Source organism: Granulicatella sp. HMSC31F03 (assembly GCF_001807725.1).
Lineage (GTDB): Bacteria > Bacillota > Bacilli > Lactobacillales > Aerococcaceae > Granulicatella > Granulicatella adiacens.
Genome location: NZ_KV790847.1, coordinates 1 through 47,141 on the forward strand (window position 1 = coordinate 1; position 47,141 = coordinate 47,141).

General features: G+C 36.6%; 43 protein-coding genes, 3 pseudogenes and 1 riboswitch. Of the genes and pseudogenes, 44 read left to right on the plus strand and 2 right to left on the minus strand.

Annotated elements, in window-relative coordinates:
* From HMPREF3106_RS09515 to HMPREF3106_RS09750, 3 genes and pseudogenes are all read left to right on the plus strand, one after another.
* A partial coding sequence (locus HMPREF3106_RS09515; protein WP_210384820.1) for a glycoside hydrolase family 19 protein occupies positions 1-1,604 on the plus strand: 1,604 nt, incomplete at its 5' end.
* Positions 1,605-2,201: 597 nt separating this feature from the next.
* Positions 2,202-2,273 (plus strand): annotated as a pseudogene (locus tag HMPREF3106_RS09745) (hypothetical protein); the annotation flags it as partial.
* A gap of 83 nt (positions 2,274-2,356) precedes the next feature.
* Positions 2,357-2,434, plus strand: a pseudogene (locus HMPREF3106_RS09750) (hypothetical protein); the annotation flags it as partial.
* Positions 2,435-2,636: 202 nt separating this feature from the next.
* Here HMPREF3106_RS09750 and HMPREF3106_RS09520 read toward each other — a convergent pair.
* Positions 2,637-2,774 carry a hypothetical protein gene (locus tag HMPREF3106_RS09520; protein ID WP_168160685.1) on the minus strand — a complete coding sequence of 46 codons (138 nt, stop codon included), beginning with the start codon at positions 2,772-2,774 and terminating at the stop codon, positions 2,637-2,639.
* Positions 2,775-2,910: 136 nt separating this feature from the next.
* Between HMPREF3106_RS09520 and HMPREF3106_RS02285 the strand changes: the two genes are divergently transcribed.
* The 23 genes from HMPREF3106_RS02285 to HMPREF3106_RS02395 all read left to right on the plus strand — a co-directional run bounded on the left by HMPREF3106_RS02285 (position 2,911) and on the right by HMPREF3106_RS02395 (position 26,436).
* A complete protein-coding gene (locus HMPREF3106_RS02285) occupies positions 2,911-4,509 on the plus strand; it encodes an ATP-binding cassette domain-containing protein (protein ID WP_070444206.1) in 1,599 nt (532 codons plus the stop codon).
* Between the two features lie 121 nt (positions 4,510-4,630).
* Positions 4,631-6,352, plus strand: a complete 1,722-nt coding sequence (locus HMPREF3106_RS02290; RefSeq protein WP_070444208.1) for a septation ring formation regulator EzrA — start codon at positions 4,631-4,633, stop codon at positions 6,350-6,352.
* A 154-nt stretch (positions 6,353-6,506) separates the two neighbouring features.
* Complete coding sequence (locus HMPREF3106_RS02295) at positions 6,507-7,199, plus strand: cytochrome c biogenesis CcdA family protein (protein ID WP_070444210.1); 693 nt, start codon at positions 6,507-6,509, stop codon at positions 7,197-7,199.
* Between the two features lie 18 nt (positions 7,200-7,217).
* The gene (locus HMPREF3106_RS02300; protein WP_083281581.1) at positions 7,218-7,829 is read left to right on the plus strand and encodes a redoxin family protein; all 612 of its coding nucleotides are present in this window, start codon (positions 7,218-7,220) and stop codon (positions 7,827-7,829) included.
* A 16-nt stretch (positions 7,830-7,845) separates the two neighbouring features.
* Positions 7,846-8,961, plus strand: coding sequence for a peptide-methionine (R)-S-oxide reductase MsrB (gene msrB, locus HMPREF3106_RS02305; RefSeq protein ID WP_070444215.1), 1,116 nt, complete (start codon positions 7,846-7,848; stop codon positions 8,959-8,961).
* Between the two features lie 123 nt (positions 8,962-9,084).
* Positions 9,085-9,831, plus strand: coding sequence for a response regulator transcription factor (locus HMPREF3106_RS02310; RefSeq protein ID WP_070444217.1), 747 nt, complete (start codon positions 9,085-9,087; stop codon positions 9,829-9,831).
* On the plus strand, positions 9,828-11,504 hold the full coding sequence (locus HMPREF3106_RS02315) for a cache domain-containing sensor histidine kinase (RefSeq protein ID WP_070444219.1): 1,677 nt from the start codon (positions 9,828-9,830) through the stop codon (positions 11,502-11,504). Before HMPREF3106_RS02310 ends, HMPREF3106_RS02315 begins: the two co-directional genes overlap by 4 nt.
* A gap of 281 nt (positions 11,505-11,785) precedes the next feature.
* Positions 11,786-14,428, plus strand: coding sequence for an alanine--tRNA ligase (alaS, locus tag HMPREF3106_RS02320; RefSeq protein WP_070444221.1), 2,643 nt, complete (start codon positions 11,786-11,788; stop codon positions 14,426-14,428).
* A 168-nt stretch (positions 14,429-14,596) separates the two neighbouring features.
* Positions 14,597-14,863, plus strand: coding sequence for an IreB family regulatory phosphoprotein (locus HMPREF3106_RS02325; RefSeq protein WP_005605102.1), 267 nt, complete (start codon positions 14,597-14,599; stop codon positions 14,861-14,863).
* Position 14,864: 1 nt separating this feature from the next.
* Complete coding sequence (gene ruvX / locus HMPREF3106_RS02330) at positions 14,865-15,290, plus strand: Holliday junction resolvase RuvX (RefSeq protein WP_049554702.1); 426 nt, start codon at positions 14,865-14,867, stop codon at positions 15,288-15,290.
* 17 nt (positions 15,291-15,307) lie between these two features.
* Positions 15,308-15,637 carry a DUF1292 domain-containing protein gene (locus tag HMPREF3106_RS02335; protein ID WP_005605104.1) on the plus strand — a complete coding sequence of 110 codons (330 nt, stop codon included), beginning with the start codon at positions 15,308-15,310 and terminating at the stop codon, positions 15,635-15,637.
* Between the two features lie 124 nt (positions 15,638-15,761).
* On the plus strand, positions 15,762-16,655 hold the full coding sequence (locus HMPREF3106_RS02340) for a helix-turn-helix transcriptional regulator (protein WP_070444223.1): 894 nt from the start codon (positions 15,762-15,764) through the stop codon (positions 16,653-16,655).
* 60 nt (positions 16,656-16,715) lie between these two features.
* Positions 16,716-17,321 (plus strand): GyrI-like domain-containing protein, encoded by a 606-nt coding sequence (locus HMPREF3106_RS02345; protein WP_070444225.1) that lies wholly within the window; start codon positions 16,716-16,718, stop codon positions 17,319-17,321.
* Between the two features lie 184 nt (positions 17,322-17,505).
* Positions 17,506-18,648 carry an endolytic transglycosylase MltG gene (gene mltG / locus HMPREF3106_RS02350; RefSeq protein WP_049554700.1) on the plus strand — a complete coding sequence of 381 codons (1,143 nt, stop codon included), beginning with the start codon at positions 17,506-17,508 and terminating at the stop codon, positions 18,646-18,648.
* A gap of 4 nt (positions 18,649-18,652) precedes the next feature.
* Entirely contained in the window at positions 18,653-19,285 is a 633-nt protein-coding gene (gene udk / locus HMPREF3106_RS02355; RefSeq protein ID WP_070444227.1) for a uridine kinase, read from the plus strand.
* A gap of 171 nt (positions 19,286-19,456) precedes the next feature.
* Complete coding sequence (gene greA / locus HMPREF3106_RS02360; protein ID WP_049554698.1) at positions 19,457-19,936, plus strand: transcription elongation factor GreA; 480 nt, start codon at positions 19,457-19,459, stop codon at positions 19,934-19,936.
* 137 nt (positions 19,937-20,073) lie between these two features.
* Positions 20,074-20,808 carry a cell wall-active antibiotics response protein LiaF gene (gene liaF, locus HMPREF3106_RS02365; RefSeq protein ID WP_070444229.1) on the plus strand — a complete coding sequence of 245 codons (735 nt, stop codon included), beginning with the start codon at positions 20,074-20,076 and terminating at the stop codon, positions 20,806-20,808.
* Positions 20,805-21,872 carry a sensor histidine kinase gene (locus HMPREF3106_RS02370; protein WP_070444231.1) on the plus strand — a complete coding sequence of 356 codons (1,068 nt, stop codon included), beginning with the start codon at positions 20,805-20,807 and terminating at the stop codon, positions 21,870-21,872. The genes liaF and HMPREF3106_RS02370 overlap by 4 nt, the downstream gene beginning before the upstream one ends.
* Complete coding sequence (locus HMPREF3106_RS02375) at positions 21,865-22,500, plus strand: response regulator transcription factor (RefSeq protein WP_070444233.1); 636 nt, start codon at positions 21,865-21,867, stop codon at positions 22,498-22,500. The genes HMPREF3106_RS02370 and HMPREF3106_RS02375 overlap by 8 nt, the downstream gene beginning before the upstream one ends.
* Before the next feature lie 260 nt (positions 22,501-22,760).
* A complete protein-coding gene (locus HMPREF3106_RS02380) occupies positions 22,761-23,438 on the plus strand; it encodes an N-acetylmannosamine-6-phosphate 2-epimerase (protein WP_070444235.1) in 678 nt (225 codons plus the stop codon).
* 43 nt (positions 23,439-23,481) lie between these two features.
* On the plus strand, positions 23,482-24,987 hold the full coding sequence (locus tag HMPREF3106_RS02385; protein ID WP_005605121.1) for a PTS transporter subunit EIIC: 1,506 nt from the start codon (positions 23,482-23,484) through the stop codon (positions 24,985-24,987).
* Between the two features lie 122 nt (positions 24,988-25,109).
* A complete protein-coding gene (locus tag HMPREF3106_RS02390) occupies positions 25,110-25,925 on the plus strand; it encodes a MurR/RpiR family transcriptional regulator (RefSeq protein WP_168160686.1) in 816 nt (271 codons plus the stop codon).
* Positions 25,926-25,941: 16 nt separating this feature from the next.
* On the plus strand, positions 25,942-26,436 hold the full coding sequence (locus tag HMPREF3106_RS02395) for a PTS sugar transporter subunit IIA (protein WP_070444239.1): 495 nt from the start codon (positions 25,942-25,944) through the stop codon (positions 26,434-26,436).
* Between the two features lie 39 nt (positions 26,437-26,475).
* Here the strand turns inward: HMPREF3106_RS02395 and lexA are convergent, their stop codons facing one another.
* Positions 26,476-27,099, minus strand: coding sequence for a transcriptional repressor LexA (gene lexA / locus HMPREF3106_RS02400; protein WP_005605127.1), 624 nt, complete (start codon positions 27,097-27,099; stop codon positions 26,476-26,478).
* 141 nt (positions 27,100-27,240) lie between these two features.
* On the opposite strand from lexA, the gene HMPREF3106_RS02405 reads away from it, so the two are divergent.
* The 18 genes and pseudogenes from HMPREF3106_RS02405 (at position 27,241) to HMPREF3106_RS02490 (ending at position 47,082) form a co-directional block, all read left to right on the plus strand.
* Positions 27,241-27,489, plus strand: a complete 249-nt coding sequence (locus HMPREF3106_RS02405; protein WP_005605128.1) for a DUF896 family protein — start codon at positions 27,241-27,243, stop codon at positions 27,487-27,489.
* Positions 27,490-27,680: 191 nt separating this feature from the next.
* Positions 27,681-29,675: a transketolase gene (gene tkt, locus HMPREF3106_RS02410; RefSeq protein WP_070444241.1), complete on the plus strand. Its 1,995-nt coding sequence runs from the start codon at positions 27,681-27,683 to the stop codon at positions 29,673-29,675.
* A 73-nt stretch (positions 29,676-29,748) separates the two neighbouring features.
* A complete protein-coding gene (locus HMPREF3106_RS02415; RefSeq protein WP_065427291.1) occupies positions 29,749-30,447 on the plus strand; it encodes an AzlC family ABC transporter permease in 699 nt (232 codons plus the stop codon).
* Complete coding sequence (locus HMPREF3106_RS02420) at positions 30,440-30,763, plus strand: branched-chain amino acid transporter permease (RefSeq protein WP_070438808.1); 324 nt, start codon at positions 30,440-30,442, stop codon at positions 30,761-30,763. The genes HMPREF3106_RS02415 and HMPREF3106_RS02420 overlap by 8 nt, the downstream gene beginning before the upstream one ends.
* Positions 30,764-30,874: 111 nt before the next feature.
* Positions 30,875-31,672, plus strand: a complete 798-nt coding sequence (locus HMPREF3106_RS02425) for a TIGR00282 family metallophosphoesterase (protein ID WP_070438804.1) — start codon at positions 30,875-30,877, stop codon at positions 31,670-31,672.
* 23 nt (positions 31,673-31,695) lie between these two features.
* The gene (mutS, locus tag HMPREF3106_RS02430; RefSeq protein ID WP_070444243.1) at positions 31,696-34,251 is read left to right on the plus strand and encodes a DNA mismatch repair protein MutS; all 2,556 of its coding nucleotides are present in this window, start codon (positions 31,696-31,698) and stop codon (positions 34,249-34,251) included.
* A gap of 3 nt (positions 34,252-34,254) precedes the next feature.
* Positions 34,255-36,165 (plus strand): DNA mismatch repair endonuclease MutL, encoded by a 1,911-nt coding sequence (gene mutL / locus HMPREF3106_RS02435; RefSeq protein WP_070444245.1) that lies wholly within the window; start codon positions 34,255-34,257, stop codon positions 36,163-36,165.
* A gap of 11 nt (positions 36,166-36,176) precedes the next feature.
* Positions 36,177-36,611, plus strand: a complete 435-nt coding sequence (gene msrB / locus HMPREF3106_RS02440) for a peptide-methionine (R)-S-oxide reductase MsrB (protein ID WP_070438795.1) — start codon at positions 36,177-36,179, stop codon at positions 36,609-36,611.
* 389 nt (positions 36,612-37,000) lie between these two features.
* Complete coding sequence (locus HMPREF3106_RS02445; protein WP_070438792.1) at positions 37,001-39,370, plus strand: phosphoketolase family protein; 2,370 nt, start codon at positions 37,001-37,003, stop codon at positions 39,368-39,370.
* 578 nt (positions 39,371-39,948) lie between these two features.
* Positions 39,949-40,092, plus strand: a riboswitch (Lysine riboswitch).
* 118 nt (positions 40,093-40,210) lie between these two features.
* On the plus strand, positions 40,211-41,035 hold the full coding sequence (locus tag HMPREF3106_RS02450; protein ID WP_070444247.1) for a transporter substrate-binding domain-containing protein: 825 nt from the start codon (positions 40,211-40,213) through the stop codon (positions 41,033-41,035).
* Between the two features lie 308 nt (positions 41,036-41,343).
* A pseudogene (locus HMPREF3106_RS02455) lies at positions 41,344-42,108 on the plus strand (amino acid ABC transporter permease); the annotation flags it as partial.
* A complete protein-coding gene (locus HMPREF3106_RS02460) occupies positions 42,108-42,845 on the plus strand; it encodes an amino acid ABC transporter ATP-binding protein (protein ID WP_070438787.1) in 738 nt (245 codons plus the stop codon). The pseudogene HMPREF3106_RS02455 and the gene HMPREF3106_RS02460, both read left to right, overlap by 1 nt.
* An 86-nt stretch (positions 42,846-42,931) precedes the next feature.
* Entirely contained in the window at positions 42,932-43,405 is a 474-nt protein-coding gene (tsaE, locus tag HMPREF3106_RS02465; RefSeq protein WP_070444249.1) for a tRNA (adenosine(37)-N6)-threonylcarbamoyltransferase complex ATPase subunit type 1 TsaE, read from the plus strand.
* Positions 43,398-43,922, plus strand: coding sequence for a GNAT family N-acetyltransferase (locus HMPREF3106_RS02470; RefSeq protein WP_070444251.1), 525 nt, complete (start codon positions 43,398-43,400; stop codon positions 43,920-43,922). The genes tsaE and HMPREF3106_RS02470 overlap by 8 nt, the downstream gene beginning before the upstream one ends.
* Positions 43,923-43,937: 15 nt before the next feature.
* Positions 43,938-44,636: a 5'-methylthioadenosine/adenosylhomocysteine nucleosidase gene (locus tag HMPREF3106_RS02475; RefSeq protein ID WP_070444253.1), complete on the plus strand. Its 699-nt coding sequence runs from the start codon at positions 43,938-43,940 to the stop codon at positions 44,634-44,636.
* A 3-nt stretch (positions 44,637-44,639) separates the two neighbouring features.
* A complete protein-coding gene (locus HMPREF3106_RS02480; RefSeq protein ID WP_070444255.1) occupies positions 44,640-45,581 on the plus strand; it encodes a Gfo/Idh/MocA family protein in 942 nt (313 codons plus the stop codon).
* A 34-nt stretch (positions 45,582-45,615) separates the two neighbouring features.
* A complete protein-coding gene (gene murB / locus HMPREF3106_RS02485) occupies positions 45,616-46,527 on the plus strand; it encodes a UDP-N-acetylmuramate dehydrogenase (protein WP_070444257.1) in 912 nt (303 codons plus the stop codon).
* Between the two features lie 15 nt (positions 46,528-46,542).
* Entirely contained in the window at positions 46,543-47,082 is a 540-nt protein-coding gene (locus HMPREF3106_RS02490; protein WP_083281582.1) for an ECF-type riboflavin transporter substrate-binding protein, read from the plus strand.
* Positions 47,083-47,141: the final 59 nt, after the last annotated feature.

Below are 47,141 nucleotides of genomic sequence, written 5' to 3' on the forward strand. Positions count from 1 at the left end.
AACGCTTGAACAGTATTAGCAATCCTAACTTGATTCAAGTAGGACAAGTGCTGACGATTCAAGGTAGTGCTTATGGGGAGTCAACATACAATCCATCTGATAACTTGCCTCTAAATGAGGAAGGATTCTTTGTAACCGAAAATGACTTACGAAAAATTGGATGGACAAATGTATCGAGTTCGATGCTTCTTGACTTGAATAGCTGCTTACGTCGCTTCCAAATTAATACTGTTAATCGGATTCGCCACTTCATTAGTCAATGCAGTCATGAATCTGGTGGAGGTGTCTATACAAGAGAGATTGCCAGTGGGGAAGCCTATAATGGACGAAGTGATCTTGGAAATATTTATCCTGGTGATGGACCTAAGTTCAAAGGTGGAGGTTATATTCAGTTGACTGGTCGATATAACTACCAACAATTTGCAAACTACATGGGTGACCAACAAATTGTCCAACAAGGGGTAAACTATGTGGCAAGTAAGTATCCATGGACCAGTGCAGGATTTTGGTGGCACAGAAATAATATGAATGCCTTATGCGATGAGGGAGCAAGTGTCGATAGAATCACACTTAGGGTGAATGGGGGTTACAATGGGTTAGCTGACCGCAAATACTGGTATAACCGTTGTGTACAAGTGATTACAGCTACTAGTATTGAAGCGAATAATCCGTCAACTAATTATGGGACATCTTCTTCAGATTCAAAACCAACAGCCTATACGTATTCATTACCGCCAAAACCAAATACTAGTGGCTATGACTCAATATTTGAAGTTATCAGCTTGGTAAGGGAGTTAGAGGATGCGTATGTTGCATTTAGTCAAATGTTAGGAGAATCGGAAGTGCAAATGAAGTCTAGTATTGCAAGAGAGTGTTTGGGATATCTTGGTAAATATTACCTAAATCAAAATTCTTGGAAGTTATCGGTAGCATTACCGAAAGAAATGTTTTATACATTTGTTTATAAAAACTATCCGGCACTTTCAAGTAAGTTAAGTAAATATATTGACGCTAATCGAGTTGAAGTGAAAGATAGCATTGGCGGATTAAATGATTTTGCACATCTATCAGTTACTGCATATGCCTATCTTATCACCCCTTTAGTTCCAAAATTCTGGACAGGATGGGGAGGGGATTTAGCAACTGGAATGGCTGATGTTCATAATTATATGAGCAAGCATAGTCACTTAAGTCTTAAGAAAGTTTCAGATGCAGTGATTGGTGCGCATGAATCTGCTCCGTCTACTTATATCAAGCTAGATAATGGAGTGAATTGTAACTATACAGATTTGTGTGACGATGCTGATGCCATTGGTATTACACGATTATTGCGTACTAAGAGGCCTAGTACACATATTCTAAGTGAGACAATGATTAAATATTATAGTAATCTCACTAAAAAAGAACGTTACATGCAGTATCAAAATGATGGATTGGATTACTCTGATTTAAATACTCTTTCAAATTCAATTTATAAAAAAATGACAGGAGCATTTGAACGTATTTCTTTTGGATTACTTAATTTGACAGGAGGAGCGAATGAAGCAGAACAATGGCAAGCATGTCTATCATTTGCCAACTATCTGTTACACTGCATTAAGTAATAACTGAAAATAATCGAAGCTAATTGAAAGAAAATTAGCTTCGATTAATTTTTTATAAAATATAAACCGAGAGAGAAAATTAGAGTTTGCCAAGCTGGGATTAATAGATATTCTAAGAATATACTATATGATTCAAAAGAACCAAAGTAATGTTGCTGAAAGTATAGCATCATAAATGTGATTGTAGAAATAAACATGAACGAGAGTAAAATTTTTACGGTGGAAATTTGTTTATTAATGGAAATTAGTGGGAATAGTGGTAGTAAGTATATTCCACTGAAAATGAAAAAAAGAATTATGAAGTTCGATTCTGAAGTCATAATATTATAATTATCAGGTTTAGGGGGATCCACTACTAAAGCTATAAACGATAATATTATCCAAAAAAAATGATATGCAACACAATAACTAACAAATTCTTTTATAGAGTGTATTTTTTTCATAGATATTGTTCTCCTATACAATTTTTAAAGTAATTATACCGCTATCATCACTGATTATCTACTGTATTTAAGAAAATTTAATGGATCTCTTGACTATTCAGTTGATGGATAAAAAGTTGCCAATGAAGTATTACAAGGGGGATGGGGGAATGGGAATGAACGAATTGAACTTCGAACTAATGCAGGTTATGACGCTCAAAAATCCAGAATATCGTTAATCGATTAGTGTTAGGATAATATGATGAATGTATTGTCAATATTGATGAAATTGCACAAGAGTTTATCTAAGGTGAATGAGGTAATGGAGATGAGCGAAAAGTAAGACTAGAAAATTCAGGGGATAATTATCAAGCATTCCAAGATAGAGTTAACGAATTACTAGGGTAATTATTGTATAGAGCCTACTACAGAAATTGTCTGTGTTGGTTTAAAAAATTTTCCTCCTGCTTGCTACTAAGCTAGCTATTATATGGAAAAGAAAATTGTGAACATACGAGAGGTTTATATAATTTCGATTGAAATAAAGTTCACAGAAAAAAACTTAGAACAAATAAATAATATTTGTTCTAAGTTTAATCTATTTAAAATATCATTTAACTGGTATTGGATCTGCATTACAGCTACTAGCTCCACAAGATGTACAGCTACTATCCTCACTGTTTACATTAATATTACGGCTTGAGTCTAACTCAAGTTTTTGTAAATCTAACAGTTGTCTATTTTCCATGAATATCACCTCCTAATATATTGATTTTTTTCACAAATGGCCTATACTGAAATTAATAATAAATATGAACTGTCGATGAGAGTATAAGAATAACGCATAAATTTGATTAGAATCTTTTTTGTTGGGAAGTGAAATGATGGATTATATGAAGAAAATTTTGGAGTGGTTACCACGCAAATACTTAGTACTTATTGCTATTGGTATGTCTTTAACAGCTTTAGACGGTATTATTATTCCTTCCTTTATTTCAGGCTTAATAGATGTTTCATCCACTCAAAAAGTTGAGGATTTAGTAAAAATTTCAATTATAGGTGTTCTTAGTTATTCACTTATTCGATTTGGATTATTTATATGGGAAGATTCTCAACAAAGGATGATAAAACAATTAACATTAACGCTTAAAGAAAAAATCATTACAGCATTCTTTTACGGAAAGTTTAACCAACAGGAAGTAGAGTCAATAGTGCTTAGTGAATTAAAACTATTAGAAGAACAGGGCATCAAGTCTGTCATGGGATTTTTCTATTGCCTCGTTTTTGCGTTGGTTACCTTGTTGTATGTATCTGCTATAGATTTAAAATTAGCAGCGCTCTTTATTACGTTATCGTTCTTACCGATATTAGTCCCAAAATTATTTGCTAAATCAATTCGAAAGCACTCAAAGAGATGGGCTGAAGTGAACCAATTAAGTATCTTGCAACAACAAGAATATTTGAAAAGTAAGCCAATTATTAAAAACTTTTTTGTAGAAAAAATCTTCTTGAATAAGTTGATGGGAACATTGAATCAAACAGAAGAAGCCTATTTTCAAATGAATCATGTACGATTTACATCGAAGTTATTAGCAAACTTACTTTCAGGATTAAGTTCATTTGTGCCGTTAGCTATTGGGGTATATCTAGTTATTATTGGTGAGACTAAATTAGCCACAGTTATTGCAATTTATTTAGCTAGCGATCGTATTGTTAGCCCTTTACTCAATGCAATCGATTATTATCAAAGATTTAATTCAATCATTCCTGTAATCGAAAGAGTAGAAAAGTATACAGAGTTTGAATGTGATAATTCTGAAAGTAAATCTAGTATTAGTACCGTATTTCCGATTGAGTTACAACAGTGTAATGTTCAAATTGAAAAAATGACTATATTAGACAAAATTGATTTAGAAATTAATGAGAATGATAGGGTACTGATTATGGGACCATCAGGCTCTGGAAAATCTACACTCTTGGAATTAATATATGGACTCTATGTATCTAAAGATGGAGTTCAAAAGTATAATGGAATTCAGAGACAATTAGTTTCAGGAGATGATTTAAAGAAACACATTGGATTCTTTACTCAGGAATCAAGGATTTTCTATGAGTCGTTAAAATTTAATATTTCTCTGGGAGAAGAGTATTCGGATAGTGAAGTTACCTCTGTTATTCAAAAAGTAGGGCTAGGTTACTTAGTCGAAAGAATAGGGCTACATAATGCAGAATTAAATCTTGATGAATCACTTTCTGGAGGAGAAAAAGCTAGAATCTGTCTAGCACGTCTATTACTTAGAAAATACCAATTGATGTTATTAGATGAGTTTTCATCTGCTATTGATGAGGATACAACGATGATGATTAGAGAACTTCTTAAAAAGAATAATATTCCATTTGTAGAGATAGCGCATAGAGTACCAAAAGATATCGACTTGTACAATAAACGCTATACTTTGGAGTCTGGTCGATTAATACACTAATCATTTATAAAAAAATCCCTTTGAAACCTTGAAGTTTTTGCTAAATCGCTATAAAACATGCTATACTACTAATGATATTATGTGTGAAAACTGTAAATTATTCATTTTTGGAGGCTAAAGCATGGGATTTATAATCTTTCTAGTGCTGATTGTAGTACTGGGTGCTGCAGTATATGGAACAGCAATCTATTTAACAAGAAAACAAAATAAAGTGATTGAGGAATTATCTGAGAAAAAAGATAAGTTAATGGCAGTGCCAATTGCGGATACTTTCTATACTTTGAAGAATCTAAATCTAACAGGTCAAACAAAGAGAACTTACGAAACATGGCAAGCGACTTGGCAAACAATCACACGTTTTAGATTTCCTGAAATTGAAGCTGCTCTAGTAAGTGCAGAACAATATATTCAAAAATTAAACTTCTTTAAGGGGAGACAAGTTACTCAACAAGCTGAGAACTTAATTGAAGAAACAAAAGCGGAAGTTGATAAAATTTATTCAGCATTACAAAAATTATTAGATAGTGAGAAGCAAAATAGAGCTGAGTTAGATTTATTACAAGAACGCTATGCTTCAATGAGAAAAGATTTATTAGCACATAGCTTTTCATTTGGAGAAGCCTTAGAGACTTTAGAAAAACGTTTGGCATACTTAGAGTTAGACTTCGCGAAGTTTAATACTTTAACAAACGAAGGAGATCACTTAGAAGCTAAGGAAGTACTTGGACGTATTGAGAAAGAGATGAAAGAATTTGAATCCATCGTGGAACAAGTTCCTCAACTCTTAAAAGAAATCGATACTGTCTATAATGAGCAAGTGGAAGATTTAAAACAAGGCTACAAGAGAATGGTTGAAGAGCATTATCAATTCTCGAAGATTTCTATTCCTGATGAAATTGAGAGCATTGAAAAAACGATTCAAGTGGCCCGTAACCATATTGCTGCTACAGAATTAGAGGAAGCTCGTCAACAATTAGATAAAGTGGCTCGTGAAATCGACCAACTTTACGATGTGATGGAAGCGGAAATTGAAGCACGTGAATTTGTATACCGAAACAAAGCGCAAGTTGAAAAACGATTGAACCAAGTATTACAAAGCAACCGTTATGTGAATATCGAGGTTGATCGTGTATCACAAAATTATATTTTATCGAATAATGAGTTTGTTCGTGTTCAAGAATTTGCTGAACAATTAGAAAAAGAACAAGAAGCTATTCAATACTACAGCAAGGCGATGGAAAATCATCAAGTGCCTTACTCAGTTGTTAAAGAACATTACGAACTCGTCCTTGATAAATTAAATAGTATTGATGAAGATCAAACGGATTTAGTAAATACTTTATCTGATTTACGTAGCCAAGAAAAAGCAATTCGTGACGGATTAGATGTCTTCGAATTAGACTTACGTAATATGAAACGTACGATTGAGAAATACCACTTACCAGGTCTTCCAAAAGAATACTTAGAATTGTTCTTTGCAACAAGCAATCGTATTGAGCAATTATGGCAAAAGATGAATCGTGTGAAGTTAGATATGAGTGAAATTAATGCTGCAAATAATGTGATTGAAGAGGATGTTGAAAAATTAGATATCCTTACAGAGCAAATTGTGGACAACGCTCAATTAACGGAGTATATGATACAACATGCCAACCGTTATCGTTTATCACATCCTGAAATCGAAACTGCAATTGGTCGTGCACTTGACCTATTCAACCACACATTCAAATACGATGAATCATTACAAATTATTGAGTCAGCGTTAGAACAAGTAGAACCAGGTGCTGGTAACCGTGTCCGTCAAAACTATCAATCAGAAAAGAATAATAGTTTATTCTTCTAATAGATAAATGATTAAGCCACGTGAGTGAAAGCTCACGTGGCTTTTTTGTATTTTTTTGAATCATCGTATCATAATCAAGTTTTATGTGTGGAAAATCTATATTTTTAATATTCTTCCAGAAGTATACTAAAGTTACAAATGAAGGAGGGATTTTATGGATTTTGTATTATGGGGGAGCGTATTTTTAGCAGGCTTATTCTCGTTTTTTTCTCCATGCGTGCTACCTCTGTTTCCAGTCTATTTTGGTGTTTTAATGAGTGAACAGGACGGACCTCGCCTGAAGATTGGGAGATTAGAGATATATTGGAAGCCAATGATTCGCACAGTCATCTTTATTGCTGGCATTTCAACAGTCTTTTTCTTCTTAGGATTTGCGGCAACTGCATTAGGAAGTCTGATTTACAATCCTTGGTTTAATATCACACTGGGAGTCGTGATTGTGCTATTAGGCTTGCACCAAATGGAACTGTTCCATCTACTATTTTTACAAAAACAAAAAACAGTTCAGTTTGAAGTGAAAGATAAAAAATCGCTATGGAGTAGTTACTTATTAGGACTCAGTTTCAGCTTCGGATGGACACCTTGTGTGGGACCAGTACTAAGTGCCGTCTTAACGCTTATTTCCACTCAACAAGCCAGTATCACCTATGGGATTTTCTTACTTTGCTTATATATATTAGGTTTGGCCATTCCGTTTTTAATCTTATCAGCTGCTTCAACCGTAGCGTTTAAATGGTTCAACCTTGCGAAAAAACGATTATTATTACTTAAAAAAATCGGAGGACTCGTGATTGTTATTATGGGAGCATCAATTATCTTTTCTCAACTGTCACAAGTTTTCCATTAAAAATTAGGAGGAATGAAAATGAAAACAAAATTGATGATTGCATTATTTAGTACATTGCTTTTAGGAGCTTGTCAAAATTCACAAATGGGTATGGATACAAAAGACATGAAAGAAACCACTGAAATGATGAGCTCTATGAGTGGTGAAAAAATGGATAAAATGGATAACATGAGTTCAAAAGATGAAAAAATGGACAAAAAGATGGGAGAAATGGACGATATGACACAGTCTACCTTTACAACATTAGATGGGAAAGAAGTTTCACTAGCAGATTATAAAGGGAAAAAAGTTTATTTGAAGTTTTGGGCTTCATGGTGCCCAATCTGTTTAGCTGGACTTGCTGATATCAATCAATTAGCGGACATGCCTCCTAAATATGCAGTCGTTCTGACTGTTATTGCACCAGGTGTGAATCGTGAAAAAAATTTAGACGACTTTAAAGAATGGTTTTCTGGGTTGGAGTATAAAACACTTCCAGTTTTAGTAGATAATAATGGCCAGTTTTTAAAAAAATTAGGAATCGTTGGGTACCCATCTTCAGCTTTTATTGATGCAAATGGAAAAGTGGTAAGAGTTCAACCAGGTCACGTAACGAATGAAGATATCGTGAAGACTTTAGAAACACTCTAGAAAAGGAGAAAGCAGAATGGATAAAAAACTAATGATTTCAGTCTTTGCCTTCATTATTTTATTAGCGGGAGCTTTGTATTTTGGTAAAGGCAATACAGTAGTCAGTTCTTCTGAATCAGAATCGATTTCAAAAAAGGTCACGAATCTGATTGAAAAAGAAGAAAACAAATCCAATACCAAAAAGGAGGCAACAAATATGAAAGAAATTTATTTGGCAGGAGGCTGTTTTTGGGGGCTTGAGGAATATTTTTCAAGAATTAATGGGGTAATTGATGTTGTTAGTGGTTACGCCAATGGGAATGTAGAAACAACCAATTATCAACTTATTCATAGTACAGACCATGCTGAGACAATTCATGTAACTTATGATGCGGATAAAGTTTCCCTAAGAGAATTATTATTATATTACTTTAGAGTGATTGATCCTTTTTCAGTGAATAAACAAGGAAATGATGTAGGCCGCCAATATCGTACAGGAATTTATTATACAGATGAAGCCGATAGTAAGATTATACAGGAGGTCATGAAAGAAAAGGAAGAACAATTAGGAAAAAAATTAGCAGTTGAAACGGAAAAACTACGCCATTTCGTAGTTGCTGAAGACTACCATCAAGATTACTTAAAGAAACATCCAAATGGATATTGTCACATTGATGTGAAAAAAGCAAATGATCCAGTTATTGATGCGAATATGTATCCACTTCGTGATGAGGAGACTTTAAAGAAAACATTGACAAAGGAACAATATGCTGTAACTAGAGAAAATCGTACAGAATTAGCATTTTCAAATCAATATTGGAATAATCATGAAAAAGGAATCTATGTAGATGTAGCGACAGGAGAACCGCTATTTTCTTCACGAGACAAATTTGATTCTGGATGTGGATGGCCAAGTTTCACGAAACCAATCTCTTCAGAAGTAGTTACTTATCATGAAGATAATAGTTTTAATATGAAACGAGTTGAGGTAAGAAGTCGTATTGCAAATTCTCATTTAGGCCACGTGTTTGAAGATGGCCCTAGTGATAAAGGCGGACTACGATTCTGTATTAATAGTGCTTCCATTAAGTTTATTCCTCTGGATGAAATGGATTCTAAAGGATATGGTTATTTGAAAGACTTTGTTAAATAGAAATAGATGCTTTAGAGGAGAGGGGTTAATGATGGGAATTTCTCTCTTTTAAAGCATTTTTTTATGCAAAACTCACTCGAAAAAGTTAGATGAAAGAGTATAATGGAAACAGGAGGGGATTTTATGTATTCAATCTTGATTGTAGAAGATGAACCGGTTATCCGAAAAGGGATTGCTTCTCTTGTTGATTTTGAAAGTTTGGGGATATCAAGCGTTCTAGAGGCCGAAAATGGGGAACAGGCGATAGCAATGATTCAAGAGCTGGCGCCAGATATTTTGCTGACGGATATTAATATGCCAAAAATGGATGGAATTACTTTGGCTCAATTAGCAAGAGCTGAATTTCCACAATTAAGAATTATCTTTTTAACAGGATATGATTATGTGGATTACTTGCTATCAGCAGTTAAATTAGGGGTCGATGATTATATTCTAAAGCCTGTTACCAAAACAGAAATTGAATCCTTGCTTATAAAAGTTGTCTCAAAATTGAATGAAGAAGAAAAACAAAGAAGACTATTAGAATTAGCCAGTAAGAATAGTAGTCAATCTGAATCTGTTCACTTTGAAAAATTGATTTTAGAGCAATTATCTAATCCAGAATTATCTCTAGTAGAACTGGCAAAACAATTAGGATTTAGTTCGAATTATTTAAGTATGCTTATAAAGAAAGAACTTGGTAAGTCTTTCCAAGAATATGTAACAGAGCAGCGCATTCAAATGGCGAAAAGACTTTTATTATCTACCGATATGAAAATTTATGAGATAGCAGAAGCCGTAGGGATTGAAGATATGAATTATTTTTCCTACCGATTCAAATCAATAGTGGGAGTTACTCCAAAAAAATTTAGAAACGGAGCTAATATATGAGGAAAAAGTCTTTAGCAACACGTTTATTTGGATATCTGAGTTTAATGCTATGTGTACTTGTAGTCATCATTGGTAGCTTCTATTGGGTTCAAAGTAGTAAACTGTTTCATAGAGAAGTGGAAGATCATACGATTCATGAGATAGATACGAGTGCAAAATATATTGAGCAATATGTTAGTAATTTAAAATCAACCTCAATAGCATTAGCCCAATCAAAAGAAATTCAAACCTATGCCCAAAACGACCATACAAACAACAAGGATGCAATTCATCAGTTGTTTGATACTATTTTGAAGAGTCATCCAGACTTTAGAGCCATCCTGTTTGTGACAAAGGATGGTAGAATTTTAAAGACTGGCATGGACGAAGAGATGGTAACATCTACAGATATGATGGCGCAAGGATGGTATAAAGAAGCTATCCTAAAATCAAACACGCCTATTATCAAATCGACGAAGAATAATAGTAATCAAGTGGTTATTTCTATTAGTCAGGAAATAAAAGGAGAAGATGGACAACATCTTGGTGTGATTCGTTTAGATGTAGATTATCAAGAATTAGAAAAGTATGTTAAAGAACTTTCTTTAGGAACAAATGGATATGCTTTTGTCATTGAAAAAGATGGCACAATTATTTATCATCCGGATTCTGAAGTGTTCGAGTCGGTAGAAAAACAAATGTCCGTTCAAGATATCTCCAATAGTCCGATGGATTCGATGGTTTCTGAAGATTACTTCGTTCATAAGAGTACCATTGGAAACGGTGATTGGGTCTTAGTTGGGGTAAGCTCGTTTAGTAGTTTTAAAGAGACGTCGTTCAAATTGCTTGCGATTGTGAGTGCTGTTGGGATTGTTAGTTTAATGATTTGTATGTTTGGAATTTATGCTCTGATACGTTATCAACTGCTTCCTGTAAAACAATTAGGCCAGGTCATGAAGAAAGTTGAAGAGGGAGACACTACGATTCGAGCACAGGAGAACGGTGCGCAAGAATTCCAAGTGTTGGCTGCTAGTTTCAATCAAATGTTAGAGAAAATTGAAAAACTCATGCAGGATGAAAAAGAACAAGAAGCACTGACCAGAGTTTATGAATTAAAGGCATTAACGAGTCAAATTAATCCGCATTTTCTATATAATACTTTGGAGACTATTATTTGGATGGCTGAATTTCAAGACCATAAAAAAGTAGTAGAAATTACAAAAGCACTCTCTAATTATTTTAGACTTTCGCTGAATGCGGGAAATGAATTAGTAACATTACAACAAGAAATAGAGCATGTACGACAATATTTATTTATTCAAAAGGAAAGATATGGCGATAAGTTAAATTATCGAATCGATTTTTCAGAAGAAATTCCTCCGATTATGATTCCAAAAATTGTTATTCAACCTCTCGTAGAAAATGCAATCTATCATGGAATTAAAGAAATCGATAGACTAGGGCAAATTGATATTACACTTCTAAAGATTGATGAATGGATTGAAATTTGCATTGCCGATAATGGCGTCGGAATGAGTGGAAAAGAAACTTCATCAAAACAGCTTGGTGGTATTGGAATTAAGAATGTCACTGAACGATTGAAACTATTTTTTGGGGAAGCATTTACGATGACGATTGACTCAAAACCAAATGAGTATACAAAGGTTTATTTACGCATTCCGATAAAAAGGTAACAAGACTTGCAATAGTTGACAAAACAAGGCGCTTTTCGTATACTTCTAAAGGTAAGCAGTCGGATTGAGATTTTACCTATTAGAGAGGCTTGTCTGGTGAAAATAGCCATCAAAATCGTGCTCCCGATTGAAAACTTTGTAGAAATACAAACGCCCTTCCAGCGTTATCGGAATTAGAGATGAATGAACAGCTGTTTCATTGTAAGCAAGGTGGTACCGCGGTAGGACGCCCTTGCAGCAATGGAGCAGTTTTTTTATTTACAAAAAGAAGGAGAATGAAGATGAAAAAATTATCAAGTAGCGAAATTCGTCAAATGTACCTTGATTTCTTCCAAGAAAAAGGACATAAGGTGCATCCAAGTGCGAGCTTAATTCCTGTAAATGATCCAACATTATTATGGATTAACTCAGGGGTTGCCACTCTTAAAAAATACTTCGATGGAACAGAAACACCAGAAGTTCCACGTATTACCAATGCTCAAAAGAGTATTCGTACAAACGATATTGAAAACGTAGGACACACAGCTCGTCACCATACATTATTCGAAATGATGGGGAACTTCTCAATCGGGGATTACTTCAAAGAAGAAGTGATTCCATGGGCATGGGAATTCTTAACAAGCGAAAAATGGCTAGGACTTGATCCAGACCGCCTATACGTAACTTATTATCCAAAAGATCCAGAAACAAAAGCATTGTGGATGGATAAAGTAGGTCTTCCTGAAGATCACATCATTCCAGTAGAAGATAACTTCTGGGATATCGGTGCAGGTCCATGTGGTCCGGATACTGAGATTTTCTACGACCGTGGAGAAAAATATAATAACTTAGCAGAAGATGATCCAGAAAACTATCCTGGTGGAGAAAACGAACGTTACTTAGAAATTTGGAACTTAGTATTCTCTCAATTCAACCATATGCCAGACGGAACTTATCCACCATTACCACATAAGAACGTCGATACGGGGATGGGTCTTGAACGTGTCGTTTCTGTTATCCAAGACACACCAACAAACTTCGAAACAGACTTATTTATGCCAATTATTAAGCAATTAGAAAGCTTAAGCGCTGGTAAGAAATACAATGAGTCTAAAGAAACGGATGTATCATTTAAAGTGATTGCCGACCACATTCGTGCGGTAAGCTTTGCGATTGGCGATGGTGCGCTTCCTTCAAACGAAGGTCGTGGATATATCATTCGTCGTTTAATCCGTCGTTCTGTAATGCATGGACAACGTTTAGGGATTCAAGGTTCATTCTTAACAAAATTAGTTCCAACAGTGGCTCAAATTATGCATAGCTACTATCCAGAAGTCACTGAAAATATGGAATTCATCCAAAAAGTGATTGCGAACGAAGAGGATCGTTTCCAAGAAACTATTCACGACGGTTTAGCAATCTTAGAAACTATTTTTGCCGATATGAAAGCTTCTAATGAAACAACTCTTTCTGGCGAAAATGCGTTCAAACTATATGATACTTACGGATTCCCATATGAATTAACATTAGAATACGCTAGCGACAATGGGTTCACAGTCGATGAAGAAGGATTCCAAGCAGAAATGCAAGCGCAAAAAGACCGTGCGCGTGCTGCTCGTAATACAGAAACATCAATGAATGTACAATCTGCAGTATTACGTGAAATCACTGTAGAAAGTGAATTCGTTGGATATGCTTCAACAACAGAAGAAGGTGTATTAAAAGCCATCGTTGTGGATGATGAATTAGTAGAATCTGCACATAAAGATGCACATGTTCAATTAGTATTCGACCGCACACCTTTCTATGCTGAAATGGGTGGACAATTAGCAGATCACGGTACAATTCAAGATGCTAACGGTACCGTTGTAGCTAATGTTCTACAAGTGAAGAAAGCTCCTAATGGACAACCATTACACACTGTAGAAGTGTTAGGCGACTTACAAGTAAATGCAACTTACACATTAGTGGTTGATGCTTCTGAACGTGCAAAAATCATCAAAAACCATACAGCAACTCACTTATTACACCAAGCATTAAAAGATGTTTTAGGAACTCATGCAAACCAAGCAGGTTCTCTTGTAACTCCAACTGGTTTACGTTTCGACTTCAGTCACTTTGGACAAGTAACTGCTGAAGAATTAGCTGAAATGGAACGTATCGTAAACGAAAAAATCTGGGCTGGTTTAGAAGTAGTGACTGTTGAAACAACACTAGAAGATGCGAAGAGCCGTGGGGCAATGGCACTCTTTGGTGAAAAATATGGCAACTTAGTTCGTATGGTCAACATTGGCGATTGGTCAATCGAACTTTGTGGTGGTATCCATGTAGCGAACACTCAAGAAATCGGATTATTCAAGATTGTTTCTGAATCTGGTATCGGTGCTGGCGTTCGTCGTATCGAGGCTGTCACAAGTAAAGAAGCTTTTGACTTATTAAGCCATCACGAAAACCTATTAAAACAAGTGGCTGCTGAAGTCAAAGCAATCCAATTAGATACAGTTGTAGAACGTGTGGCTACTTTGGGTCAAGAATTGAAAGAAGCCAATGGTGAAATTGCGAAACTGAAAGCTAAAATCATGAAAGCTGAAGTCGCAGATGTCTTCAACAATGTAGAAGAGGTGAACGGAACTTCATTCATTACCGTTTCTCTAGAAAATAAAGAAATGGATGAATTACGTCAATTAGCAGATACTTGGAGACAAAAAGGTGCGAGCGATATCTTCGTAGTAGGTACTGCTTCTGCGGATAAAGCCAATCTTTTAGTAGCCGTATCTAAAGATGCTAATGCAAAAGGATTAAAAGCAGGCGATATCATTAAGGCGATTGCTCCAGCTATCCAAGGTGGAGGCGGAGGCCGTCCTGATATGGCTCAAGCAGGTGGTAAGAACCCTGCAGGTATTCCACAAGCATTCGAATTGCTTAAAGAATATTTAGCTAAATAAGACCAAAATTAGGAAACCTTCCTTAAGCTCATGAACGAGTTTTAAGGAAGGTTTTTATTGTGAAAGCAAAGGAAAGGCTTTCTAAAAGTTTAAGAATCGGTAAGTATCGATTGTAGTTTTGCTGAAAATCTTGTAATATAAGTATATATATTGAAATGAGGTGTCAGTATGAGTTCAATAGATGAAACAGTCCTATTTAAGTTTAATGAAAAGGATGAAAAAAGCGTTCAAGAAACTTTAACTATCGTGTATGATGCGTTGAATGAAAAAGGATATAGTTCAATCAATCAAATTGTAGGATATTTATTGTCTGGGGATCCAGCGTATATTCCTAGACATAAAGATGCGCGAAATTTAATCCGTCGTCACGAAAGAGATGAGATTTTGGAAGAACTCATTAGACATTATATTCGTTCTACAGGAAGAGATGCCTAATATGAGATTGATGGGCTTAGATGTCGGAAGTAAAACTGTGGGCGTCGCCGTTAGTGATTTAATGGGGTGGACTGCTCAAGGAGTTGAAACGATTCCGATAAATGAAAATGCTTCTGAATTTGGCTTTAAACGTGTTGTCGAGTTAGTGGAAGAGTATGGCGTTGAAAAAATCGTCATTGGTCTACCAAAGAACATGAATAATACGGAAGGGCCAAGAGTAGAGGCTTCTCGAAGATATGGAGCAAGTCTAGAGAAAAGACTCCAAATTCCCATTGTTTTTCATGATGAGCGCCTTACTACGATGCAAGCTGAAAGGATGCTTGTAGAAGAAGGAAATGTTTCAAGAAAAAAAAGAAAACAAGTCATTGATATGCTCGCAGCAGTCATGATTTTACAAAACTATTTAGATTTAAATGGAAATCAATAAAAGAAAGAGGAAAGAAAATGACAGAACATTCACATCACGAACACGATCATGAACATGATCACTTAGAAGGACATGAAGGTCACGAACATATTACAATCGTTGACGAAGAAGGAAACGAAATTTTACACGAAGTATTATTTACTTTTGAATCAGAAGATTACAATAAATCATATGTTTTATGCTATCCAGCAGGAATTCCTGAAGGTGAAGAAGTAGAATTACAAGCATTCTCATATGTAGAAGCTGAAGATGGTACTGAAGGACAATTAAACCCAATCGAAACAGAAGCAGAATGGGATATGATTGAAGAAGTATTAAACACATTCTTAGCAGAAGAAGATTTATAATCACAAAAGACCAAGGGTAACCTTGGTCTTTTATTTTTTTAGAGGAATATAGTTTTATTTGTAAAACATGACAGAAGATGTCAACATTAAAAGAGTATAATCTATTAAGAGGTGAAGATAATGTATGAAAAATAATAGATTGTTTCGACTGCTATATTATGTTCTATCGAAAAGAAAAGTCACAGCATCACAGCTAGCGGACCATTTTGAAGTCTCAATTAGAACAATCTACCGAGATATTGATAATCTTAGTAGTGCGGGTATCCCTATTTACGCCACACAAGGGAAAGGGGGAGGCATTGAGATTTCTAGAGAGTTTATTTTGAATCAATCTTTGTTATCTCAAGAAGAAAAGGAACAAATAATGAATGCCTTACAAGGATTAGGGACAACTAGTGACTTATCTGACAAAAATCTTCTTATGAAATTGTCTGCCTTATTTAATATGGAGATGATCAATTGGATTGAGGTTGATTTTCAAGGATGGAATTCTACACATGACACAGCATTATTTCAAAATTTGAAGCTGGCGATTTTGAATAAAAATTTAATTTCATTCGACTATTTTAGCCATCTACAAGAAACTACAAGAATAGTCAAGCCAATTCGATTATGGTTTAAAAGTTTTAATTGGTATTTATATGCATTTTGTTTGTCTAGAAATAATTATAGATTATTTAAAGTATCCAGAATAAAAAATTTGGAGACTTTGAAAGAAAGATATGAGGATTCGTTTGAGGATTTTTCGTTGAATGAATTAAAAGTACCAAATAATATGATTTCTCTTCAGGTTAAATTTGATAAAAGAGTGGCATATCGCGTTTATGATGAAATAACTTCCGAGATCACTGTTGATGAGAATGGAGATTTATTGACAACTATTGAACTCCCAAATGATGAAAGAATGGTTAGTTACTTATTCTCCTATGGCTCAAATGTCGAGGTACTTCAACCAAAAGAAATACGCCTACAAATAAAGCAATTGATTCAAACAATTGGAGAAAAATATAAAACATGACATAGGTTGACAAGTATTCAATCGTATAATAAGAGTATCAAATAGAAAGGCGTGAGAAAAATGAAGTATGAATGGAGAAAACAAGAGAAAGAATTATACGGTGTAAAAACCAAAGCTGTTTTAGTTGATGTTCCAAAACAAAAGTTCATTACGATTAAAGGAAAAGGAAATCCAAATGAAGCAGATTTCTCAAATAGAATTTCCGCTTTATACTCAGTCGCTTATGGTATAAAGATGCTGTTTAAAAAAGCAGCATTGAATAATGAAATTAATGATTTTACCGTTTTTCCTTTAGAAGGTCTATGGCAAAAAGGAGAGAAGGTTGAATTTGATAAAAATGATTTAAGTTATATTTTAATGATTAAACAACCCACACTCATCACTGAAGAAATATTTTATCAAGCTTTGGAAATCGTAAAGCAAAAAAAGCCTAATGATTTATATGAAGAAATCGCCTTTAAAGAATTTGAAGAGGAAAAAGCGATTCAAATTTTACATTTAGGAAGTTTTGATGACGAACCTCAATCTTTTGAGAAGATGGATAAATTAGCTACAGAATTGCAATTAAAAAGAACGTCTAATGTGCATCGGGAAATCTATTTAACAAATAAAAACAGAACGAGCGAAGAAAAGCAAAAAACAATTTTAAGATATTCAGTAGAATAAATCCCCAAAAGGTAACAGTATGAATAGATACTGTTGCCTTTTATTGAATACAAAATAGCTTAAAATATTGTTATATGAACGTTCTAACTCCCTTTTGTAATTGAGTTTCTTCATTTTTTTATAATAATAGGGTATAATAACTACAACTATGGTTACCTTATGTGACTATCTTAGGAGGAAAACAATGTCTCAAAATGAACATAAAAAGCATTCCTTAATTTCCGAGACGGATTCTAAAAGAGATATCCGAAAGAAGGAAACGTCTATTATTAAAAAGATTATGAAGTACTTCATGATTGCACTTCTAGCAATTGTTCTAATTGGAGGAATCTTTACTTGGAACTACATTAATGGTGAAGTAAAACCTGTAGATAGTGAACAAACAGAATTGGTTGAATTTGAAATTAACCAAGGAGAATCTGTTAAAGATGTTGCAAATCATTTGAAGGAAAAAGAGTTTATTCGTAATTCAAAATTTTTTACGTTCTATTTAAAGTTTAAAAATATCGCAGGATTTAAGGCAGGAGCTTATCAAGTTTCAAAAAGCATGACTTTAGATGAAATTATTGAAGAGCTTTCGGGTAAAGGAAAAGAGAAAAACTTGAACGCAACGAAGGTTGTGATTCGAGAAGGAGAGCAACTGAGTGATATTTCTAAAGAAGTTGCAAAATCAACGAAATACTCAGCTGAAGATTTTATGGCTAAAGTTCAGGATAGTGGTTTTATTGAATTGTTAGTTCAAAAGTATCCTAAATTATTAACTCAGTCATACAATTCATATAATGTGAAGTATGTTCTAGAAGGATTTCTTTTCCCAGCAACTTATGATATGAACGATAATAAAACACTTCAAATGTTAATTACTGAAATGGTTGCCAAAACAGATGAAGTGTTATCAAAATATTACTCCCAAATTGAAGCGAGTCCTTATACTTTACAACAAATTATGGCTTTAGCTTCTTTAATCGAAAAAGAAGGGGTTAAACTTGAGGATCGTAAGAAAATCGCTAGTGTCTTCTATAACCGTCTTGAAAAAGGCATGATGCTTCAAACAGACGTTGCTGTGCAATATGCTTTAGGAGAACATAAAGAAGCACTATCATTGAAAGATTTAGAAGTGGATTCTCCATATAACTTATACCAAAATTACGGTGTAGGGCCAGGACCTTATAATAGTCCAAGTGAGGATTCTATTGTTGCCGCACTGGAACCTGAAAAAACGGATTATTTATACTTTGTAGCGGATATTCATACGAAAGAAATTTATTTTGCGAAAACGTATGAAGAACATTTAGAATTAAAAGCTAAATATGTGGATAAGGAGTAAGGTCATGGAAAAGAGAAAGCCAATTGTTATTGGAGTTACTGGTGGCTCAGGAAGTGGGAAAACAAGTGTTAGTCGAAAAATTTTGGAGAATTTCCCGGAATTAACCATCGTAAAAATTGATCAAGATTACTATTATAAAGACCAAAGTCATATGCCGTTTGAAGAACGTTTAAAAACGAACTATGACCACCCATTTGCTTTTGATACAGATTTATTAATTGAACATATGAATAGATTAATCAATTTTGAATCGATTGAAGAACCCGTATATGATTACGAAAATCACACAAGAAGCGATAAAACAATTCATCAAGAACCAAAAGATGTCATTCTCATTGAAGGAATTCTTATTCTTGAAGATAAACGTTTACGTGATTTGATGGACATCAAGGTATATGTAGATACAGATGATGATATTCGAATTATTCGTCGTATTAAACGAGACATGGTGGAACGTGGTAGAACACTAGATTCAATCATTCATCAGTATATGTCCGTTGTAAAACCAATGCATCATCAATTTATTGAACCTACTAAAAAATTTGCAGACATCATTATTCCTGAGGGTGGATCGAACACAGTTGCAATTGACTTAATGACCACAAAAATAGCTTCTATTTTAAGAGAATTAGCTTAATTTTTGGACCTTTGAACTTGTTTCAAAGGTCTTTTCTATACAAAAAATTCACTAAAGTTTCTTAAAATCATATAAAAATAATGAATAGGGCTTGCAATCTTCACTATAAAATGTTAAAGTTTTAGCATTGTAGATTGAGATAATCTAAAAAACAATATAGGGGAGAGTCGTATGACTGAAAAAGTATTTCCAATGACGCTTGAAGGAAAAGCAAAACTTGAGGCGGAATTAGAAGAATTAAAAGTCGTTAAACGTAAAGAAATTGTAGAGCGAATTAAAATTGCTCGTAGTTACGGTGACTTATCAGAAAACTCTGAATATGAATCAGCTAAAGATGAACAAGCTTTTGTTGAAGGTCGTATTTCAACATTAGAAAAAATGATTCGTTTTGCTGAAATAATTGACGATAACAATGTTGAAAAAGATGTTGTATCATTAGGTAGAAAAGTTACGTTTATCGAATTACCAGATGGAGATGAAGAAACATACACGATTGTTGGTAGTGCAGAAGCAAACCCAATTGAAGGTAAGATTTCAAATGATTCTCCAATTGCCAAAGGAATTATTGGTAAAAAATTAAATGAAGAAGTAGTCATTCCAACACCAGGTGGAGAAATGAAAATCAGAATTATTGATATTCAATCTGCTTAATTCATAATAATGTAAAAAGCTAGGAGACTTCCTAGCTTTTTTGTATATCATTCTTTAGACTGATGGTCTTGAAATGATTTCGTGATAGGATTGTATGTGAGAAGATGATATACTAATACCTATATGGAGGTGAGAAGATGAAAAATATTAAAAAGATGCTCATTGTATTGTTACTAGGAACAATGATTTCAGCCATTGAAATTACTACTAGAATGGGCTTATTTATCATCTTTGCACTTGGAGTTGCTACTATCGTAAGTAGTTTGGTTCTTTTTAAAAATGTAAAATTTATGAAAAATATGGGTTTATGTTTTGGTAGTTTGTTTATGATATTGCCTTTACTATCTACTGCCGGAATTTGGTTAGGTATGATAGCAGCATTACTCATATTATTATTTAGTCATGATAGCTCGTCTTTTTCTGTGGTAACGACTATTTTTCAAAGAAAGGATCAACAAGAATATATTTTCGTGAATTCTAGAGAAGAAGAGATTGATTCGGAGAAAATTAAACGATTCGATTGGATAGGATCTCAAATCATTGGAAATGAGCCTTATGAATGGAACGATATCAACGCTGGACAATTAGTTGGAGATACCATTATTGATTTAGGAAATACGATTCTTCCAGCAAAAGAAAACGTAATTGTGATACGAAAAGGGTTTGGACGAGTTCGAATTTTGGTTCCGTATGGAGTCGGTGTCATGATTCACCATCATAGTTTCGCTGGAGAATTAGAGTTTGAAAAGCAATCTTATACCCTAAGCAATGAGTCGATTCAACTATACAGTAAAGATTATCAAAGAGCTAGTAAGCGAATTAAAATCTATACGACGATTGTAGCTGGAAAAATTGAGGTGATTGAAGCATGAAGCAACGAATCCTCAAAAGCTGGCTTCTATTTTCAGCTCTTTATAGTATTGTCAGTACAGTATTCATATTTCTATTTAGAAAATGGTTTAATTTTGATCACTTAGAAGAGATTAGTTTTCAGGAAACTCTAGGGACTATCACATTATTTCTTTTAATACTTCTATTTTTAGCATTAGTTTCTGCAATTATCTTATATGGATTAAATCGGCAGGCAGAAAGAAAAATTACAGAGCAGCTGTTAATGATTCAAAAAGCTCAATTTCAGTTGGTCAAAGATAAAGATGAATCTAATTGGTTGAATGAAGCAACCATTCTAGATTTAAAGGCGTTCTATGCTCAGTCAATGGCGATTTCGAATCAGATTGAAACGGTATCTCTAGAATTGCAAGAAATTGGTAGAAAACCGCAGTATGTTGGAGAAGAGACGAAAGAACAAGTCATTGAACAAGAAAGAAGACGTATTGCTAGAGAATTACATGACTCTGTGAGCCAGCAATTATTTGCTGCAATGATGATGATTTCAGCGTTGAATGAAAGAAAGCAACATTTTGATGAAAAAGAACAAAAACAACTAGCCATGATCGAACATGTTCTTTCTCAAGCTCAGTCTGAAATGCGCGCATTATTACTACACCTTCGACCAATTTCGTTAGAAAATAAATCCTTAAAATCCGGAATCGAAGGTTTATTAGTCGAATTACAAACGAAAGTGCAAATGAAAATTCATTGGGATATAGAAGATGTTATTCTACCAGAAGGGGTTGAAGATCATCTCTTTAGAATTGCTCAGGAATTGCTTTCGAATACGCTAAGACATTCTCATGCGAAACATTTAGAGGTTTACTTAAGACAGAAAGACTCAAATGTAATCTTTAAAATCGAAGACGATGGTATCGGATTTAATGTAGAGGACATCCATCCTGGTAGTTATGGAATTAATAATATGAAAGAAAGAGTACAAGGACTCGGTGGACAAGTGAAGATTGTAAGTTTCCCAAATCAAGGGACAACAATAGAAATCAAAATTCCGCTTGGTCGTCATTTGGAGGGAAATTATGATTAATGTTTTATTAGTAGATGACCATGAAATGGTGCGATTAGGCGTGTCTTCGTATTTATCAATGCAGGATGATATCGATGTTGTTGCTGAAGCAAAGAATGGTCGAGAAGGTGTAGAGAAGGCTTTATCTTATAAACCGGACATCATCCTAATGGATTTAGTTATGCCTGAGATGGATGGGATTGAAGCGACAAAAGAAATTCTACGTCAATGGCCAGAAGCAAAAATCATCATTTTAACCAGTTTCATTGATGATGAGAAAGTCTTTCCAGCCATCAATGCGGGTGCCAAAAGTTATATTTTAAAAACTTCTTCGGCCTCTCAAATTGCTAAAGCTATTCGTGATACTTATCAAGGGGACGGCGTATTTGAACCTCAAGTGACTGATAAATTAGTGAATAGAATCCAAATGAAGCAACAACATTTCCCTCATGATGATTTGACTCAACGTGAATTGGAAGTTCTTCTTCTAATTGCACAAGGAAAATCAAATCAAGAAATTGCTGATGAATTATTTATTACTTTAAAAACGGTAAAAACTCATGTTTCAAATATTTTATCCAAATTGGAAGTAGAAGACAGAACGCAAGCAACGATTTATGCATTCAAGCACCAGTTAATAAAAATGTAGGCATAGTTACTGTCATTAATTATGAATGAATATGAATCATAAGAAGAATCAAAACGAAAAAGATGTATGGAATTTTCCATGCATCTTTTTTATTGTAGTGTCTTTGATTTGGAATGAAAGTAATTTCGAAAAATGGATAAAGAAACAAATGATGGAGACAGTTTTTGAAACTACTTACTAAAAAAACAAGGTATATTGAAAATGTTTTCTTTGACTAGTATACTAATAAATATGAAAGGGTTTTAAAAAGGAGGCTGTTTATGAGAATACATGGTCAATTAATTGTATCATGCCAAGCATTGCCGCATGAACCATTGCATAGTGATTATATTATGGCTCGTATGGCAGTTGCTGCAAAGGAAGGAGGAGCAAAGGGAATTCGTGCCAACTCAGTAGTCGATATAAAAGCAATCAAAGAAGCTGTAGATTTACCAGTTATTGGAATTATTAAACGAGATTATAACGATTCAGATGTTTTTATTACGGCTACGATGAAGGAAGTAGATGAACTTATGACGGTTCAACCAGAAATTATTGCACTGGATGCGACTTCATCTACTCGTCCAAATGGACAGTCGTTGGACGAATTTTATAAGAAAATTAGAGAAAAATATCCTAATCAATTATTGATGGCGGATTGTTCTACAGTAGAAGAAATGATTCACGCTGATGAACTCGGTTTTGATTTTATCGGAAGTACTTTAGTGGGATATACGAAACAAAGTAAGGGAGATAAAATTGAAGCGAATGATTTTGAAATTTTAAGAACTGTTTTGAAACAAATCAAACATCCTTTAATTGCAGAGGGAAATATTGATACACCGGATAAGGTGAAAAGAGTGCTAGAGTTGGGCGCTTATAGTGTAGTTGTAGGTTCTGCGATTACGCGTCCACAACTCATTACAAAAAAATTTGTTGATGCTATTCATCAACACTAGGAAAGATAAGAATTATTCATTTTAAGTTTAGGGGGAAAACCATATGTTTAAAGTCTTACAAAAAATAGGGAAGGCATTTATGTTGCCAATTGCCATTTTGCCGGCAGCTGGTTTGCTATTAGGGATTGGGGGAGCTTTATCCAATCCAACAACTGTTGCGACATACCCTGCATTAAATAACGAAGTATTACAAGCGATTTTTAAAGTGATGAGCCAAGCTGGAGAAGTTGTCTTTGCAAATCTATCACTTCTTCTCTGTATCGGGCTCTGTATCGGGCTAGCAAAACGTGACAAAGGAACTGCTGCTCTTGCTGGGGTTACAGGATACTTGGTAATGACTGCAACTATTAAAGCTCTTGTTGGATTATTTATGGCAAAAGATGCTTCCATTGATACTGGGGTTATCGGTGCTGTTGTAGTTGGATCAGTGGCTGTATGGTTACATAACCGTTATAACAATATTCAATTACCTCAAGTACTTGGATTCTTTGGTGGTAGCCGTTTTGTTCCAATTGTAACATCATTTGCGTCTATCTTTGTGGGAGCAATCTTCTTCTTAGTATGGCCACCATTCCAACAATTATTAGTATCTACTGGTGGATATATCTCACAAGCTGGTCCAATTGGTACATTTTTATATGGCTTCTTAATGCGTTTATGTGGTGCTGTAGGGTTACACCATATGATTTATCCAATGTTCTGGTTTACAGAATTAGGTGGAGTGGAAGTTGTAGCTGGCCAAACTGTGGTTGGGGCTCAAAAAATCTTCTTTGCTCAATTAGCGGATCCAAACCATGTAGGACTATTTACTGAAGGAACTCGTTTCTTCGCTGGACGTTTTTCAACAATGATGTTTGGTCTTCCAGCAGCCTGCTTAGCAATGTACCACTGTGTACCAAAAGATCGTCGTAAAAAATACGCTGGTTTATTCTTCGGGGTTGCATTAACTTCATTTATTACTGGTATTACAGAACCAATTGAGTTCATGTTCTTATTCGTAAGCCCAGTATTATATGTTGTTCACGCATTCCTTGATGGGGTAAGTTTCTTCATCGCTGATATTCTAAATATCTCTATTGGTAATACATTCTCAGGTGGGGTTATCGACTTCACATTATTCGGTGTTTTACAAGGAAATGATAAGACAAACTGGTTATTACAAATTCCATTTGGTCTTGTTTGGAGCGTTTTATACTATGTTGTATTTAGATGGTTTATTCTTCAATTCAATGTCGCTACACCAGGACGTGTTGAAGATGATTTAGCTAGTGATGAAAAACCAGTCGTGGAAACGAAAGACAGCTTAAAACAAGATAGCGTTCGTATTATTGATGCTTTGGGTGGTCAAGAAAATATCGAAGATGTAGATGCTTGTATCACACGTTTACGCGTATCTGTTAAAGATGTTGAAAAAGTAAATAAGGCAACGTTAAAAGAAATCGGTGCAGTTGATGTTCTTGAAGTGAAAGGTGGCATTCAAGCAATTTATGGAGCTAAAGCTATCCTTTATAAAAATAATATCAATGAAATTTTAGGTGTAGATGACTAGTAATCAATCTTAACTAAAGCAGGTAAACTAGCCCTCGTGTCTAGTTTGCCTGCTTTTAATTTTAAAAAAGAGTATGCATCGTATGTTATAATAAAAGAAACAAATGCAAAGGGGAGATGCAGGTGTTATCATTCGAGAAAAAAGTGGTTCCGATTATAGAGTCTATTTACGATACTTTAACACCGATTGAAAAGACAATTGCACAGTATTTTCTAGAACCAATTCCAGAAGGAGTGTCTCTTTCGGCACAAGAAGTGTCCAATCGTTTATTCGTTTCCATTCCGTCACTGACAAGATTTGCCCAGAAATGCGGATATAACGGATATCGACAATTTATTTATGATTATGAAAAGAAAAGTAAGGAAGAGTCGACGCTTCATATTAATTCGACTAAAATCGTTCTTGAAGATTATGCTGAGCTTTTGTCGAAGTCTTTTTCCCTTGTAAATGAAGCTCAATTAATTCGAGTTTGTGAATTGCTCAGCAGTGCAAAAAGGGTATATATATATGGTCAAGGGAGCTCTGGACTAGCAGCATTAGAGATGAAATTTCGGTTTATGAGACTTGGGATGATTTGTGAGGCGATCACGGATTTGCATACAATGCTTATGAATCGTGTGCTTGTTGATGAAGATTGTCTTGTCATTGGAATCACAGTTTCGGCAAATGAAAGTGTGGTAAAGGCAGTAAATATTGCAAAGAATCAGGGAGCAAAAACGGTTCTGATCACTTCTAAAAAGAGTGAGGAACTGTCGCATGAATGCGATGAATTGGTACTTATTGCGATGAAAAATGCTTTGGAACAAGGGACGACAATTTCACCACAGTTTCCGGTTTTAGTGGTGGTTGATATTTTGTATAGTTATTACAAGGAAATCGATAAGGAAAGGAAGCATTCTATTTTTTCAAATACATTGCATGCGATTCAACCTGAATAAAGAAGGAGAAGATAAAATGTTTGGATTTTTTAAAAAGAATAAAAACAATAAAGAAGTAGTAGTTTATGCACTAGCATCTGGAGACATTGTTCCAATTACGCAAGTGAATGATCCCGTTTTTGCGGGTAAAATGATGGGAGACGGTTTTGCGATACTTCCAACAAGTGGAGTGATTACTTCACCTGTTAAGGGAGAAATTGTAAATGTCTTTCCAACGCTACATGCTGTAGGGATTAAAACTCCTGAAGGACTTGAAGTGTTAGTCCATATGGGAATCGATACAGTTGAATTAAAAGGAGCTCCGTTTCAAACAACAGTAACTGTTGGTCAAAAGGTGGACGAGAATACGGTTTTATCAACGGTCGATTTAGAGGCATTAAATGAAGCTGGTAAAGATACAGCGATGATGGTTCTCTTTACGAATATGGATAAATTGGATACATTTTCTATCGCGACTGAAGGGTCAGTAGATGGAAAATCAGAAGTTGGGAAAGTAACGATGAAGCCTTAAATAAAATAAAAAATCCGCTCAATAGAGCGGATTTTTGTTTTAGAAAATATGACTACGGTATAAGCTAACTACTTTTCCTAGGATAGTACAATTTGGAAGAATAATTGGCTCCATTGTGTCATTCTCAGGTTCTAAGCGAACGTGGTCCTTTTCCAAGTAAAATCTCTTACAAGTAGCAGTGTCTTCTTCGGTCATTGCAATGACAATCTCCCCATTGGCTGCAGTAGATTGTTTACGAACGATAACAGAGTCACCATCAAAGATTCCAGCATTAATCATACTATCCCCTTTAATACGCAACATAAAAAGATCATCTGATTCGTTTTGTAATTCTGGTGGAATTGGAAAGAAGTCACTTGCTTCTTCTACAGCAAGAATTGGTTCACCAGCTGTAACTACACCAAGCATTGGAATAGCAGTTGCCTTTGCGCCGATAGCCTTTAATCCTGCCATTGTTAATTCAATTGCACGAGGTTTACTTGGGTCGCGCTGAATGAATCCATTTTTTTCCAATCTGGACAAGTGGCCATGAACGGTAGAAGTCGAAGAAAGCTGAACAGCATTACAAATTTCACGCACTGTTGGCGGATAACCGTGTTCTTGAACTTCTTTATAAATAAACTGTAAAACATCTAATTGTCTTGAATCTTTTAAATTTGTCATCGGAACATCTCCTTCTTTAAAAATAGTTTATCATAGACCATACTAGAAAATCAAACAAATGTTCGTATGTAAATCGGATTTTTAGGAAGTTTTTATAAATCGTGATACACTAGGGACGAATAAAAGGAAAGGAATGAAGAAATGTTATCACCAGAGAAGATTAGTCGTATCAATGAATTGGCTAAAAAGAAAAAAGAAGGAAAATTAACACCTACAGAAGAAAAAGAACAACAACTCCTACGTCAAGAGTATTTGGAGGCTTTTCGTGGAGGCATGCGTAATCATATTGAAGGATTAAAAATTGTTGACGAAGAAGGAAATGATGTGACTCCTGATAAACTAAAAGCAATCCAAAAAGAAAAAGGATTACATAATCGAGGAGAAGAATAAGGAGTCGGAGGTTGAGGATTTTCAGCCTCTTTTTTTCTACTATTTGTATCTCTAGTAAAATTGAATCAATTTTGCAAGGGGTTACTTTATTTTATTAAAGATTAGAATAACGGTTGCAAAAGAATGTTTGAATTTAGTAAAATAGAGTAGTAAGTTCCTATTAAGGAAAACTATATTTAAGGAGTGATTGTATGTTTGATAAAACCGATCAACTAGCAGTGAATACGATTCGTACACTAAGTATGGATGCCATTCAAGCTGCGAATTCAGGACACCCTGGCCTACCAATGGGTGCAGCGCCAATGGCATATGTACTTTGGTCTAAATATTTAAAGGTGAACCCAAAACGTTCTAATTGGGTCGATCGCGATCGCTTTGTATTATCTGCAGGTCATGGATCTGCAATGTTATATGCTTTATTACATTTATCTGGCTATGACTTATCAATTGAAGATGTGAAAAACTTCCGCCAACTTGGAAGTAAAACACCGGGGCACCCAGAAGTACATGACACGGATGGAGTAGATGCAACTACTGGTCCGCTTGGACAAGGGTTTGCAAACGGTGTTGGGATGGCTATGGCTGAAGCTCATTTAGCTGCAAAATTCAACCGTGAAGGGTACCCAGTTGTGGACCACCATACTTATGTATTATGTGGTGACGGGGACTTAATGGAAGGAATCTCGTATGAAGCCGCATCTCTAGCAGGAACATTGAAATTAAATAAATTAATCGTGTTATACGATTCAAATGACATCTGTTTAGATGGACCATTAAATAAAGTGTTTACCGAAGATGTGAAGAAACGCTTCAAAGGATTAGGTTGGAACTATATTCGCGTTGAAGATGGAAACGACTTAGATGAAATTGCAGAAGCTATTGAAGAAGCACAATGCCAAAAAGAAAAACCAACGATTATTGAAGTGAAAACGGTTATTGGTTACGGTGCTCCAAACCAAGGAACAAATAAAGTTCATGGAGCTCCTTTAGGACCTGACGGCATTGCAGAAGCAAAAGCAAACTACGGATGGGAATATGGCCCATTTGAAGTTCCTGAAGAAGTACAACACCGTTTTGATAAATTATTAGTCCAAACAGGTGAAAATGACTACAATGAGTGGAAAACTTTATTCGAAGGTTATAAACAAGCTTATCCAGAACTTGCAAAAGAATTCGAAGATAGCTTTGCAGAAAACATCGAAGTAGATCTAGAAAAAGTATTACCTTCATATGAATTTGGTAGCCCAGCAATGGCTTCTCGTGTAACAAGCCAAGCTGCAATTCAAGAATTAGGAAAACATATTCCATTCTTATGGGGTGGGTCTGCAGACCTTTCTTCATCAAACAACACAATGAACAAAGCAGATACAGACTTCTCTCACGAAAATTACGGAGGAAGAAACATCTGGTTTGGGGTTCGTGAATTTGCGATGGGAGCTGCGATGAACGGCATGCTTCTTCATGGTGGTAACCGTGTCTATGGTGGTACATTCTTTGTATTCGCAGATTACTTAAAAGCAGCGATGCGTGTTGCAGCGATTTCTCATTTACCTGCAATCTATGTATATACACATGACTCAATTGCAGTTGGGGAAGATGGACCAACGCATGAACCAATCGAACAATTGGCAGCGTTCCGTGCAACTCCAAACTTAAACGTGATTCGTCCTGCAGATGGTAACGAAGTATCTGCTGCGTGGAAAGTGGCCGTAGAAACAAAAGACCGTCCATCAGTACTCGTATTCTCACGTCAAAACTTACCAGTTCTTGAACATTCACAGGAATTAGCATATGAAGGTGTGAAACGTGGGGCTTATGTAGTAAGTCCTCAAAAATGCGATACACCAGAAGGTATCTTGATTGCGACAGGTTCTGAAGTGGATCTTGCCATTGAAGCGCAAAAAGTGCTTGCAGAAGAAGGAATTGATGTCTCTGTTGTTTCAATGCCATCCATGAACTTATTCGAAGAACAACCAAAAGAATACCGCGAATCAGTATTACCTAGCGATGTTCGAAAACGTGTTGCCGTTGAAATGGGCGCAAGTTTCGGATGGGGACAATATGTTGGCCTTGACGGAGCTACTGTGACGATCGACCGCTTCGGGTTATCAGGTAACGGAAATAAAGTCATGGAAACATTAGGATTCACTGTAGAAAACGTAGTGAATACATTTAAATCTTTATAAAAATAGGTTAAAATGAAGATTGAAAGCCCACAAGTAGTGGACTTTCAATCTTTTTTTGTTTTTAGGAGAATGTATGAACGAATTGAAACAAGCATTTAAGATTAGTTTACCCATCTGTTTCGGGTATATCTTTTTAGGAATTGCATTTGCACTCTTGATGTCACAAGAAGGATTTCCAGCTTGGGCTTCTATTTTTTCAAGTATATTTGTGTATGCAGGATCCATGCAATTTGCTCTTGTCTCATTTATGAGCGCAGGGATGAGTTTTTGGATGATTGCTTTAATGACTTTATTTATTAATGCCAGAATGTTGTTTTATGGCGTTGGCTTTATTGAAGAATTTAAAAAGTTGGGCTGGAAAGCATTTTATTTAATCTTCGCCCTATCAGATGAAACCTTTTCTCTCTTAGTAGGGATGAAACAAACGAAGAGTGAAGATAATGAACAAGTGATGGTCTATGTTGGACTGTTGAACCATTTCTATTGGGTCTTTGGTACAGTCATTGGAGTTGTCATCGGCGAATTCCTTCCATTTTCAACAAAGGGAATCGATTTTTCAATGACGGCACTATTTGTGGTCATTCTTGTAAACCAATTGAAAAAGGCGGACCGTTATTTCCCGTTCATCATTGGGGGAATTAGTGCTATTTTCTGGTTAATTCTTGTTGGAAAACAATATTTCCTTGTGTGCGCCTTAGCTACAACGATGATCGGTTTAATTGCAATCTTCGAACGTGAGAAACTACAAATGAAGGAGGAAGAAAATGAGTAGTACGTATATTATTCTTGCTCTTATTACTAGTGGAGTCGTGACCTTTGCGATTCGATTATTTCCGTTTTTAGTACTCCGCAATCAAACGAATTTATCCTCCCGCATGCAGTTTATTTCGGCGGTCTTACCACAAGCGATTATTACGATTCTAGTTGTCTATTGTTTAAAGGATATTTCGTTTATAAGCGCACCATTTGGAATTCCAGAACTCATTGCTATCGCGATTGTCGTCTTATTGCAATGGTGGAAGGAGAATACTTTGCTGAGTATCTTTGTCCCAACGGTTATTTATATGGTGTTATTACAAGTGATGTAAAAATAACATAGTTGTTAATTTAAGCTACCTAGTTCATGGTTGTATCTAGGTATTTTCTAGCCTTATTTTATGGTAAAATAGAGCTACATTGATTTAGAAAGAGGCACTCTTATGAAATTACTATTTGTTGGAGATGTTGTCGGATCTCTTGGAAGAGAGATGGTCGCACAATACGTCCCAAAATTAAAGAAAAAATATAAACCGCAAATCACCGTGATTAATGGGGAAAATGCTGCCCATGGAAAAGGAATTACGGAGAAGATTTATAAAGAGTTATTGCAGGCTGGAGCAGATGTAGTAACGCTTGGGAATCACGCCTTTGATAACAAAGCAATTTTTGATTTCATTGAAGATGCCACAAAAATGGTACGACCGCTGAACTATCCAGCAGGAGTTCCAGGAAAAGGAATCGTTTATGTAAAATGTAACGACAAAGAAGTGGCCGTCATCAACTTGCAAGGCCGTGTCTTTATGAATACATTGGACGATCCTTTTACCAAAATTACAGAGACGGTTGAAGAAGCTAGAAAGAGAACACCGATTATCTTTATCGACTTCCACGCCGAAGTAACCAGTGAGAAACAAGCCTTGTCTTGGTACTTGGACGGAAAAGTGTCTGCCGTCGTTGGAACACATACGCATGTACCTACAAACGATGCACGCGTCCTTCCACAAGGAACAGCCTTTCTTTGTGATGTGGGGATGACAGGTCCGTATAACGGAATTCTCGGAATGGACCGCGATATTATTATTACGAAATTCCTTAATCAATTGCCAGCACGATTTGAAGTGGCAGAAGACGATGAAGGCCAATTAAGCGCTTGTTTGATTGATATTGATGATAAAACAGGGAAGGCGAAATCGATTCAACTGATTCGCATTACTCCAGATGCACCATTTTTTGAATAAAAAGATTAGAAAGAGAGTCCGAAATGCCACAAAAAACGAAACACACACCGATGATGCAACAGTATTTTTCGATTAAAGAAAAATATCCTGATTGCTTATTGTTTTATCGACTAGGTGATTTTTATGAATTGTTTTATGATGATGCGATTGAAGCAGCACGACTTCTCGAAATTACACTAACCAGTCGAAATAAAAATGCTGAGGACCCAATTCCAATGTGTGGGGTTCCTCATCATGCCGCAAAAGAATATATAAAAACGCTGATTGAACTTGGAAAGAAAGTAGCCATTTGTGAGCAGTTGGAAGATCCAAAGCTTACAAAGGGAATGGTGAAGAGAGACGTTGTTCAAGTCTTGACGCCTGGGACCTATACAGAATATCAAGCGCAAAATCAAAACCATTATTTAGTATCGATTTTACCGCTTGTTGGGAAACGATATGCACTCTCATATGTGGATGTGTCAACTGGGGAATTAAAAGTGACACAACTTGAAAACTTAGAAGAAGTGCGTAGCGAATGCTCAAGTTTACTATGCCGTGAAGTCGTTCTTGTCGATAGTGATGTGACAGAAGAACTTCGCCATCTGTTTACAAGCATGCAAATCTTGATTTCAACGATTGAAAAAGATGAAATTAATGCAGAAGACTGCACAGACTTAGTCTCAGAACTAGAAGATGAAGCTTCAGTTCGATGCGTACAAAATCTATTAAGTTATTTGAAACTGACTCAAAAGAGAAGTTTCTCGCACTTACAAAAAGCACAAGCATATCAAAGCGAGTTCTATCTCTCAATGAATTATGAGACAAAACGTAACTTAGAATTAACGACGACAATCCGTTCCAACCAAAAACATGGGTCACTATTCTGGTTCTTAGACGAGACGCAAACGGCGATGGGTGGACGTCTCCTCAAACAATGGCTTGAAAAACCACTTGTATTAGAAGGAGCGATTCAAAAACGCCATGCATTAGTAGAAACATTGAACCAACATTACTTCGAGCGTACAGACTTCATCGAAACATTGAAACGTGTGTACGACTTAGAAAGAATCGTGGGAAAAGTGTCATTTGGAACCGCCAATGCACGAGACCTCTTGCAACTTAAACAAACACTTAGTCAAGTACCAATCTTTAAATCGATTGTGGATAGCTTGGACTCAGAGGCATGGAGCGCTCTTGGAGAAAACTTATTCGACATTCCTGAGTTATACGATTTAATCGACCGTGCCATCGACGAAGATGCGCCACTGACGATTTCAGATGGAAATATTATCCGTTCAGGATATAACGCGACACTCGATACGTACCGCGATACGATGAAACACGGAAAAGAATGGATTGCTTCTCTCCAACAACAAGAACGTGAGCAAACAGGCATCAGTTCATTGAAGATTAGTTTCAACAAGGTGTTTGGGTACTATATCGAAGTGACAAAATCAAATCTATCGAAACTCGATAGTAGCCGCTATGAGCGTAAACAAACGCTGGCGAATGCGGAACGTTTTATTACGCCTGAATTAAAAGAAAAAGAAACGCTCATTCTAGAAGCGGAAGAAAAATCAAGTGCACTCGAATATCAATTATTCGTAGAAGTGCGTGAACAGGTGAAACATTATACGGCCGAGTTGCAACAATTGGCAAAGACGGTCGCAACGATAGACGTCTTACAAGCGTTCAGTGTGGTGAGCGAACGTTATCACCTGGTGAAGCCTACGATTTCAATGAAGAACCGTAGACTCTGGATTGAGGATGGTCGCCATCCGGTTGTTGAAAAGGTGATGGGACAATCAACGTATGTTCCAAATAGCATTTCAATGAGTCCAGACGAGCATATTCTTCTCATTACTGGGCCGAATATGTCCGGTAAATCGACTTACATGAGACAATTAGCGCTCTGTGTGATCTTAGCGCAAATCGGATGTTTTGTACCTGCTAAGAGTGCAACGATTCCAGTCTTTACGAAAATCTTTACCCGTATTGGGGCTGCTGATGATTTAATTTCTGGACAAAGTACATTCATGGTAGAGATGATGGAGACAAACCATGCACTTCGAAATGCCGATGAAACAAGCTTGCTATTGTTTGACGAAATCGGACGTGGAACGGCTACTTATGATGGAATGGCGCTCGCTGAAGCCATCATCACATATATTCACGAGCATTTATCTGCAAAAGTATTATTCTCAACGCATTACCATGAGTTAACAAGACTCAGCGAGAAATATGCAGATTTACGCAATGTGCATGTGGGAGCCGTTGAAGAAAATGGCGAAGTGGTCTTCTTGCATAAAGTATTAGAAGGTCCTGCTGATAAGAGTTACGGAATTCATGTGGCGAAGCTGGCTGGACTTCCAACAGAGCTCTTGAAAAATGCCAGCACGATTTTAAATCATTTAGAAGCTAAAGGGGCTGCTAATGAAAATATCACCTTCGTGGAACAAGTATCTCTCTTTGAAGAAGAAACAGCGTCGGTACCTGAATGGGTTCATGAGCTTAAAGGATTAAACTTAATGAGTATGACGCCAATGGATGCAATGAACATCCTGTATAAATGGCAACAAATAGAAAAGGGTGAGTAGTGTATGGGAACCATTAAAGAATTAAGTCCATTACTGACAAACCAAATCGCAGCAGGGGAAGTCATCGAACGTCCTTCTTCTGTGGTGAAGGAATTGCTCGAAAACGCGATTGATGCTGGCAGTACTCGTATCGAGATTGAAATCGAAGAGAGTGGTCTTCGCAAGATTCGCATTCAAGATAACGGAAGTGGGATGACGAAAGAGGATGCTCGTATGTCGATTAAACGTCATACAACGAGTAAACTTTATTCGCCGGAACAACTCTTTAGAATCCGTACGCTTGGGTTCCGCGGTGAAGCCTTAGCGAGTATTACGGCCGTATCGAAAGTGACGCTGACGACTTCTACCGGTGAAGACAGCGGCGTGGAGTTGAAGATTGAGTCTGGTGAAATTAAAGAAGAAAAGACCGTTCCTCCGTTAAAAGGAACGACATTCTTAGTTGAAGATTTGTTTTATAATACACCGGCACGGTTGAAATTCGTTCGTACATTGCAGACGGAGTTAGCTCATATTACGGATGTGGTGAGTAAAGCATCTCTCAGTCACCCAGAAATTGCCTTTATTTTAAAAAATGACGGCAATCTGTTATTGCAAACTTCTGGGAAGGGTGAGTTGCTGCAAGCAGTCGCTGGAAATATTGGACCCGTAAATGCTCGTAAGATGTTACCTTTTAGTGGAGAAGACGAAGATTTCAAAGTATCAGGATATACGTCGCTCCCAGAACTCACTCGTTCAAACCGCAATTACTTATCGATTTTCATTAATGGACGTCCAATCCGTAATATGGCGATTGCAAAGGCCATTACATTAGGATACGGATCCACATTAATGGTGGGACGATTCCCGATTACGATTATTTCGATTGAAATGGACGTACAACTCGTTGATGTGAACGTGCATCCAACGAAACAAGAAGTTCGAATCAGTAAGGAACAAGAACTCTCACAGGTGATTCAAAAGGCCATTAGAGAGGCGATACAAGGCGTACAACGCATTCCTGAATCGATTGAAGACTTGTCCTTCAAACGCAAAGAAAACAGGGTAGAAGCTCCAAAACCAGTCCAACAAACTTTGGAGTGGCAATTGAAGACACCTATTGTGGAGTCTACTCGCGTGGAAACACCTTCTTATTCAGAAAATGTAAGAGAAGAAGTGGAAGTTCTACCAGCCGATGATGCGCCTCTAAAAGTAAGTCAGGCAGATGAACCTGTCGAGCAAGAAGAACTCTTGGACAGCCACGATGAACATGCAGACTACTTAAAATTGGCTGAGAAAATCGATACACAACCTTTTGAAAAGGAATTCCCAGAATTACATTATTTTGGACAAATGCATGGAACTTATTTATTCGCGCAAAACGAAAAAGGCTTGTATATGATTGACCAACATGCCGCCCAAGAACGGATTAAATATGAACAGTTCAAAGTGGAGATTGGTCAAGTAGGAAGAGTGAGTCAACCACTAATGGTTCCGATATTACTAGAGTTTTCGAAAAAAGATAGTGTGAAATTGGAAGAACGTTTATCTTTTGTTGAAGAGTTTGGAATTGAGATGGAGCCATTTGGACAAAATACCTTCCAAATTCAATCGCATCCAGCATGGATTAAAAAGGGACAGGAGAAGGCGATTATCGAAGAAATTATCGACTTTATCTTGGCTGACGAAAAGATTACGGTTGCTAAATTAAGAGAAGCAACAGCCATTATGATGAGTTGTAAAGGTTCGATTAAAGCCAACCATCATTTAAGTGAGTGGGAAGCACGTCAGTTATTAGTGGATTTAGCCAAATGTAAAAATCCATATAACTGTCCGCACGGTAGACCCGTACTCGTTCATTTAACGAATAAGGACTTGGAACATCTCTTCAAGAGAATTCAAGATCCGCATCAAACGAAACGACAACAATTTGAATAGGAGAGACCACGATGGAATTTTCAAAAGAAGAACTAAAAAAACGATTAACAGAAATTCAATACGAAGTGACTCAAAATGAAGCCACAGAAAGACCTTTCTCAGGAGAATATGATGATTTCTACGAAGAAGGAATCTATGTAGATATCGTCAGTGGTGAACCACTTTTTAGCTCAAAGGATAAATTTGATGCAGGATGTGGTTGGCCATCATTTTCAAAACCAATTGAAAATACAACTCTAACGGAGAAAGAAGATTACAAACTAAGCCGTAAAAGAACTGAAGTAAGAAGTGGACAAGCAGATTCACATTTAGGACACGTCTTTGAAGACGGTCCAAAAGAATTAGGTGGACTACGTTATTGCATTAATTCAGCGTCTCTTCGCTTTGTCCCAGTTGATAAACTCGAAGAAGAAGGTTACGGAGAGTTTCTTCAATATTTTAAATAAAGATCTGTTTGAACCTTATTATATGGAAAATCCGGGGTGGAAACCTCGGATTTTTTTGATCCTATCATACTTTTTATGAACGTTTTATTGCGGAATGAACATAAAAAATGGTAATATAGAGTGCTCGATGAATTAAATGATCAAAAAATCGAGATAAAACAGTCAAATAAATGTGGTTATGAACGTTTTCGATTTCTAAATAACCGTTTCGAAAACAGGAATATTTCCTACAAAACAAAGAAAACTAATGTATTTTCTGAAGGTTCTAATGCTTCTTCTTGACAGAGGCTACAGGCTATGGTAGATACTTGTCGATTAAAAAATGATAATTTTTTGAATCGGCTTTTCTGATTTTTTAGGAAACCAAAAACAAGAAGGGAAGAAAATACATGACACAATTTGATACACCAGAATACTTAGCAAAGGTGGATGCTTGGTGGCGTGCAGCGAACTACATTTCAGTAGCTCAAATGTACTTAAAAGATAACCCACTTTTACGTCGTCCAATCCAAAAAGAAGACGTTAAACTTCATCCAATCGGACACTGGGGAACAATCGCAGGACAAAACTTTATTTATGCGCACTTAAACCGTGCTATTAATAAATATGATTTAGATATGTTCTACATTGAAGGACCAGGTCACGGTGGACAAGTAATGGTTTCTAACTCTTACTTAGATGGATCTTACACAGAGTTATACCCACAAATCACTCAAGATGAAGCAGGGTTCAAACAATTATGTAAAATCTTCTCATTCCCTGGAGGAATTGCGTCTCACGCGGCTCCAGAAACTCCTGGTTCAATTCACGAAGGTGGAGAATTAGGTTACTCATTATCACATGCTACAGGTGCTGTTTTAGATAATCCTAACGTAATTGCAGCAGCAGTTATTGGTGACGGAGAAGCAGAAACTGGTCCTTTAGCAGCTGGTTGGTTCTCAAACACATTTATCAACCCAGTAAACGATGGTGCAGTTTTACCAATCCTTTACTTAAACGGTGGTAAAATCCACAACCCAACTATTTTAGCTCGTCGTACAGATGAAGAGTTAACACAATTCTTCAATGGTTTAGGATGGGATCCAATCTTCGTAGAAGGAACAGATTCTGAAAAAGTTCACCCATTAATGGCTGCTAAATTAGATGAAGCAATTGAAAAAATTCAAGCAATTCAAAAAGTAGCTCGTGCTAAGAGCGCCGAAGAAGCTACAATGCCACATTGGCCAGTATTAGTAGTACGTACTCCTAAAGGTTGGACAGGTCCAAAAGAATGGAACCATGAACCAATCGAAGGCGGATTCCGTGCTCACCAAGTTCCAATTCCAGTATCTGGAGAAGCTATGGAACACATCGATAGCTTATTAGACTGGTTGAAATCATACCGTCCAGAAGAATTATTCGATGAAAATGGTAAATTAGTAGAAGAAATTGCTGCAATTTCTCCAAAAGGCCCACGTCGTATGAGCATGAACCCAATCACTAACGCAGGGGTTGTAAAACCAATGGAAATTACTGATTGGACTAAACATGCCATCGATACATCTAAACCAGGTGCTATCCAAAAACAAGATATGATTGAATTTGGTAAATTTGCTGCTGACTTAGTAAAAGCAAACCCAGATAACTTCCGTATTTTTGGACCAGACGAAACTAAATCTAACCGTCTAAACGAAGTCTTCAAAGCAACGAACCGTCAATGGGTTGGTCGTCGTGACGAAAGCTACGATGAATGGATTTCACCAGTTGGTCGTGTTATCGACTCACAATTATCAGAACACCAAGCAGAAGGTTTCTTAGAAGGTTATGTATTAACAGGCCGTCACGGATTCTTCGCATCTTACGAATCATTCTTACGTGTAGTGGACTCAATGATTACTCAACACTTCAAATGGTTACGTAAAGCTAAAACTCACGCTCCATGGCGTAAAAACTATCCATCATTAAACTTGATTGCAACATCAACAGTGTTCCAACAAGACCATAATGGATATACTCACCAAGATCCAGGTTTATTAACACACTTAGCTGAGAAAAAACCAGAATTCGTTCGTGAATACTTACCGGCGGATACAAACAGCTTGATGGCTGTTATGGCTGAAGCTTTAAGTTCAGAAGATAAAATTAACTTAATCGTTTCTTCAAAACACCCACGTCCACAATTCTACTCAGTAGAAGAAGCTAAAGAATTAGTACGTGAAGGTTACAAAGTAATTGATTGGGCTTCAACAGTGAAAGAAGGAGAAGAACCAGACGTAGTAATTGCTGCTGCAGGTACTGAACCTAACTTAGAAGCATTAGCAGGTATTTCAATCTTGCACAAACAATTCCCAGAATTGAAGATTCGCTTCATTAACGTAGTAGATATCTTGAAATTACGTTCTCCAAAAGTGGACCCACGTGGTTTATCTGACGAAGAATTTGATAAATTATTTACTACTGATAAACCAGTTGTATTCTGCTTCCACGGTTATGAAGGTATGATTCGTGATTTATTCTTCGATCGCAACAATCATAATGTTCATATCCACGGATACCGTGAAAACGGAGATATCACAACTCCATTCGATATGCGTGTGTTATCTGAAATGGACCGATTCCACGTTGCTAAAGACGCTGCAGTTGCTGTATACGGCGACAAAGCTAGCGAATTTGCTGCGAAAATGGACGAAACTGTGGAATTCCACCACAGCTACATCCGCGAACACGGGGAAGATATTCCTGAAGTTGTGAGCTGGCAATGGGAAAACGTGAATAAATAATTCATCTAACAGGGTGCCTCAGAAATGAGGCACTCTTTTTTGTGCTTAAAAGATAATTAATGATTACTTCGGAACCTTCGGTTTCTTTTTAATCGCTGTAGTGGGGTACCGGCGCAAGCCTTGGTCTTGCGCCTTTAAAGCCTCAAAAAGGGAGTAAGGAATAAATTCCTAACTCCCTTTAATTCGCATTTAATACGATTCCCCACCACTGCGATTATAGAAACTCGAAGTTCCTTCGTAATCATTTAATTTTTAGTGCAAAAAAAACAGTCATTTCTAAGGCAAGCTGTTAGTAATGAGGGAGGGGAAAGAGGGAGTAAGACAGAAGGAAAAATTGACTCACAGTGTGAGTCGATTTAATTTCGTAGTCTTATCCTCGCAAGGCTGATTGGGATAAAGCAAATCACGAGTGATGAAGCTTTATCCAATCAGCTACTGCGTAAAGGTATCTAAGTGAGTCTTATTTCGAAATATAATATAAATTATAATTTTGTTAGTAATTTTCAAAAAATGAAAATATAGGGGTTGACTTTCAAAAAATTATGTGTTAATTTATGTTCAACAATTAAATCAAATGGTTATTGAACTGAGGTGCGGAAGACAAGAGTACAGGAAACTGGAAAGGGGATTTCGCCGAAACGTGAAAACGTTGGGGGCTGGTCATAATAGGTCAGTCACTGTCATGATATCTGCCCAGATACTCATGAAGTGCAATCAATTACCGGGCAAAAGAATGACTACTTATGACTTTTTTTATGGGGAATCACGGCTTTTGTTCGTGGTTCCTTTTTTGTGTGTGATGAGTGAACCGGTTTGATAATCGAGAAGGAGAGAAAGAAAATGAAAAAAATTTTAGGCGCAATTGCAGCTTTAGCAATGACAGTAGGATTAGCAGCGTGTGGAACCCCTGTTAGTCAAGGAACAGCCAATCAAAACCAATTAGTGGTAGGGATGGAAGCTGGTTATCCACCATTTAACTGGACTCAAAACGACGATTCAAACGGTGCGGTAAAAATTCAAGGGACAGACCAATACGCTGGTGGTTATGACGTTGAAATCGCAAAACGTGTAGCTAAACAATTAGGAAAAGAATTAGTTATTGTTAAAACGGAGTGGGATGGCTTAACACCAGCTCTTGTTTCAAGTAAAATAGATGCAATCATTGCTGGTATGAGTCCTACTGAAGAGCGTAAAGCAACAATCGACTTTACTGATTCTTACTATGATTCACAATTAGTATTAGTTGTTAAAAAAGGTTCTAAATATGCAAATGCTACTTCATTAGCGGATTTCTCTGGTGCTAAAGTAACAGCTCAATTAAATACTTTCCACTACTCAGTAATCGACCAAATTCCTGGTGTCGACAAACAAACTGCGATGGATAACTTCCCAGCAATGCGTGTAGCTTTACAATCTGGAACAATTGACGCTTACGTTTCTGAATTACCAGAAGCAATTTCAGCTCAAGCAGCAAACAGTGACTTCGTAATGGTTAAATTAACAGATGGATTCAAAACATCACCAGAAGACACACAAACAGCTGTTGGTGTGAGAAAAGATAGCTCACTAACAAAAGAAATCAACGAAGCATTAAAAACAATCTCTAGCGAAGAACGTCAACAAATCATGCAAGAAGCAATTAAGAATCAGCCTGCAGCAGAATAAACAGGATACGAGGGCGAACGGTCAGGACTGAATCACTGGACTGATATGACGCAAAGGACTTGGGACAAGTCGTGCGGACATATCAGGAAGTGGACGTCAGTCCTGTGAGCCCGAGTTCAACTACAGGATGTGAGGAAAAGCGTTCAGCCAATATTCACTGTGTGAATGTTGGGTGATTGCGAGCTCAACTACACCACTGCGCAGGGGCACTCGCTAAATACAAAAAGCAAACATAACACACCGCCACATTGTGTGGCGTATACATACACAAAATATAGAAAGTAGGAAAATAAATGAGTATTGATTGGATTGTAAAAATCATTCAACAGAACTGGCAAATGTTTTTAACAGGTGCCTGGATTACACTATATATTTCAATTATTGGTACAATTATCGGGACATTAATCGGGATGTTCATCGGATTTGTTAAAACAATTCCACTACCAGAAAAAGGACCTAAACGTATCCTTTTAAAAATTGCAGTTATCATTTTAAACTGCTATACAGAGTTCTTCCGTGGAACACCGATGATCGTACAAGCGATGGTAATTTACTACGGAACAGCATTAATGTTTGGAATTAACTTAGATGTTACATTCGCTGCGATTTTCATCGTATCGATTAATACAGGGGCTTATATGTCAGAAATCGTTCGTGGTGGGATTATTTCTATCGACCAAGGACAATTTGAAGCCAGCCAAGCTATCGGGATGACTCACTGGCAAACAATGCGCTATGTTGTTTTCCCACAAGTACTTCGTAACATCCTTCCAGCAGTAGGGAATGAGTTCGTTATCAACATCAAAGATACTTCTGTATTGAACGTAATTTCAGTTTCAGAATTGTACTTTGCGACAAAAACAGTTGCGGGACAAAACTTCCGTTACTTTGATACATTCTTTGTCACATTAATTTTATACTTCATCATGACATTCACAGTGACTCGTATCTTACGTTACTTCGAGCGTAAATTAGATGGTCCAGATAACTATGAAGTGATTTATTCAGATCCATTAAACTCAAATTCAATGTCAGCAGTCGAAGAAAAAACTAGACAGAAAGGAAATGCATAATGAGCGAAGCAGTAATTTCCATTCAAAACTTAAGTAAAACTTTCGGTACTAATGAAGTTCTTAAAGATATTTCTTTTGAAGTAAAACAAGGGGAAGTAGTAACGATTATCGGATCAAGTGGTTCTGGGAAATCAACACTTTTACGTTGTGTCAACTTACTCGAAAAACCAACTTCAGGCGAAATCTACTACAATGGCCAAAACATTTTAGAACATGACAAGAGCATTTACGAATACCGTACTCACGTAGGAATGGTATTCCAACAATTTAACTTATTTAACAACTTAAACGTGTTAGAAAACTGTATTGTTGGACCTATGAAAGTGTTGAAAAAATCAAAAGAGGAAGCAGAAAAAATCGCAAAAGAATTCCTTGAAAAAGTAGGAATGTCTGCGTATATCAATGCAAAACCTCGTCAATTATCAGGTGGTCAAAAACAACGTGTGGCTATCGCGCGTGCATTATCGATGCAACCAGATGTATTGCTTTTCGACGAACCAACGTCAGCACTTGACCCAGAAATGGTTAACGAAGTATTAGAAACAATGAAAAGCTTAGCGCACACAGGGCTAACAATGATTGTTGTAACGCACGAAATGGGATTTGCCAAAGAAGTGAGTGACCGTGTTGTCTTCATGGATAAAGGGGTTATCGCAGAAGAAGGTACTCCAGAACAAATCTTTGAAAACCCACAAGTGGACCGTACAAAAGAATTTTTAGGACGCGTTCTAAAATAAGCGAAATATGCTATAATGAGCTAAGACAGTTTGTCTTGGCTCTTTTTTTATGCAAGACAACGAGATAAGGTTGAAGGAGTATCATCATGTTTGAAATACATACAACATCACAAGAGGAGACAATGGCACTAGGCAAGCGTCTAGGCGAAGAGTTATTTGAAAATAGCTGTGTAATCCTAGAAGGCGATTTAGGCGCTGGAAAGACGACCCTTACAAAAGGAATTGCCCTTGGCTTAGGCATCGACCGTGTGATTAAAAGCCCAACGTATACATTGATTCGCGAGTATCGTAAAGGAAGACTGCCGCTATTTCATATGGACATGTATCGTATTGAAGAAAGTGGTGGCGCCAGTGAAGTAGGGCTTGAAGAGTACTTCTATGCGGGTGGCGTGTGCGTCGTTGAATGGGCGCAGTATATTGAAGATGAACTTCCTTCAACGTTCTTAAAGGTGAAAATCGACCGTGTAGGAGACGGCGAGTCTGAACGTGTGATTCGTCTAATACCACACGGAAAAGAGTACGAAGAATTTATCAACAAATTGGAGGCAACAGATGAGTAAAGAAAGAGAAATCACATTCGCACTTCCAGTCAAAGACGATGCCAAAGCGTTATTAGATTACAGTAAAAAAGTAGGAAGCGAAACAGACTTTCTCTCTTTTGGAGCTGAAGGGTTGAGATATTCTATCGCTCAAGAAGAATTGTTTATTGAATCGCTCTACGAAAACGAAAATCAATATATGTTACTAGCAAAAGATGGAGACGAGATTATAGCGGTCGGTTCGATTGCTGGGAGCCTGCATCCTAAATTTTCACACCGTGGAGAGTTAGGAATCAGTGTATTGAAGTCCTATTGGGGGCAAGGTATTGCGACCGTGATGATGGAAGAAATGCTTGATTGGGTGAGGGATTATTCAACTCTTTCTCGTGTTGAACTTGAGGTCGTAGCTATCAATAAAAAGGCCCGTCGCCTCTATGAAAAGTGTGGATTTGAAGAAGAAGGTCGACTTAAGAACGGTGTAAAAATCGGTGATGGATATGAAGATATCGTCTTGATGGCGAAACATATCGAACGATAATGATGAGGTGAAAGAATGAAATTTGGAATTATTGCGGCAATGGAAGAAGAAAAACGTCTGCTCGAAGAAGAGATGACGATTGAAAAGAAAACAACCGTTGCCAATTGGGAATTTATTGAAGGGACACTTGTTGGAAAGTCAATCGTACTTGTCCAATCCGGGATTGGGAAAGTGATGTCAGCTCTTGCTGCAGGAATTTTAATTGACCGCTTCGGTGTAGACTTGGTGATGAATACGGGTTCTGCCGGTGGGTTTGGTTCATCTCTTGAAATCGGAGATATCGTCATTGGAACGGAACTGGCATACTGCGATGCTGACGTAACAGCCTTTAATTATGTTTACGGGCAAATGCCGGGCATGCCAGCACGTTTTGCGATGAATCAAGACTTTTTACCGTCACTTGAACAAGCGATTGCTAAGGTGGATTTAAAGAGCCATACAGGCCTTATCGTTTCTTCTGACAGCTTTATCCATACTCGTGAGCAAAGAACACATATTTTAAAGCACTTCCCAGATGTGATGGCGTCTGAAATGGAAGGAGCCGCAATCGCACAAGCATGTTATGCATTTGGAGTTCCATTTATTGTGATTCGTGCGATTTCAGATATTCCAGAGCGTGGGACCTCTGCTGTTGATTTTGATACTTTTATTGTTCAAGCAGGGAGACGTTCTGCTCAAATGGTTCATCAATTACTACAAGAATGGGAAGGATAAAGAATGTTAAATATTGGGATTGTTGGTGTTGGCGCGATTAGTCAAAAAGCTTACTTACCTGTGATGCGTTCGATTGGGAATGTCAAATGGTATATGTGTACTCGAAATCAAGAAGTGTTGAATAGAGAATCTAAATTGTTAGGGAGATGTATTCCTTGCAATACGATTGAAGAATTATTGCAATTTCCTTTAGATGGAGTCTTTATTCATGTGTCTACAAACGCTCATTTTGAGGTGGCAAAACAATTTTTAGAAAAAGGAATTCCAGTTTATATGGATAAATCAGTAGCTCCTAGTTATGAGAAAACGATGGAATTATATCAACTAGCAAAAAAACACGATACCTTCATCATGGCTGGATTTAATAGACGTTTTGCTCCTAAAGTAGAAGTCTTAAAGAGTGTAGAAGATAAGAAGAGAATTATTGCAGAAAAGAACTGTACAGTTGCTTCTCAAGATACAAGAACTAGAGTCTTTGATGTTTTTATTCATCCTTTAGATACAGCACTTTACTTAATGGATTCACTTCCAACGAATGGTACTTATTTCTATAAGAAAAAGGATGGAGTGTTAGAACAATGTACGGTTTACCTAGAAAATGAAAATGAAACGGCTTTGGTTCAATTCAATGAAACTTCTGGAGCTAACTTAGAAAGAATTGAAGTGCAAAGTCCTAGTGGAACTTATTCCATTCGAAACTTAACGGATTTGGTGATTACTCAAGGTCAAGATGATGTTTTGGATGGATTTACGAGTTGGGATTCTACTTTGTACAAACGTGGATTTGAGACGATTATTCATAGCTTTATCATTGCAGTTCAGACAAAATCAGAAAACCCAGTTTCGGCAAACAGTAGCTTGTTAAGCCACTTGATTTGCGAAAGAATCGTTACGGCAAAAGCTCCTCAAGGTTTCCTAACATTTGACGTAAACTCATTAGAATAGTAGTATTAAAAGGATTACGATTAAGGAGAATAGTATGGACTATACATTATTTTCAAAAGAGTTTCCAACTGTAAAAGTTTTTTATAATGAACCTCTAAAAAAATATACATTTACTAAGACTGGTGGGAACGCAGCAATTCTTATTTTTCCAAAGGATAAACAAGAAGCAAGCGAGGTAACACATTGGTTACGTCAGCAAAATATTCCGACGACAATTTTAGGAAATGCTTCTAATGTTATCATTAAAGATGGCGGAATTTCTGGTGCTGTGATTATGTTGAATGATATGTCGCACTTAAAAGTAGACGGCACAAAGATTGTTGCTGAAGGCGGAGTAGCCTTAATTGACGTTTCTAAGGAAGCTGCTAAAAATGGCTTAACAGGTTTGGAATTTGCATGTGGAATTCCAGGAAGTGTAGGTGGAGCCATTTATATGAACGCAGGAGCTTATGGTGGAGAAGTCAGTGAAGTTGTAGAATATGTAGAGGTAATTACTCCAGAGGGCTACTTAAAGACCTATTCTGCTGAAGAATTAGAGTTTAGTTACAGACACAGTTTCATTCAAAATACTGGAGATTTAGTGATAGAAGTGGGATTCCAATTAGAAAAAGGGAATCAAGAAGAGATTGACGAAAAAATTGCAGAATTAACGCATTTACGTCAAAGTAAACAACCGCTTGAATACCCTTCATGCGGAAGCGTCTTTAAACGTCCCGAAGGATATTTTACTGGGAAATTAATTCAAGACGCTGGCTTACAAGGATATCAAATTGGTGGGGCACAAGTCTCCAAAAAACATGCTGGATTTATTGTGAACATTGACAACGCTACGGCTACAGATTATATGGATCTAATTCGCTACATTCAAAAAGTAATTTTAGAAAAAGATGGAGTTTCTCTAGAACCAGAAGTTCGAATTATCGGAGAAGAACCTACATCGCATTAAGAGGAGGAGAGGATTGTGAAAGACGGATTACAAAAGACAGTTATTTATACAATTTTAGGAATTGTCATCATGACTGCTTTAATGACCTTAACGTCGATTACAACACCGATTGAAGGAGTATATATTCAATTGGCATATGGGTACCTTGCGCTCTTTGCGGGTGTTGCTGGAGCACTTCCAGCTGCCATTGTTGGGTTTACTGGCCATGTATTGTTTGATTTATTCAATACAGATCATTTATGGATTTCTTGGGCTATCAGTTCAGCTGCGTTAGGTTTTACGTTTGGATTTGCGATTCGAAGAAGTAGCCTTCGACAAGGAGTGTTTTCAAAACACGATATGATTCGATTTAACGTGGTTCAAGCTGCAGTGAATATTGCAATCTTTGGGTTGATTGCCCCAACCTTAGATGTTTTATTCTATCAGTCTTCTACAACCATTGTATTTACTCAAGGCTGGATCGCAAGTATTCTAAATTTATTAACCGTCGCTATTTTTGGAACGATTTCTTTAAAAGCATATGCGACCTACAAATTAAAACAAAACAAGCAATAGAAAAGCAAAATCTCGAAATTCTCATTGATATGCTCCCTCTAAAGTAGACACTTAAAAAA

Excerpts from the sequence above, each read along its gene's own strand:
- HMPREF3106_RS09520 (WP_168160685.1), bottom strand. The coding sequence starts at position 2,774 with ATGGAAAATAGACAACTGTTAGATTTACAAAAACTTGAGTTAGACTCA.
- HMPREF3106_RS02285 (WP_070444206.1), top strand. The coding sequence starts at position 2,911 with ATGGATTATATGAAGAAAATTTTGGAGTGGTTACCACGCAAATACTTA.
- HMPREF3106_RS02290 (WP_070444208.1), top strand. The coding sequence starts at position 4,631 with ATGGGATTTATAATCTTTCTAGTGCTGATTGTAGTACTGGGTGCTGCA.
- HMPREF3106_RS02295 (WP_070444210.1), top strand. The coding sequence starts at position 6,507 with ATGGATTTTGTATTATGGGGGAGCGTATTTTTAGCAGGCTTATTCTCG.
- HMPREF3106_RS02300 (WP_083281581.1), top strand. The coding sequence starts at position 7,218 with ATGAAAACAAAATTGATGATTGCATTATTTAGTACATTGCTTTTAGGA.
- msrB (WP_070444215.1), top strand. The coding sequence starts at position 7,846 with ATGGATAAAAAACTAATGATTTCAGTCTTTGCCTTCATTATTTTATTA.
- HMPREF3106_RS02310 (WP_070444217.1), top strand. The coding sequence starts at position 9,085 with ATGTATTCAATCTTGATTGTAGAAGATGAACCGGTTATCCGAAAAGGG.
- HMPREF3106_RS02315 (WP_070444219.1), top strand. The coding sequence starts at position 9,828 with ATGAGGAAAAAGTCTTTAGCAACACGTTTATTTGGATATCTGAGTTTA.
- alaS (WP_070444221.1), top strand. The coding sequence starts at position 11,786 with ATGAAAAAATTATCAAGTAGCGAAATTCGTCAAATGTACCTTGATTTC.
- HMPREF3106_RS02325 (WP_005605102.1), top strand. The coding sequence starts at position 14,597 with ATGAGTTCAATAGATGAAACAGTCCTATTTAAGTTTAATGAAAAGGAT.
- ruvX (WP_049554702.1), top strand. The coding sequence starts at position 14,865 with ATGAGATTGATGGGCTTAGATGTCGGAAGTAAAACTGTGGGCGTCGCC.
- HMPREF3106_RS02335 (WP_005605104.1), top strand. The coding sequence starts at position 15,308 with ATGACAGAACATTCACATCACGAACACGATCATGAACATGATCACTTA.
- HMPREF3106_RS02340 (WP_070444223.1), top strand. The coding sequence starts at position 15,762 with ATGAAAAATAATAGATTGTTTCGACTGCTATATTATGTTCTATCGAAA.
- HMPREF3106_RS02345 (WP_070444225.1), top strand. The coding sequence starts at position 16,716 with ATGAAGTATGAATGGAGAAAACAAGAGAAAGAATTATACGGTGTAAAA.
- mltG (WP_049554700.1), top strand. The coding sequence starts at position 17,506 with ATGTCTCAAAATGAACATAAAAAGCATTCCTTAATTTCCGAGACGGAT.
- udk (WP_070444227.1), top strand. The coding sequence starts at position 18,653 with ATGGAAAAGAGAAAGCCAATTGTTATTGGAGTTACTGGTGGCTCAGGA.
- greA (WP_049554698.1), top strand. The coding sequence starts at position 19,457 with ATGACTGAAAAAGTATTTCCAATGACGCTTGAAGGAAAAGCAAAACTT.
- liaF (WP_070444229.1), top strand. The coding sequence starts at position 20,074 with ATGAAAAATATTAAAAAGATGCTCATTGTATTGTTACTAGGAACAATG.
- HMPREF3106_RS02370 (WP_070444231.1), top strand. The coding sequence starts at position 20,805 with ATGAAGCAACGAATCCTCAAAAGCTGGCTTCTATTTTCAGCTCTTTAT.
- HMPREF3106_RS02375 (WP_070444233.1), top strand. The coding sequence starts at position 21,865 with ATGATTAATGTTTTATTAGTAGATGACCATGAAATGGTGCGATTAGGC.
- HMPREF3106_RS02380 (WP_070444235.1), top strand. The coding sequence starts at position 22,761 with ATGAGAATACATGGTCAATTAATTGTATCATGCCAAGCATTGCCGCAT.
- HMPREF3106_RS02385 (WP_005605121.1), top strand. The coding sequence starts at position 23,482 with ATGTTTAAAGTCTTACAAAAAATAGGGAAGGCATTTATGTTGCCAATT.
- HMPREF3106_RS02395 (WP_070444239.1), top strand. The coding sequence starts at position 25,942 with ATGTTTGGATTTTTTAAAAAGAATAAAAACAATAAAGAAGTAGTAGTT.
- lexA (WP_005605127.1), bottom strand. The coding sequence starts at position 27,099 with ATGACAAATTTAAAAGATTCAAGACAATTAGATGTTTTACAGTTTATT.
- HMPREF3106_RS02405 (WP_005605128.1), top strand. The coding sequence starts at position 27,241 with ATGTTATCACCAGAGAAGATTAGTCGTATCAATGAATTGGCTAAAAAG.
- tkt (WP_070444241.1), top strand. The coding sequence starts at position 27,681 with ATGTTTGATAAAACCGATCAACTAGCAGTGAATACGATTCGTACACTA.
- HMPREF3106_RS02415 (WP_065427291.1), top strand. The coding sequence starts at position 29,749 with ATGAACGAATTGAAACAAGCATTTAAGATTAGTTTACCCATCTGTTTC.
- HMPREF3106_RS02420 (WP_070438808.1), top strand. The coding sequence starts at position 30,440 with ATGAGTAGTACGTATATTATTCTTGCTCTTATTACTAGTGGAGTCGTG.
- HMPREF3106_RS02425 (WP_070438804.1), top strand. The coding sequence starts at position 30,875 with ATGAAATTACTATTTGTTGGAGATGTTGTCGGATCTCTTGGAAGAGAG.
- mutS (WP_070444243.1), top strand. The coding sequence starts at position 31,696 with ATGCCACAAAAAACGAAACACACACCGATGATGCAACAGTATTTTTCG.
- mutL (WP_070444245.1), top strand. The coding sequence starts at position 34,255 with ATGGGAACCATTAAAGAATTAAGTCCATTACTGACAAACCAAATCGCA.
- msrB (WP_070438795.1), top strand. The coding sequence starts at position 36,177 with ATGGAATTTTCAAAAGAAGAACTAAAAAAACGATTAACAGAAATTCAA.
- HMPREF3106_RS02445 (WP_070438792.1), top strand. The coding sequence starts at position 37,001 with ATGACACAATTTGATACACCAGAATACTTAGCAAAGGTGGATGCTTGG.
- HMPREF3106_RS02450 (WP_070444247.1), top strand. The coding sequence starts at position 40,211 with ATGAAAAAAATTTTAGGCGCAATTGCAGCTTTAGCAATGACAGTAGGA.
- HMPREF3106_RS02460 (WP_070438787.1), top strand. The coding sequence starts at position 42,108 with ATGAGCGAAGCAGTAATTTCCATTCAAAACTTAAGTAAAACTTTCGGT.
- tsaE (WP_070444249.1), top strand. The coding sequence starts at position 42,932 with ATGTTTGAAATACATACAACATCACAAGAGGAGACAATGGCACTAGGC.
- HMPREF3106_RS02470 (WP_070444251.1), top strand. The coding sequence starts at position 43,398 with ATGAGTAAAGAAAGAGAAATCACATTCGCACTTCCAGTCAAAGACGAT.
- HMPREF3106_RS02475 (WP_070444253.1), top strand. The coding sequence starts at position 43,938 with ATGAAATTTGGAATTATTGCGGCAATGGAAGAAGAAAAACGTCTGCTC.
- HMPREF3106_RS02480 (WP_070444255.1), top strand. The coding sequence starts at position 44,640 with ATGTTAAATATTGGGATTGTTGGTGTTGGCGCGATTAGTCAAAAAGCT.
- murB (WP_070444257.1), top strand. The coding sequence starts at position 45,616 with ATGGACTATACATTATTTTCAAAAGAGTTTCCAACTGTAAAAGTTTTT.